Genomic DNA, 56,584 nt, shown 5'->3' on the forward strand with positions numbered 1-56,584 from the left:
TGCCCATCGCAACCTCCTCATCGAGTGTTGCGACGACCAATTGAATCCGCCCCCGGCCTTCCCTGCGCGATGGTCTTAACAGCTGCTTCGCGCTCTCCCTGGGGACCGGCTGTGTTGCCCCCATCGTCGGCGTGATGCGCTTCCGCACCATCATCCGGCTTGACCTCAGCATCGGGAGGCCAGGACCACGCGATTTGACTGTCCGCATCGGATCGTTCGTCGGCGCGACACCGCGCTGCGACCCGCTACGGCCACCGCATCCCTGCCTCGCGTCTCGTGACGACCGCGCGTACGCCCCTCATCGATGAGGCAGGATGAACGCAGTAGAGCATATTTCTGGAAAAACGAAAGCAAAATTTTTGTCGGTCGTCCGGACAGTCTGATCCGCCCGGTATCACGACCACCGTCATTCCGGGGCAAGGCCGAGAGGCCTTGAACCCGGAATCTCGATATTGTCTTGCGTCCGTTCTGAACGACTTTGAGATTCCGGGTTCAATCGTCAACACGCCGCCGCTCCGCGCCTGCGCATCGACGATTGCCCCGGAATGACGGAGAATGGCGACGGCCCAACCTTCTCATGATGCGCTCAAGCTCACGGAAACCTTGTGTTTCGCTTTCCTCCGCTTGCAATCCGGTGCGGCCCCTTCCAGCTGACGAGCAGAGGCCGTATGACGGCCCGACGCAACGGAATGAGACATGAGCACAGCGATCGAATTCGGCCTGGACACGTTCGGCGACGTCACCCGCAACGCGGAGGGCGCGATGGCCGCCCATGCCCAGGTGATCCGCGACGTCGTCGCGGAGGCGGTGCTGGCCGACCAGCTCGGGCTCGACTTCATCGGGCTCGGCGAGCACCATCGCGGCGATTTCGCGATCTCGGCGCCGGAGGTGGCGCTGGCGGCGATCGCGGCGCGCACGAGCCGCATCAAGCTCGGCTCGGCGGTGACGGTGCTGAGCTCGGATGACCCGATCCGCGTGTTCCAGCGCTTCTCGACGCTCGACGCGGTGTCGAACGGCCGAGCCGAGGTCATCCTCGGCCGCGGCTCGTTCACCGAGTCCTTCCCGCTGTTCGGCTTCGATCTCAAGGACTACGAGGCGCTGTTCGAGGAGAAGCTCGATCTGTTCGTCAGCCTGCTGCCGCAGCAGCCACTGACCTGGCAGGGCCGGTTGCGCCCGCCGCTCAGGGATCAACTGGTCTATCCGCCGGTCGAGCGTGGACGGCTGAGGGCCTGGATCGGCGTCGGCGGCAGTCCCGAGTCCGTGGTGCGCGCCGCGCATTACGAGCTGCCGCTGATGCTCGCGATCATCGGCGGCGACCCGAAACGGTTCGCGCCCTATGTCGAGCTGTACCATCGCGCGCTCAAGCAGTTCGGCCGCGAGACGAAGCCGATCGGCGTGCATTCGCCGGGCTATGTCGCCGACACCGACGAAGTGGCGCGCGAGGAGCTGTGGCCGGACTACAAGACCATGCGCGACCGCATCGGCCGCGAGCGAGGCTGGCCGCCGATGGGCCGCGACGAGTTCGTCCAGGAGGCCGATCACGGCTCGCTCTATGTCGGCTCGCCGGAGACCGTGGCGCAGAAGATCGCCGCGACGATCAAGGCGCTCGGCCTGGCGCGGTTTCAGCTGAAATACTCAGCCGGTCCGCTGCCGCATGCGAAACTGATGCGGAGCATCGAGCTGTATGGCAAGGTGGTGGTGCCGAGGGTGAGGGAGTTGCTGGCGGAGCAGTAGGTCGGCTGCGCGGTCCTTCACCATGTCCGCAACCGCGCCTGGCCCTTGCATCACGGGACCTGGATCAAAGGCGCGAGCAAAACGGCTCGTTCAGGACAATCCAAGCGAGCCGATTAATAGAGCCTTCGTGACACGCATCGTAAGCTCGATCTCGCGCGTGCCTGCTCCGATCAACGGGGCGCAATCCGATCGGTTGCCCGGAGGCAGACGACAAGCTCGCGAGCCTGGGAACGAACTGATGTTGCTGAAGATCGTCGCGGTGGTCTACGGACTCTGGTTCGTCCAGGCCGCGTTGGAGCCCGGCTTCTACGACACGCCGTCTCACATGGCGAGCTCGACGCTCGCGCTCGGCGGATTGCTCGCGCTGTTCGATCACGCCTTCAGGATGGGCTGGCTGTCCGCCAACATCTGGCGGATCGTTGCGCTTGTCTACGTCGCCGACGGCCTGGTCCACGTGGTCCCGAACGCCAAGGCCCTGATCGAGGCACAACGTTTCGAGGTGCTGGCGGGCGCTGCGGCGATCAGCTTCGTTTTCCAACTCCCGATGCTCTTCAGCTTGTGGCGATTGTCGTTTCCGTCCACGCGCTCGGATCAGACCGGTCTCGCACGCATGGCCATGCGATAAGCGTCAGGCCCTGTCAGCCTTCGACATCGCTCACCGCCTCATACCAGCCCGGGCAACAACGGCCCGCGCTCACCTGCCGCCAGCCGCGCAAGCTCCCCGGCCGTCCGCGCCAGCACACCGTCCCAAGCCATGGGCTTCTCCTGCCTGAACAGCCGCATGGTCGGATACCACGGGGTGTCGGCGCGATCGCGCAACCAGCGCCAGTCGAGCGCATAGGGCAAGAGCACCCAGACCGGACGGCCGAGCGCGCCGGCGAGATGCGCCACCGACGTGTCGACGGAGATGACGAGATCGAGCGCGGCAACGGCGGCCGCGGTCTCGGCGAAGTCGCTCAGCAACGGCGCGAGATCGATGACGTCGGTGCCAAGCTCGGCGAGCCCTAGCGCATCGTCCGGCCGCGGCTCCTTCTGCAAGGAATAGAGCTGCACGCCCGGCATCACCAGCCGCGGCAGCACCGCCTGCGCGGTGAGCGAGCGCTGGCGGTCGCCCTTGTGCCTGGGATTGCCGGCCCAGACGACGCCGACCTTCAACGACGGCGCGCGCCCGAGCACGTTGCGCCACGCGGCCATCTTGATCGGATCGGCCGCGAGATAAGGCACCTCGGCCGGGATCGTCTCCAGCGTGGTGCCGAAGATGCGCGGCAGATCCATCAGCGGTGCCTGCAGGTCGAATGGCGGCAGCGGCGCGCCGCGTGGCACCACGGTCACGCCCTCCAGACGGCGCAGCAGCGGCGCGATCGCCGGCTGCACCTGCAGCACGACCGGTCCCCCCATCATCCTGACGCGATCGATGTAGCGCACGAATTGCAGCGCATCGCCGATGCCATATTCGGCGAACAGCAGCAGCGTGCGTCCGTCGAGCGGCGCGCCCTGCCATTCCGGCGCGTCGAAGCGCGGCATGCCCGCGGAGAGGTCCGGACAGTCGCGGCCCCAGCGATGCTCCGCAAAGCCGTTCACGAGGTCGCCGCACATCAGCAGGAAATGCGCGTGATTGTAGCGGGCGAGCGCATTGTCGGGCGCCAGCGCGATCGCACGATGCGAGGCGGCCAGCGCCGCGTCGATGTCGCCCGCGTTGCGCAGCGCCACCGCGAGGTTGGCGTGACCCTTGGCGTAACCAGGATCGGAGGCGACGGCGCGGCGATGCGCCGCGACGGCCTCGATGGTCTCGCCGCGCATCTCATGGATGATGCCCAGATTGGTATGCGCCGGGGCGTGATCGGGCTGCAGCGCCAGCGCGTGCTCGCAGGCGGCAATCGCCGCATCGAGCTGGCCTGTCCCGCACAGGCAGGCTGCGAGATTGCTGAGCACGACCACATCGGTGGGATCGAGCATGGCGGCGCGCCGATAGGCCTCGACGGCTTCGGCCGGGCGGTCGGCCTCATGCAGCGCGTGCCCGAGCAGCCGTGCAGCGTTGGCATCGCCGGGCGCGAGATCGCAGGCCTGACGATACTGGACCGCGGCCTCGGCAAAGGCGCGCTGCTTGTAGAGCACGTCGCCGAGGGCGAGGTGGAGGCCCGCATCGGCCGGCTGCGCCGCCAGCGCATGCAGATAGGCCGGCACGGCTTCGTCATATCTGGCCTGGTCGGCGAGCACATGCGCCAGCGCCCGGCATGCACCGGGATAGGAGGGCTCGCGCTCGAGCAACGCGCGATAGGCCGCTTCCGCCTCGGCAAGCCGCCCCTGCCGGTTGAAGGCGAGCGCGAGATTCCAGCGCGCGTGCAACAGCGCCGGATCGAGCGCCAGCGCGTGGCGATAGGCGGCCTCGGCCTCGGCGAAGCGCGACAGCTCGAGCAGCGCGCTGCCGAGCCTGCTGTGAATCGCCGCATCGAGCGGCCGCAAAGCCGCTGCGCGCGCGAACGCATCGGCGGCGCCCTTGCGCTCGCCTTTCACGGCGAGCGCATCGCCGAGCGTGACATAGGCCGGCGCATGGTGGGGATCGCGGGCGAAGACGCGCCCGAGCAGCTCCGCACCCTCCGCCATGCCGCCGTCGGCGAAGGCGAGGATCGCGGACAGATGCAGCGCCGGCAGATGATCCGGCACCGCTTGGAGGATGTCGCTGCACAGCGCCTTGGCCGGACCGGCGCGCCCCGCATTGTAATGATCAGCCGCCTCGATCAGCAGCTGGTCGACAGCCACAGCCCCCATGATGTCCCCACCTCTCGCACTCGAATGCAAGCTTCAACGTGCGGCCGGGCGATTCCAGGCGAGACTCCAGGCCGAGCCGGCTCAGCCTGCCACCACCTCCATCCGCATGGCCGCCTCGCGGGCGCGCTCGACGTCGGGCGTGCGATAGGCCGCCTCCGGAATGGTGCCCAGCCGCGACTCGTGAAGGCGCGCGCCCAGGCCATAGAACTGCTGGAAGCTCATGATCAGCGGCCGCCATTTGTCCGGGTCGATGCGGTCACGCGTACCGTCCATCAGGATGGCCTCATCGACATGGACCCGCTGCACCCGTACCTCGAAGCACTGGATGTGCCCCTTCAGGATCGCGTCGTCGGCGGCGATGCCATGCACTGACTCGATGCGGGCTTCGAGCTGCACCGCGCATTCGGCGACGCGCGGAGCCGCAACGGTTTCCGACGCCGTTGCGGTCAGCCCGGCGGCGGCGAACTTGTCGGACACGTGGCGGTAGCCCTTGCGCTGCTTCATCGCCGGCACCGGGTCCGATCCCGTGGTCAGCGCCAGGCGATCGACGGCGGCGACGAGATCGACCGACGGCAGGTTCAGCACGCACTCGCCGGTGCGGCGCATGTTCTGCGGCGTCTTCGATCCGGCGGCGAGGCCCAGCATGCAGCGCCAGCCGAGCCAGAATGCCGACGACATCGGCGCGAGATTGAAGCCGCCGTCCTCGTTGACGGTGCTGATGAGGACGACCGGCGTCCCGAAATAGAGGATGCCCGGCTCGATGGTCGTATGCATGGAAGGCGCTCCAGGGTGATGCATCTCGGCGGCGATTGCGCGCGCCGCGCGGACGGGGCTCAAGCCGCCGTCTCACCCGGAGAAGTTCCTCGATGGCAGCGACGCGCTCCACCCGATTCCCGAACGGGCCGGATCAAGCGCGCCCTGGGTTTGATCTGGAGATGTCTGCGCGTGCAAGGCTGCGGCAGATGGCGATCCCGGCATGACTCGAACATGCGACCTACGGTTTAGGAAACCGCCGCTCTATCCAGCTGAGCTACGGGACCGGAGCCTGCACCGAAGTGCACCTGCTTCGCCGCCTCCATAGCAGACCCGGCCACCGACCGGAAGCCTCTCCGGTCGGAGCCTGGACCGGGCGGCCGACCGGGGCACAACGACGCTCGGATCCCCTGACGGGACGACGACGGGAACGCAGCCGCGCGATCCCGGTTAGAGCGGGGCCGCTCATGCCCGATCACACCCCAGTTTGGGAGGGGCGGTTTGACTATCCGGACGGCAGCCGATGGTCTAAGAGAACGGCGCCAATCTGGAACCCGGCCTCGGGATTGCCGTATTGGTCGTGCCTGAGCGCATCTCGTGGCCGGCCAGGCGTCCGGCGCCACGAGATCCGCTCGATCCAGCGCGCCTGCCCATTTCAGCCGAGGGACACAGACAAGTCGATGCTCATCCGGTCGGTCATTTCAGGCGTGTTCGCAAGCTTCCTCTCCATCGCCGCCGCAAGCGCGCAGGACACCCGCCACCTGCTGGAGTCGAAGGAGTCGCTCTACAACAACATCTATGTCTATGAGCAGGCGCCCTACCGCAGCATGACGTTCGGTCACAACCGGCGCATCTATACCGAGAGCGTCTACAACACCCAGGACGAGCTCGATCTGCCGGTCGACTATACCCGCTTCATGACCGCGAGCGTCATGTACGCAAAGAATGTCGGCTCGGTCCTGGAGATCGGCTTCGGCGGCGGCCGCACCGCCTGGTACCTGCACCGCTTCCTGCCCAAGGTGCAGGTGACGTCGGTCGAGCTCGACCCGACCGTGCTGGAGCTCGCCAAGAAATATTTCGGCATCAAGGAGGAGCCGAACTTCCACGTCGCCAACCGCGACGGCCGGCTGTTCGTGCAGGAATCCAAGGAGCGCTACGACATCATCCTGATCGACGCCTATCGCGGGCCGTTCGTGCCGTTCCACCTGCTGACCAAGGAATTCTACCAGCTCGTCAAGGAGCATCTCGCCGAGGGCGGCGTGGTGGCGCAGAACGTCGAGCCGTCGACCATGCTGTTCGACGCCGCGGTCAAGACCATCCACAGCGTGTTCCCGCAGGTCGACTTCTACGAGGCCGGCGGCAACATCGTGATGGTCGCCTATCCCGGCGACGAGCGGAAGCCCGAGGATCTCGCCGCGACAGCGCAGGAGCGCGACAAGGAATTCGGCTTCCGCTACAAGCTCGCCGACATGCTGGCGCAGCGCAAGCGCATCGACATCGATAACGGCCAGGTGATCGACGCCAAGGCCAAGGTGCTGACCGACGACTTCGCGCCGGTCGAGGCGCTGAAGAGCATCGAGCGCCACAACAAGAAGCTGCCATGAGCGCGCCGGTGTCCCGCGCCGGCATGCTGGCGATCTATCTCTGTTCGTTCCTGGTCGGCTGCGTGCTGATGGGCTTCGAGATGCTCGGCAGCCGCTACCTCAACCCGTATTTCGGCAGCGGCATCGGCGCCTGGGCCAGCCTGATCTCGACCGTGCTGTGCGCGCTCGCGATCGGCTATTTCGCCGGCAGCGCCATCGTCGACCGGCAGCCGACGACGCGCACCATCGGCACCATGATCCTGATCGCCGCCGCCTACATGGCGCTGGTTCCGGCGACCGCCGACACCGTCATGGCCGACATCCTCGACAGCATCGGCGACGGACCGATGGCGACGCTGATGGCCTCGACCGCGCTGCTGCTGGTGCCGCTGACCCTGCTCGGCACCTTCTCGCCGATCGCCGTCAGCCTGTTGACGCGCTCGGCCGGCGAGGCCGGCCGTGTCGCCGGATTGGTCTATGGCGTCTCGACCATCGGCAACGTCGTCGGCACGCTCGTCACGACGTTCGCGCTGATTCCGACGATCGGCTCGCGCGCGATCACCTATTATTTCGCCGTGGCGCTGGCTGGCTGCGCCGGCATCCTGTTCATTCCCTTCGGCAAGAAGACGTCCTGATTTTCATCATTGAAGAGCTTTGCGGATGACTGAGTTCTGGCCTCGCCTCGCCGCCACCGCGACAGCGGCCGTATTGCTGCTGATATCGCCGACCGCCTACGCCGCGGACGCGCAGATCGAATTGTGGGACGGTCAGCGCGCAATGGCTGTCATCGCCGATCTGCTGCGGTTCACGCCGCGATCGATGGGCGAGCCGGGACATCAGAAAACGATCGACTACATCAAGGCAGCGATGGCCAAGAGCGCGGCGGACGCCGTGCTCACGCAGAGCTTCACCGCCAAGGGCGATGACGGCAAGGCGATCCCGCTGACCAACATCATCGCCCGCTTCCAGGTGCAGAACCCGCGGCGCGTCATCGTCGCCACCCATTACGACAGCATCATCAAGGCCTATCGCGATCCCAAATCGCCGGACGCACCGATGCCGGGCGCCAACAACTCCGCCTCGGCGGTGGCGCTGCTGCTCGAGACCGCACGCGTGCTGTCGCTGTCGCCGAAGCCCGACGTCGGCATCGACATGATCTTCTTCGACGGCGAGGAGGGGCCGAAATCGCTCGGCGCCGGCGATCCGACCTGGCGCCCGCTGGGCTCGCCGCATTTCGCGGCCAACCTGAAGACCTATTATCCGACGCACAAGCCGGAGAAGGCAGTCGATTTCGACATGGTCTGCGACAAGGATCTCAAGCTGCAGCCGGAGCCGTCGTCGCTGGCCTCGGCGTTGCCCGAGGTCAAGAGGTTCTGGAGCATCGGCAGCCGTATCGCGCCATCGGCGTTCTCGCCGGAGCCCACGGCGTATCCGATCAGCGACGACCACACGGCGCTGCAGCAGGCCGGCATTCCGAGCTTCCTCGTCATCGACTTCGACTACGAGCCCTATTTCAACACCACGCAGGATACGATCGAGCAGTGCTCGGCGCAGAGCCTGGAGACCGTCGGCCGCACCCTGCTGCGCTACCTCTATACGCCTTGATACGCCCGAGCTGCGGCAGGCGCCGCGCTCAGGCCGCCCGCGGCCGCGCCGTCACCGCGTCCGACGCGACTGCCGATGCGCGCGCCAGCAGACCCGGCACCAGCGCCTCGGCCGCCTCCGCGCCCGAGATCACCACGGCCTCGACGCCCGCTCCGGCATTGCCGCCGCCGGCGATGACGAGATTGCGCACCGGCGCCTTGGCGCCCTTCAGCCGTCCCGACTGCGCCACGCCATAGATCGCGCCGGCGCTGGCGAGATCATAGCGTGCATAGGTCACCGGGCTGGCGTCGGTCCGATAGACGATATGCCTGGACAAGTCGGGAATGACGGTCGCGGCAGCGGCAACCATGGCATCGCCGAGCTGCTGCTTGCGGGCCTCGTAGTCCGGCGAGCGCCGCCACGCCTTCCAGTCGTCGCCGCCCTCGCCCGGAAACCAGCGCGTGGCCTGATCGTGCGGCACGAGGGTGATGATCGTCATCGTGGCATGGCCTTCGGGCGCCGCCGACGGGTCGAGCTTGGACATCACGGCAAGGCCGATTCCCATCGGCGTATCGAGATGCGTGGCGGGCGCGATGTCGGGCACGATGTCGAGGCCGAGATGCACCGAGAAGCACGACGTCGCCGGCGCGAGGGTGCGGGCACGCTCGCGAAAACCGGCGGGCAGATCGTCGGGACTCAGAAGCTCGGTGAAGGTACGGCCGAGATCGGCATTCGAGACCACCGCCTGCGCGCGGACCGTGCGGCCGTTGCCGAGCACGACGCCAACGGCGCGGCCCTCCTCGACCAGGATGCGGGTGACCCTGGATTTCAGATGCACCTCGCCATCCCTGGCGGTGACCGCCTCGGCGAGCACGTCCGCGAGGCGGCCGGAGCCGCCGACCGGATAGAAGCCACCCTTGAAATAGTAGCCGAAGATCGGGACCATCTGGGCGCAGCTCAGCGTCTCGCTGCCGTCGCCGAGATAGCCCGACAGCGCATTGAGATAGGCGATCAGTTCGGGATCGGAGACATGGGCGGCGACGAGCTCGTCGAACGGGCGGTTCATCCACCTGAACGCCTGCGGATGCTTGCGCGGGAAGGCCAGCATCTCCTCCAATGTGGCGGGCATGCCGGGAATGCCGCTGCGACCCTGCCCCGTCGCGTACATGCTTTCGAAAATGGCATGGATGGTGTCGAACAGCCGGGTGAGCCCGTCCGCGCTGGCGGGAAACATCTCGCAGAGCAGTCGGACATAAGCACGCCAGTCCTCTGGCACGTCGATGCGGCGGCCGGCGAGTCGGTAGGAGTGCGTGACCCGCCGCCACTGGATGCGGTCGGCGACGCCGAGCCGGCGCAGCACGCTGTCGACAGGCCCGCCCGGCCAGACGCCGGAGAAATCGTGCGGCCCTGCATCGAAGCGATACAGCACCGGCTTGTTGTCGTGGTGAGCCTTGCGAAGATAAGTGTGGCAGAAGCCGCCGGGCACCACGTGGTGATCGAACACCTTCACCTTCAACCCGGACTCCGCGAGCAGGGCGGCGGCCGTCAGCCCGCCGATTCCGGCGCCGATCACCGCGACGTCGCAGTCGACGCCGGCCGCGGGGGTGAAGCCCGGTGCCGGCCAATGGCACTCCTCGCGCGCGGCCCGCATGCGCAGCAAGGCCTGGCGAATTGCGAAGCGCGGGCCGAAGATCGAGATCAGCGCGCCGCCGACGACGATCATCGTCGCGATCCAGGAGGCGACGCCGGCCCAGCGGCACAGGCCGAGGACCAGGAACAGGACGCCCCAGAGCCCGGTCATCATCATGTTGATCAGGTGGAATTGGGGCGTCGAGGCGCTGTCGGCATAGGCCGAGCGGGAATAGTCCGCGGTCCAGGGACGGCCGACGGCGAGCGAAGCGAAGCTGATGAGGCCGAGCCCTGCGAAGGACAGCCACAGCGCGTTGCCGGCCGTCCAATTCGGCGCGACGTCGTTGGCGATCGCCAGCACGACGAAAAGGGCGAGGCTTCCGAGCTCCAGCAGCGCGAGCTCGCTCCGGGAGGCTCGCCAGACGTTGGCGGCGAGCGCCAGGGCCAGCGCGGACCACACCGCCCATGCCGGCTGATGCCAGGCCAGCAGGGTCCAGAACGCGACGAACGGCAACAGCGCCAGCTTGACCGTGAGGAACACTTTCATCGCAGCCTCTCCTCCGCACCGGGCGGCGCAGCTCATCTTTCCATTGTCAAGATATTCATAGGAGCGCTTGCCTGGTCTCGTCAACACCAATCTTTCCAACGTCAAGATTAGTTTCGTCAACTACGGCGGGATGAAAATGGTGGAAAAATGCTGCGTATCGTTCCGGCGCCACAGCAAGGCGCGATTCACGAACGGCGCTGCCGTCATTGCCGGCCCGACTGTGGCAACGAGATCACGGAACCACGGCAGATAAAGAAGAAAGTCTCAATTTACGCAGCATTGGAGTCACACCCCGCCGCAAAATGGCGACAATCTCCCGTCATCTGAGGCGGGGAGCCGCTGAGGATTACCGTTCGTGTACCCACCCCGCCTGCCAGTACTGGTCTTTGCAGCGATCACCTGCCTGCCTGCCGTGCAACCTCAACGCGCGCATGCGGAATGGTGGAGCCGCTCCCCGACGGATTTCGAGGAGTGTGCCGACGCTGCCGAGAAGTCCGCCTCCAAGGAGGAGAAGACGGCGGCGCTGGCGCAATGCAACGCGAAATTTGCCGGGAGACGGAAGCCGGGCGGCGGCTACGTCTATTACGACTTCATGCAGGATCGCAGCTTCGACATCGCCGGCCCCAATCCCACGGCCGAAGAGCAGAAGTTCATCGACCAGCAGTATACGCAATACCTCGAGCGCCAGCGCCACGCCAACATGAGTTCGGCGATGATGTCGCGGCCGCAAACGCAGGACCTCCAGCCCTCGCTCCGGGACATGACGGCGCGGGCCGCGATCGAGCCGCCGAAGCCGGCCATGCCGGCCCCGCCGCCGCAACGGCCGAACAAGCCCCCGGCCGCGACCGCGCAGGGCGGATTGCCACCGCCGGCGTCGAACGTGGAGGCACGCGCCCGCATCAAGGCAGCGCAATGCGCCAAGGACGGCTGGCGCCGCGATTCGTTCTCGTGCAACTTTCCAGTCCTGTCGGAGAAGCTCGACGAGCTGAAGCGGATGTTCACCGGCCCGAGCCAGGCCGCAGCCGCACCGCCCGGAGCCAAGGCGCCGAAACGGGCCGAAGCCCGGAACTGAGCCGCGCGCGACACGTTCCCCTGTGCGACGAATCTGACCGCGGCTTGTAACGCCGCGTGCAAGCCCATAGGTTTGTCGGCGCGGGGCGCAGGAGCAGGTCATGGGTCTACTCGATATCCTCAACGGCATGCAGAACGGCCCGAGCGGGCCGAGTCATCCGACCACGCAGAAGAACGGCGGCATGTCGCCGATGACGATGGCGATCCTCGCTTTGCTGGCGTGGAAAGCGGTGAAGCATTTCTCGCAGAATGGACAGCAGCCGAACGCGGCGCCTGCGCCAGTCCCGCCGCCCCAGCCGACCGGGAATCAAGGCGGACCGCTCGGCGGTGCGCTTGGTGGCGGCCTCGGCAACATCATCGCCGGCGGCCTGGGCGGCCTGCTTGCGGGCGGCGCGGCCGGCAGCGTGTTGTCGGGCGGGCTCGGCGATCTCCTGCGCCAGTTCCAGGACAAAGGCCATGGCGACACCGCGAACTCCTGGGTCTCCCCCGGCGAGAACAAGCCGATCTCGCCCGGCGATCTCGCCAATGCGCTCGGCGCCGATCAGATCGATCAGCTCACCGCGCAGAGCGGGCTGTCGCGCGACGAGCTGTTGAACGGGCTGAGCCAGTACCTGCCGAAAGTGATCGATCAGCTCACGCCGGACGGTCGGCTGCCGACCGAGCATGAGTTGGCGGGCCGGATCTGACGCTCCGCGATCGTTGACGGGAAGGACGAGACTCATGCTGCACATTCTGATCGTCGGGCTGGTCGCCGGCTTCCTGGCGCGGCTTCTATCGCCGGGTCCCAACAATCCCTCCGGCTTCATCCTGACCATCGTGCTCGGAATCGTCGGCGCGTTCATCGCCACCGCCATCGGGCAGGCCATCGGCCATTACAGCCCCGACCAGGGCGCGGGCTACGTGACCGCAACCCTCGGCGCGATCGTGGTGCTGTTCATCTGGAACAGGCTGGTCGCGAGCGGCACGATCCGCGATTTCAATCGGTAACGGCCTCGCGCCACGTCATCGCGAGCCACCACAGCGGCCGCTCGCCATGACGATTTCACCCCAACAGATGCATCCCCGCATCCATGCGCACGACCTCGCCGGTCATGTGGCCTGACGCCGGGCTCGCCAGGAACGCCACGAGCTGCGCGATGTCCTCAGCGGATGAAGCCGCGCGCAGCGGCACCCGCGCGACCACCGCATCGCGCACCTGCTTGGCACCGGCCTCGCCGCGGCCCTTGGTGAACCAGGGCGTATCGATGTAGCCGGGGCAGACGGTGTTGACGCGGATCGCAGGCGCCAGGGCGCGCGCCAGCGATAGCGTCATCGTGTTCAGCGCGCCCTTGCTGGCGGCGTAGGCGACCGACGAGCCGATGCCGCTGATGCCGGCTACCGACGAGACGTTGACGACCGCGGACGCACGCGCCGTCGCCTTGGCCGCCGCTTCCAGCAGCGGCCGCGCGGCGCGCACCATCTGGAAGGGGCCGATGGTGTTGACTGCGAAGATGCGCTGGAAATCCTCCGCCGAAAGGCCATCGAGCTGATCGTGCGGCACGTGCTTGGTGGTGCCGGCATTGTTGACGAGGGCATCCAGCCGGCCCCAAGCCGCAGCGGCGGCGACGATCTTGCGGCAATCCTCATCGCGCGACACGTCGCCTTGAATGACGACGACCTCGACTCCTTCCTTGCGGCAGAGATCAGCGGTCTGCTCGGCTTCACTCTTGCTGTTCGAATAGTTCACGACGATGCGCATGCCGGCCTTCGCCAGCAGCAACGCGGTCGCGGCTCCGAGGCCGGACGCCGACCCCGTCACGACCGCGCACAGACCTTCAGCCATTCCGCACCTCCCTGTTTGCCTTGCTTCTTCTTAGCCAACATCGCTGCATCTGCAAAATCGGCACAATCTCCGCAGCGCGGAAATCGCTCGCCTCCATGCGGCGAGCGGACGGGGCCCTGCAGCGGGCTACGCTTGTCAGGGCCGTCGCTTGCGCTCATCATGCCGGCAAAACATCGCCGGCGCGCGCAGGACATGGCGCGCCGAGACCGACGACAACGAGGGCGAGGAGCGCTGTGGCGGAAGCTGAGAACATCGTCGTTGCGACCGCGGAAAGGATCTTCGCCGATCTCGCCGACCCGCAGACGATCAACCACGACAAGGACGGCCGCTGGACGGCGCCGCTGTGGCGGGCGCTGAGCGAGGCCGGCCTGACGCTCGCCTGGGTGGGCGAGGAGTTCGGCGGCGCCGGCACTGACCTCGCCGATGGCTTTGAGATCATCAATGCCGCCGGCCGTTTTGCGATTGCGGTGCCGCTGGCCGAGACGCTGCTCGCGGGCTGGCTGCTGCAACAAGGCGGCATTGCCTCCCCCGACGGCGCCATGACGATCGCGCCGGCTCATCCGAGGGACCGGATCACGCTCGACACTGACGGCACCTTGTCCGGCCGTGCCCGCGGCGTGCCGTTCGCAAGGACGGCGCAGCACGTTGCCGTGCTCGCCGAGGGCGGAGACGGCGTGTCGATCGCGCTGGTCGAGACCGCGCGGCTGCGCATCGACGCGGGCCTCAACCTCGCCAACGATCCCAGCGACACGGTGACGTTCGACAAGATCATGCCGCTGGCATGCCGGCCGGCACCGGCCGGCTTCGACGGCACCACCTTGATGCTGATGGCCGGCGTCGCCCGCGGACTGCAGATCGCCGGCGCGCTGGATCGGCTGCTCGCGATCAGCGTCAACTATGCGGGTGAGCGCGTCGCCTTCGAGAAGCCGATCGGCAAATTCCAGGCGGTGCAGCACAACCTGGCACGGCTGGCCGGTGAGAGCGCCGCCGCGAGCGCGGCCGCGACATCCGCCGCGGATGCGATCGCGCGGGCCGCCGCATTCGACGAGGCGGTGTTTCTCGAAGCCGCCGCGGCCAAGATCCGCTGCGCCGAGGCCGCCGAGAAGGGCGCGGCGATCGCGCATCAGGTCCACGGAGCCATCGGCTTCACCACCGAGCACATCCTGCACCGCTTCTCGCTGCGCGCGCTGGCCTGGCGCGACGATTTCGGCTCCGAGAGTCATTGGGCCGTCGAGCTCGGCAAGCGCGTCGCTGCGCGCGGCGCCGATGAGCTGTGGCCGCTGGTCGCCTCGCGCTGACCACGAAGAGGATTGTTGCATGAGCGCACTTCGTTTCGATCCGATCCGGCTGCCGAGGGAATGCGAGGAGCTGCGCAAGGAGGTGCGCGCCTTCCTCGCTGATGAGATCGCGGCCGGCACCTTCAACCCGTACCAGCCCAAGCGCGAGGACGCCGACGCGCGCGAGTTTGCAGCCCGCGTCGGCGCGCGCGGCTGGATCGGCATGACCTGGCCGAAGCAATATGGCGGCCACGAGCGCTCGTTCCTGGAGCGCTACGTCGTGACCGAGGAAATGCGCGTCGCCAACGCGCCGGTCAGGCGCTTCTTCGTCGCCGACCGGCAGAGCGGGCCGATCCTGCTGCGTTACGCGCCCGAGCATATCAAGATGGACATCCTGCCGCGCATCTGCCGCGGCGAGCTGTGCTTCGCGATCGGCATGAGCGAGCCGAACTCGGGCTCCGACCTGTTCGCCGCCAAGACACGCGCGACGAAGACCGAGGGCGGCTGGCTGATCAACGGCTCGAAGATCTGGACCACGTCGGCGCACATGGCCGACTACATGATCGCGATCTTCCGCACCTCGCCGTCGACCAAGGAGAACAGGCGTCATGGCTTGACGCAGTTCCTGGTGAACATGAAAACGCCCGGCATCAAGGTGAACCCGATCGGGCAGATCACCGGGCAGAAGGAGTTCAACGAGGTCGTCTTCACCGACGCCTTCGTGCCGGACGATCATCAGCTCGGCGAGATCGACGGCGCCTGGAAGCAAGCGACCTCCGAGCTCGCCTATGAGCGCTCGGGACCGGAGCGCTTCCTCGAAACCTATTACGTGCTGACCGAGCTGGTGCGCGCGGTCGGTCCCACCCCCGACACGCGCAGCGCGGAGGGCATCGGCCGGCTGGTGGCTCAGCTGCACACGATGCGGCGGATGTCGGTGTCGGTCGCCGGCATGCTGCAGGCCGGCAAGGAGCCGGTGGTCGAGGCCTCGATCGTCAAGGACGTCGGCACGATCTGGGAGCAGCAGCTGCCGCACCGCGTCCGCGACCTCGCCGCGTTCGTCGAGGAGAACGCAGGAAATCGCGAAACCTTGGAGAACCAGCTGACCTTTGCGATGCAGACCGCGCCGAAGCTGACGATCCAGGGCGGCACCACCGAGGTGCTGCGCGGCATCATCGCGCGCGGGCTGGGATTAAGGTGAGGGTCGACGACACGCCGCGATCGTCGCAGCCGCGCCCACGGGCAAGTAGCTCCGTCATCGCGAGCGCAGCGAAGCGATCCAGGACCGCACCAACAGTCTGGATTGCTTCGCTGCGCTCGCAATGACGCTGGAGAAGCAGAATCGGAGACCCACCATGACCCACTTCCCTGACATCGGCGTCGAGATCCACGGCCATGTCGGCCTGATCGAGATTCGCCGGCCGCCGCTCAATTTCTTCGACATTGCGCTGATCAACCAGATCGCCGACGCGCTCGAAGGCTTCGACCGCGACATCGAGATCCGCGCCTCGGTGCTGGCGGCGCAGGGCAAGGCGTTCTGCGCCGGCGCCAATTTCACCGATCCGGCGCGCCAGGCGCAGGAAGCGGCCGGCGCCAAAGGCGATCCGGCCGACAGCCTCGGGGCGATCAACCATCTCTACATGCAGGCGGTGCGGATCTTCCGCTGCAAGAAGCCGGTGGTCGCCGCCGTGCACGGCGCCGCAATCGGCGGCGGGCTCGGCCTCGCCGTCTCGGCCGACTTCCGCGTCACCTGTCCGGAAGCGCGCTTCTCCGCCAATTTCACCAAGCTCGGCTTCCATCCCGGCTTCGGGCTGACGGTGACGCTGCCGGAACTGGTCGGCAAGAACAACGCCGAGCTGATGTTCTACACCAGCCGCCGCGTCACCGGCGAGGAAGCGCTGAGGATGGGCCTCGCCAATGAATGCGTGCCGCAGGACCAGGTGCGGACGGCTGCGATGAAGCTCGCCGCGGAAATCGCCGAATGCTCGCCGCTCGGCCTGCTGTCGACCCGCGCCACGATGCGCGCCAATCTCGCCGACCGTGTGATGGCAGCAACCGAGCACGAGCTCGCCGAACAGACCCGGCTGCGCGCGACCGAGGATTTCAAGGAAGGCGTCAAGGCAACGGAGGAGCGGCGCTTCGCGAACTTCAAGGGGCGGTGACGAACCGCGAGCTTCGATCGACGTCATGGCCGGGCTCGTCCCGGCCATGACGTCTTGATACGAGGAAAGACGAACGTGGATGCCCGGTCAAGCTCGGGCATGCCGATCGACTAATTGGCGACCGCCCCCTGCAACGCGAAGGCAACACCGCCAATTGTGAAGCAACCGCCTGAAACCGCATAGCCACGGGCGCGCGCAGCGTCGGCCACACGTGCAGCATCGGCGACGCGGAACGTCAGGCCGCTCATGAGTTCGCGCTCGCCGGGTTCGACACGGATACGGGCGTTCGGCAAGTACAACTGCTCAACACCATCGCTGCCGGCCGCCGGCACCACATCGAGAATGCGCCCCCAATGTGCGGCAAGTGAAGCCGGCGCGGGGCTCTGCAGCACCACCTCGGTCAGCGCCGACGTCACGTCGCTGCGGATCGCTCGCGCCCAATCCGGCCCGGCGGGCGGATACGGGCCGAGCACATCGTCGCTGCCCTCGGTGTGATTGAGCTCGATGAAGGCGGCGCGGCAGTCGCGGGGATGCAGTTGCACCCCATGATAGGGCGGATGATCGATGACGTTGGCGGTCCGCACACCCATCTCGTTGGCACGGGCGGCACGGCCATCGGGATCATCGCAGGCGAAGATCGCCATGTAGCCGCCGCGGCCGCCGGTCTTGTCCAGGAAGCGTCCCGCCGCGGTGTCCTCGCGGGTCGGCGCGATCACCTCGAGCAGGATCGGCCCGACCGGCAGCAGCGCATTCTCCAGCCCGTATTTGCCGACATGCGGATCGCGGTAGCAGACCTCCAGCCCCATGATCGCGGCGATATCCGAGACCACCGGCTCGAGCCGGGGCGCGACCAGGCAGATCTGACGGAGGTGAAGGTAAGCCATCGCAGCCCTCTTTGCGGAATCCCCTGTTCACACGAGCCCGCGGCGTCATTGCGAGCGACGCGAAGCAATCCAGAGCTCAGGCCATAACCCTGGGTTGCTTCGCTCGCAATGACGGAGAACGCGGAGCTATCGGCCCTGAAACACCGGCGCGCGCTTCTCGACGAAGGCTTTCGCCGCCTCCTTGTGATCCTCGGTGTCGCTGCAGCGCGAGTGATGCATCGCCTCGGCGTCGAAGCAGGCCTCCAGCGTCATCGTCTCGGCATTGTTGATGTTGCGCTTGATGTAGCCGAGCGTCACGCTCGGCCCCTGCGCCAGCGACATCGCCAGCGCGCGCGTGGCCGCTTCGACCTCGGCGTCGGGCACAACCTTGGTGACCATGCCCAGGGTGAGCGCCTCCTGCGCCGTCAGGACCGGCGAGGTCAGATACAGCTCCCGTGCCTTGGCGCTGCCGAGCAGTTGGGTGAGGAAATAGGTGCCGCCGAAATCGCCCGACAGCCCGACCTTGGCGAAGGCCGTCGTGATCTTGGCCGACTCGCCGGCCACCCGCAGATCGCAGGCCAGCGCGATCGACAGGCCGGCGCCGGCGGCCGCGCCGTCGATCTGCGCCACCACCGGCTTCTGCATCTGGTGCAGCAGCCGCGACACCTCCATGCGCTCGCGCAAGGTCGTCACCTTGGTCTCGAACGAGGGCGCGGTCTTGGCTTCGGCCATCGCCTTGACGTCGCCGCCGACGCAGAACGTGCCGCCGGCGCCCTTGAGCAGCACCGCGCGCACATCCGGATCATTGGCCGCACGATGCGCCGCCTCGACCAGGCCCTTGGTCAAGTCGCTGTTGAGCGCGTTGCGCCGCTCCGGCCGGTTCATCGTGATCGTGAGCAGGCCGGACTCGAGGTGCTGCAGAACTGTGGTGTTGGTGGTCATGGCCGGCGCTCCTTGTTGTTTCCCGGTGTTATGTCTCCGTCATTCCAGGGCGACGCGTCAGCGTCGAACCCGGAATCCCGAGCTGATGGACTCACATCGAGGTTCCGGGTTCAACGCTGCGCGTTGCCCCGGAACGACGGATGTCGCGGCAGAGTTTGCGCCTTGCTCAGGCGCGCCCCGGAATGCCATCGCCCCGGCCGTCACTTCTTCACCAGCGGGCAGCGCGACGCTTCCAGCGGCTGGAACGCCTCGTTGCCAGACACGGTCGCGAGCAGCTTGTAGTCGTCGGACCTGGTCTTCGATTCCGATGGCTTCTTGACCTCGAACAGATACATGTCGTGCACCATGCGGCCGTCCTCGCGGATGCGGCCGCCCTTGGCGAACATGTCGTTGATCGGGGTCGCCCGCATCAGCTTCATGACGGCGTCCGCATCCGTGGTGCCCGCGGCCTTCACGGCTTTCAGATAGTGCGTGACGGAGGAATACACGCCGGCCTGGGCCGAGGTCGGCACGCGCTTGGTGCGCTCCATGAAGCGCTTGGTGAAGGCGCGGGTGTCGTCGTTGAGATCCCAGTAGAACGCTTCCGCGACCAGCAGCCCCTGCGCCGTCTCGAGCCCGACGCTGTCGATGTCGGAGACGAAGGCGAGCAGCGGCGACAGCTTCTGGCCGCCCTTGGTGAGGCCGAATTCGGCGGCCTGCTTGATCGCGTTGATGGTGTCGCCGCCGGCATTGGCGAGCCCGATCACCTTGGCCTTGGAGGCCTGCGCCTGCAGCAGAAAGGAGGAGAAGTCCGAGGTGTTGAGCGGATGACGCACGCTGCCGAGCACCTTGCCGCCCGACTTCACCACCACGGCGGTGGTGTCCTTTTCCAGATCCTGGCCGAACGCGTAGTCCGCCGTCAGGAAGAACCAGCTGTCGAGGCCAGACTTCACCGCCGCCAGGCCCGTGACGTTGGCCTGCGCAAAAGTGTCGAACACGTAGTGCACGGTGTACGGGCCGCAGGCCTCGTTGGAGAGCCTGACAGAGCCGGGACCATTGAAGATGATGATCTTGTTGCGCGCCTTGGCGATCTCGCCGGCGGCCAGCGCGGTGGCGGAGGCTGCGACATCCCAGATCATCTCGACGCCCTGGTTGTCGAGCATGTCGCGCGCGATGTTGGCGGCGAGATCAGCCTTGTTGAGATGGTCGGCCGCGATCACCTCGATCTTGCGGCCCAGCACCTCGCCGCCGAAATCCTCCACCGCCATCTTCGCCGCGGTCTCGCTGCCGGGACCGGTGATGTCGGCGTAGAGGCTCGACATGTCGAGAATGCCGCCGATCTTCAGCGGCGGCTTGCTCTGCGCATGCGCCACGCCTGCGGACAACGTCAGCGCCGACGCCAGCATGAACAACGACGCCGCCGCGCCGCGGATGGTTCTGCTCATCGATATCCTCCCTGCCGGGCGCATCGCTACATGGCGACGGCCTCTTTGATAGTTCGCATCATGGCGCACGCTTTCGCATGCGGCAAGCGCTCAGCACGCTCATCAAAAGCGTCGCCGGTCGCCGCTTTCCGCTCAGTGGAATGGAAATTTCGTGCGATGATGCAGCATGACGAGAGAGCGCAGGATGCGGAGCAGACGGAGGCTGATTGCGCTCGGCGCGAGCGTCGCGACCATCGCGATGATGTCGGCGAGTCACGCCACACCGTGCATGTTCGCGGAGCTCGGCGAAGGCCACGTCAGCGAGATCATCGATGCACGCAGCTTCCGTCTCGACGACGGTCGCGAGGTCAGGCTCGCCGGCATCGAGGTGCCGCCGGAGGAGCAGCGCGCGACGTCGATGGATGCGTTGGGCGTGCTGCTGCGCGGCCGCGACGTCGTGCTGCGCGGAGAGGACGACACCCCTGACCGCTATGGCCGGCAGCGGGCCTTCGCGTTCGTGGCCGGCGCAGACCAGCCAGTGCAGAGCGAGCTGCTCCGGCAGGGCGCCGTGCTGCGCGGGGTCGACCTGCCCGACCGGGATTGCGCCCTCAGCCTGGGCGCGGCGGAAGCCGAGGCACGCAGCGCCGGGCGCGGCCTCTGGAAGATTGGGACCGTCATAAAAAACACGGAAAGTCCAGACGATATTTTGTCTCGCGTAGGGCTATTTACGGTTGTCGAAGGGAAGGTGTTGTCCGTACGACAGACGGGGACAACAACTTATCTGAACTTCGCTCGTAGCTGGACACGGGGCTTCGCGGTGATTATTCCAAAGCGTATGATGGCGGTATTGGAAGGTGCCGGTATCGACGTCAAATCACTTGCGAATCGGCAGGTTCGCGTGCGCGGTTGGGTTGAGGCGCATGCGGGTCCGAGACTGGAACTGACACAGACTGCCCAGATCGAGATTTTGAGCGGGAATTGACCGCTGAGGTACGTGAGTAGCGACGTGAACCTGTCTGTTCGAAAGCGCATGACGGTGATGAACTGCGGTTCGCGGATCGCACCGGCGCTGCTGTGCCTGGGACTGGCGTTGGCCGGTTGCAGCGACATGGGCAAGTTGCAGCAGGCGACGGCGCCGATGCCGACGCCGCGGCCGAAGCCGGCGATGGTGCAGACGACGCCGGCGAGTGATCGCGAGCACGAGCGCATTCTAGCAACCTATGGCGGCGCCTATGAGGATCCCCAGCTCGAGGGCCTGATCGGCAAGATCGTCGACCGGCTCGTGGCCGTGTCCGATCGCCCCGACCAGGGCTACAAGGTCACGATCCTGAATTCCGGTGCGGTCAACGCCTTCGCGCTGCCGACCGGCCAGCTCTACGTGACACGCGGCTTGATTGCGCTCGCCAACGACACCTCCGAATTGTCGTCGGTGCTGAGCCACGAGATGGCGCACGTGCTGGCGCGCCATGCCGCGATCCGCGAGGACCAGGCGCGGCAGGCCGCCGTGGTGACCCGCGTCGTCTCAGACATGGGCAACGATCCGGACCTGACGGCGCTGGCGCTCGCCAAGACCAAGCTGACGATGGCGAGCTTCTCGCGCACTCAGGAGTTCGAGGCCGACGGCATCGGCGTCGGCATCTCCGCCAAGGCGAAGTTCGATCCCTACGGCGCGGCGCGCTTCCTGAGCTCGATGGAGCGCAATGCCGAGTTGAAGGCCGGTAAAGTCGCAATCGACCCGCGCGCGCAGGACTTCCTGTCGTCGCATCCGGCGACGCCGGAGCGGGTGCAGAACGCCGCCGCCATCGCCAAGCAATACGTCTCCCCCGAGGCCAGGGAGCATGACCGCGAGACCTACTTGGCTGCAGTCGACAACATCGTCTACGGCGAGGACCCGAGCGAGGGCTTCGTGCGCGGCCGGCGCTTCCTGCATCCGAAGCTCGGCTTCACCTTCCAGGCGCCGGAGAACTTCACGCTCGACAACACCGCGCAGGCGGTGATCGGCGTGCGCGAAGGCGGCGCGCAGGCGATGCGCTTCGACGTGGTGCGCGTGCCGGCCCAGCAGACGCTCGGCGACTATCTGAATTCCGGCTGGATGGAGAACGTCGACAAGTCGGCGACCGAGGAGCTGACGATCAACGGCTTCCCGGCGGCCTCGACCACGGCGAGCGGCGATCCCTGGCAGTTCAAGGTCTACGCGTTGCGCGTCGGCAGCGACGTCTACCGCTTCATCTTCGCCTCGCGGCAGAAATCCACCGAGAGCGAGCGCAATGCGCGGGAGACGGTGAACTCGTTCCGCCGGCTCAGCCTGGAGGAGATCCAGTCGGCCCGGCCGCTGCGCATCAAGGTGATCACCGTGCAGCCGGGCGATACCGTCGAATCGCTTGCGCACCGCATGACCGGCGTCGACCGCCCGGTCGAGCGCTTCCGCGTTCTCAACGGCCTCGACGCCCGCGCCCAGGTCAAGGTCCGCGACCGCGTCAAGATCGTGGTGGAGTGACGGGGCTGCGGCGGCTCAGCTCGGCCAGCTTTCCGGAGGACGTCGTTCCAGCTGGGAAGTAGGAAAAACCGGCTCACGGCGCCGAATGTAGCCTATCATCTTTACGAGACGAGCAAGCGCGCCGACATCGCAGCCGGAGCCGTGGCCGACCACGAATTCGTCGAGGCGATGTAGAACATCCTGCTCTTCCGCACTGCCTATGGCCACCGGCTGGAGATCGTCCGGGTCCTGCTGTCCGTCGTGGACGAACAGCTCCCGGTGGTGCAGCCCCTCAGCATCGGGCATCCTCGATCGCTGCAGCCAGAGCGCGATCGGCTGACCGTCCACGGTCTCGAAACGGGCATCGTATGAACCGCCGTCGCGATACACGTCGACGAATACGAGCTCAGCAAGAGGGCTGGATGCCAGTCCAAGCACCGGATTTGACATGGCGTCCCCCTATGTCGAGGCAAAGCATGGGACGCCCGCTGCGCAGACACCCCCGCAGCTGACGATCCAAGAACAGTAGCGGGACGTCGTCAAGGCGACACGCCCAAACAAAAAAGCCCGACCTTGCGGCCGGGCTTTCGTAAGCAACTAATTCGAAAACGCAAACGGTCGATCAGGCGGCCTCGTCGGCCACGGCGGTGTCGTCGCCATCGATGTCGTCACCCTCGCCTTCCGCATCACCTTCGGCGACCGCATCGGCTTCGGTCTTGGCACCGCGGCGCGGGCTCTTGGCGAGCTGCGTCTCGATCTCCTTGACGGCCTCGGTCTCGGTCGAGTGCTGCACGACGGCGATCTCGCGCGACAGACGGTCGAGCGCCGCTTCGTAGAGCTGGCGTTCGCTGTAGGACTGCTCGGGCTGCGACTCCGAACGGTAGAGATCGCGCACGACCTCCGCGATCGCGACGATGTCGCCCGAATTGATCTTCGCTTCGTATTCCTGGGCGCGACGCGACCACATGGTGCGCTTGACGCGGGCACGGCCCTTCAGGGTCTCCAGCGCCTTCTTCACCAGCGCCGGGTCGGACAGCTTGCGCATCCCGACATTGGCGACCTTGGCGGTCGGCACCCGCAGCGTCATCTTGTCCTTGATGAAGTTGATGACGAACAGCTCGAGCTTGGCGCCCGCGATCTCCTGCTCCTCGATGGCCAGGATCTGGCCGACGCCGTGAGCCGGATAGACGACGAATTCGTTGGTCTTGAAGCCCTGGCGCTGGGTCGGCAGCTTCTTTTCCTCGACGCGCGGCGCGGCCGCGGCGGGAACAGCCGGCTTGGCGGCGACGGCGGGCTTGGCAACAGGGGCAGCGGCCGCGGGAACGGCGGTCTTGGTGGCAGCCTTGGGCGCAGCGGCGGCCTTGGCAGGCGCAGCCTTGGCAACAGAGTCCTTTGCAAGAGTGGTCTTCGCGGCGGATGCTTTCGCGGCAGTCTTGGCAGTCTTTTCAGGCATTGCGCTTCTTTTGTTCTTGGTGGACTTGGCAGCCGAGGCCTTCGCGGCAGCCCGAATCTCCTTTACAGGAGCCCGGGCACGGCCCTTGGAAACGCTGCGGCTGGCCGCGGCGGCTTTTTTTGTACTCTTGGAAGCACTCTTTTTACGCGTTTTCTGTGACACAGCCTGCGCGCGGAACTGCCACGCCCCTGTTTGATGTTGCGGGAACCTAAAAGGGCGGCCAAAAAAGGTTACGCATGGCCGGGTTCGGCTCTGAGAATGTGCTATATATAGCACATTTGCCGCAAAAATCAATGATTTAGAGGCCGCAGGGGCGGTATTGTGACGGATCCACGAAGTTAGGGTTAAGTGCAACGTGCCGGAATGGAACAACTCATGCAGCGGTTCCCGCTCACCGCATGAGGTGTTCTAGGCCATTGTTTCCGCGCAACGATTTCGATCGGCGCGATGGCGCCCCGCAGGACGGGGCGCGCTGGTGCCGCGCAGGTAGCGAGACGACCGTCAGTCTCCGGCGCCGGGCTTCGACGAAAAATATTTCTGGAACTTTCCATCCTCGCCGTCGTGCTCCTTGGCGTCGGCCGGCGGGTCTTTCTTCTGGGTGATGTTGGGCCAGGACTTGGCATATTCGGCGTTCACGCCCAGCCACTTCTCCAGCCCCGGCTCGGTATCCGGCTTGATCGCGTCGGCCGGGCATTCCGGCTCGCACACGCCGCAATCGATGCATTCGTCCGGATGAATGACCAGCATGTTGTCGCCCTCGTAGAAGCAGTCTACCGGGCAGACCTCGACGCAATCGGTGTATTTGCACTTGATACAGTTTTCGGTGACGACGTAAGTCATCCAAGGCTCCGGAACGGATCGACAATTCGGCTGGCTTGGACTAGCGCAGGACGTGGTGTGCCGCAAGTGAAGCGGGGCGAAGAACTGAACCGGACATTGCTCTGGCGCAATCGATCAGGATCGTCCGCCATCCAGATCATCGTACAGTCCGCGCACCGAGGCAGCATCGCCGCGACGCTCGGCAAAGCCGGTCACCTTGAGAACGCGCACGCTGCGATCGAGCGCGATGGTCAGCACATCACCGGTCTTCACCCCATGGCCCGGCGAGGTCTCGCGCACACCATTGACCCGGACGTGCCCCGACGACACCAGCGCCGCGGCGCTGGTGCGCGCCTTCACCAGCCGCGCATGCCACAGCCATTTGTCGAGGCGCTGGCGCTCTGACGGGGTGTCGGACGTCGGCGTTGTCCTTCCAACCAATCTTGCCAACCGATCTTGCCGCTCAGTCCTTGCGGTTGTTCCCCGCGAGTTGCTCCTTGAGCGCGGCGAGCTTGGCGAACGGCGAATTGGGATCGACCGGACGGTCGCGATCCCGGCCGCCGCCGCTGCTCGATGCGTAGGGCCGCAGCGCCGGGCCGCTGTCGCGCTTGTCGCGCCCCCCCTTGCCGAAGTCGCGGCCGCCGCGCCCCTCGCGGTCACCGCCGAACTTGCCACCCTTGTTGCGATCACGGTTCTGGTCGCGCCCCTTGGCATCATGATCGCGGCGCGGCCCGCGATCCTCGCGCGCCGGAGCCGATGCGCCCTCGGCTGGTGGAGCCGCACCAGCCTCCGGCGGGCCCTTGCGGAAGTCCTTGCCGAACTCCTTCATCCGGTCGCGCCGGCCATGGCCGCGGTGATGGCGCTCACGCGCCTCGCCGCCCTCGGCCGGAGCGGTCCCGGCCGGTGCCTGACCGCCGCCGGCAGCCTGCCCGCGCTCATGCTGCGGACGGTTGGGCCGGCCGCGATGATGATGGTCGTGGCGCGGCCGGCGCTCCTCCGAGCGCCCGCCCGGCCGCCAGACCTCGACCAGGACGGGCTCGGCAGCAGGCGCGGCCTCGGCGGGAGAAGCCTCGGTAGCGGTCGATCCAGCAGCAGTTTCCGCCGCGGCAGCTTCAGCCGAAGCGTCGCCGATGCTCGTTGCCTCGTTCGCGACGGCCTCGGCGGCTTCGGGCTGCGGCGCATCCGCAGCGACGGCGGTTTCCGCCTCGGCGACGCCGCTTTCGGCGGCCGTCTCGGCCCCGGACGCCTCGTCCGCCACATCCGGCGTGACGAAATCGACGGTTGGCAGCGATGCCAGGGCCGACACCGACGCGGTTTCCGCCTGCTCCTCACCAACCACCGCGGGCACGGCGACGGCCTGCTCGGTCACCGGAGCGACGGCGGCCTCCGCGACGGTGGGAACCTGCTCGTCGGCCGGCTCGCCGGCGACAACTGCGAGGTCCCCGCCCGGCACGGCCTGCGCATCTGCCGGCTCAGCCGGAGCGGCTTCCGCAGCGGCAGCCTCCGCGACGGCAGCAGCCTCGACGGGCTTCTCAATCGGCTTGGGCGGCAGCGGCGGGCGCTTCTCCATGCGATAGCCGAGCGCGCGCAGGATCGAGGCGAAGTCCTCGCCGGCCGAGCCGGTGAGCGAGGTCATCGCCTGCGTCACCACGAAGCCACGGCCGTCGAAGGCGCCGGCCGGCTTTTCGCCCGGTGCATTGTCGCGCCAGGCCAGGGCGGGACGAATCAGGTCGGCCAGCCGCTCCAGGATGTCGACGCGCACGGCGCGCTCGCCCGCCTGCTTGTAGCCGAGCACGCGATAGGCATCGCGCGGCAGCGCCTTGTCGACCGGGAACGAGGTCCGGCCCGAGCTCGCCAGATGCTGCGCGCCGGTCAGGGCGGACATGTCGACATTGCCCTGCTTCTCGGCCCACAGCAGCGCAGCGAGCGCGCGCGCGGCGGGCTTGAGCAGCGCCGGGACGTAGATGTGGTAGGCACCGAAGCGGACGCCGTACTTGCGCAAGGTGGCGCGCGACGGCTGGTCCAGATCCTTCATCTCGGCGGCGATCTTGGCGCGCTCGATGACGCCGAGCGCCTCCACCAGCTGGAACGCGATGCCGCGGCCGATGCCGGTGATGTCCTCGGCCTTGGACAACTCGAACAGCGGGCCGAGCAGCTTCTCGATATGCGTCTTCAGCCACAGATCGAGCCGCGCCTGGACCTTGTCGCGCGCAGCACCGGTCAGCCGCTCGTCGGCGATGATGCGCAGGCGCGGATGCAGCGCGTCGTCGGCCGCGACCAGCTTGGCGACCGCGTCGCCGGTCCAGCGCACCGTGCCGTCGGCGGTGAGCACGATGTGCTCGTCGGGCGCGCTGGACAGCTTCTCGGCGCGCGCCTCGATCTCGCCGGCCAGCGCCTTCTGGGCAGCAGCCTGCAAGGCCTTGGCCTCCGAGCCGGCTTCGGCGGCGTCGGGCGCGAAGGTGAATCCATCCAGGCGGCCGATCGCGTGCCCTTCAACGATCACTTCGCCGGTCTTGCCGATTTCCGTATTCAAAACACTGTTCTCCCGCAGGCGCCGCATCAATACACTGGTACGACGATCAACGAAACGCTCCGTGAGCCGTTCATGAAGGGCGTCTGACAATTTATTTTCGAGTTCGCGGGTAATCCCCTGCCAATAATCAGGGTCGCGCAGCCAGTCGGGCCGGTTGGCCACGAAGGTCCAGGTACGGATCTGTGCAATCCGCCCCGACAGCGTATCGATGTCGCCATCGACGCGGTCGGCCTGATCGACCTGGGCCGCGTACCAGGCGTCCGGAATACGCCCCTTCTGCATCAGGAAGCCGAACACGGTGGTCACCAGCTCCGCATGGGCGGCCGGCGACAGCCTGCGATAGTCGGGAATCTGGCAGGTTTCCCACAGACGCTCGACCGCGGCCGCGCCGTGAGCGATGTCGCGCACCTCGGCATCGCGCGCGGCGTGATCGAGCACGCGCAGGTCCTCCGCAATCGGCGCGCGCGTCAGCGCCTCATGCGCCGGCGCGACCGCCAGCGAGACCTGAAGCGCGCTCAAGGACGCGAAATCAAGCCGGGAGTTGCGCCATTGCAGCACCTTCACGGTATCGAAGGCATGGTTCTGGAGCGCATTGACCAGCTCGGGCTCGAATGGCGCACAACGTCCGGTGGTGCCGAACGTGCCATTGCGCGTCGCGCGTCCGGCACGGCCGGCGATCTGGGCAAATTCCGACGGCGTGAGCCGGCGGAACTGATAGCCGTCATATTTGCGGTCGGACGCGAAGGCGACGTGATCGACGTCGAGGTTGAGCCCCATGCCGACCGCATCGGTGGCGACGAGATAGTCGACGTCACCGTTCTGGAACATCGCCACCTGCGCGTTGCGGGTTCGCGGCGACAGCGATCCCAGCACGACAGCGGCGCCGCCATGCTGGCGGCGGATCAGCTCGGCGATGGCGTAGACCTCGTCGGCCGAGAACGCCACGATGGCGGTCCGGCGCGGCTGTCGCGTGATCTTGCGATCACCGGCGAATTCGAGTTGCGACAATCGTGGCCGCGTCACCATCGACGCGCCCGGCAGCAGACGCTCGATGATGGGACGCATCGTCGCAGCACCCAGCAGCAGCGTCTCGTCGCGACCGCGGCGATTGAGGATGCGGTCGGTGAAGACGTGGCCGCGCTCGAGATCGGACGCGATCTGGATCTCGTCGACGGCCAGGAACGACACGTCGAGATCCCTGGGCATCGCTTCGACGGTCGACACCCAGTAGCGCGGATTTTTCGGCTTGATCTTCTCCTCGCCGGTGATCAGCGCGACGGCCTCGCTGCCGACGCGATCGGCGATCTTGTTGTAGACCTCACGCGCGAGCAGCCGCAGCGGCAGTCCGATGATGCCGGAGGAATGCGCGAGCATGCGCTCGATCGCCAGATGCGTCTTGCCGGTGTTGGTGGGGCCGAGCACGGCGGTGACGCCGCTTCCGGGAGCGCGGTCGGACGTGCGCTCGAAAGGCGAGGCAGCCGAAGAGGACGAAAAAGCCATTCGTTAAATGTGGGTCTCGAAGCCGGCGTTGGAAGCGCGCCGTTCACGCGCGACGGATGCGGAATAATCGTGTGTCTGGAGAGGCTGCGATGCTGACCCCTGTCTCACATTGTGACGCATATAGTGACGCAGCTTAAGCTTCGGAACGCCTTGAGAACGAATCGCGAAGGAATCGCTGACTCCGTCGGCTTTCCGGCTTCGTTCACCGCAACATCTCGCGCTCTGCCATCAAGCCAGCACTAGATCAAGTTTTCGCGGGCTCCACAAGCAACGCTTTCGCGATGGAACTGGCGCGCGTTCAGCGCATCCCGAGTCGAATCAGAATCAGGGAAGAGTCAAACGGATTCACGCGCAGCAGACAGTATCGATAGGGGGTCCCGACAAATCGGAGCTCATGAGCCCGTCAGTCCGGAGATCATGCAGCGCGAACCCCGAATCTCCATCGGATTCAAGCGACAGCGGACGGCATGCCGTCAGGCCTTCACGCCACGGCCGCTGACGGGGCTGCGCCGCAACGACGAGATTCCGATGTGGAGGAGCAGCGAAACGACGCACTACTGGGTCTTGGCGACGTGCGGCGCCGCCTGGGTGATGAACGACGTCGCTTCCAGCATCGCGGTCCCCAGCGGGGTCGGGATCACCATCTTGAACGGCACCAGCACACGGGTGCCGGCGATCGGCACGAAGAAGATCTCCATGTTGCGGGCCTGAGCCAGATATTTGATGACCGGCCGGTCCGGGATGTAGCCCGCGACTGGCGTGAAGTAGATCGCGCAGACCAGGGCCGGGCCACGATAACCCTTGTCTGCCTTGACGTTCTCCATGCGCTTGTAGTCGAGCTTGAGCTCGTAGCGCATGCGGCCGTCGAACACGGGCGCAGCGCCGCGGCACGAGTCCGGCGACAGCAGCTCGCCGTTGCCCGGCACGCGCACCAGAGAGGCCGTCATCGGATCGAGCACGCCACGCTTGTGGGCATCCGTCACCGGAATGCGGTCGGGATCGACCGGAGGCGCCGGCTCGATGGCGAAGTCCTTCACAGTACCGTTCTGCAGATTGATGCGGATCTGCTCGGATTTCTTTCCCGTCGTGGTCGAGGCCTGGTAGCTCTGGCCGACCAGGGCGCCGTTGACGACGCGCCCCTGCACCGAGCCGGTGCCTGATCCTTGCGAGAAGCTCTTGAGCAGGCCGGCGGTGCCGCCCTGAGCCGCGGCACCATACTGATCATCCCCGATCTCGACCGCCCAGGTACCCTTGCCGACGGGGATGCCAGCCAGGGAAGCCTCGTATTGAGCGTCCAACCGAGCCTGCGCCTGGGCGTTTTGCGCCAGCAACAACAGGCAGAGCGCTGCCCCGGCCGCGGCCAGGCGACAGCAGAGAAATGAGGGAACCGAGATGATGGTCACGTGACGAATGATCCTACCGATCCGCCTGCCTGAGCGCCGGACCGATCCGACGCGCCATCCTTGCTACTTAAGCCAAAAACGCCTTCAAACAACGCGAACCGTCCGACAATGGCGGTTTGTCCAGCGCTTTGCAGCTGAACAGCACTCAGACCGTCATCCGCAGCTCTGCCGGAACCGAGCCGCGAACCTCCGACCGCGCCAGCATGCCGCCATTCCGGCATTTCGGACTGTTCGCGGGATATCCATCCATCACGTCCGAATGCGCCCTTTATATGGTCTAAACTATCGGCTATACTATTGATTATACGCCTGCTTTTCTGCTGGTTGGCGATTTCGGCCCGACCAGGAGGATGCACGGGTCGCGCCCTTCGGGTTCGCCGGCCCGGCTCCCTCTATTCGCTGCGGCCTTCAAAACCTTGACGAAAAGCCGCATCCCCCCTATACGACCGCATCTCCCAGAGACGAGCTGGACGAGTTTTGGACCCCCGCGGCCCGCCGACACAGGCGGACGAAGGGTGCGGGGATGAGAGAGGATTTATTGCCATGTCGCGGCGCTGTGAACTGACGGCCAAGGGTCCCCAGGTTGGCCACAAGGTCAGCCACTCCAACATCAAGACCAAGCGGCGCTTCCTGCCGAACCTGTGCAACGTGACCTTCATCTCGGATGCACTCGGCCGCAACGTGCGCCTGCGCGTCTCCACCAACGCGCTCAAGAGCGTCGACCACAATGGCGGCCTCGATGCCTATCTGCTCAAGGCCAACGCCGCGACCCTGTCGCCGCGCGCGCTGGAGCTGAAGCGCGCCATCGAGAAGAAGGCGGCGGACGCTGCCCCGGTCGCCAAGGCGAGCTGAGAGAGCAAGCCGAAATTCAGGATTGATGCAGAAGCCGGACGCGTCACGGGCGCGGCTTCAAGCTGAACGAGATGTCGAAACGGCCGGGTCGAGAGATCCGGCCGTTTTGCTTGCGGATGCCGTGACCAACTGACAACTCTGGACACGGGCAGCAGGCGTGGGGCGGCAGGACTGGTCGGGTGATCATCCGTTCGTACAACGGCGCCCCGCAGTCACTTCGCGATGTCCGCCGCGCCGCGCGCAACAGCGACCCAGACGAAGTGCCATAGGGAACCGACCTCCCCAACACCAGCCGGATGCTCTACACTCGTTGCGGTAGCATTATTGCGGACATTCCTTTGCCATGAAGAATATTGTCATCTGCTGCGACGGCACCGGCAACGAGATCAGCGAGAACATCTCGAACGTGCTCAAGCTTTATCGGTGCCTGCGCAAGACCGACAAGACGACACCGCATCAGGTCGTGTTCTACGATCCCGGCGTCGGCACGTTGACGCAGCCCGACAGCTGGCATCGCTTCAAGGCCAATTTCAACATGGTGCTGGGGCTCGCGACGGGCTACGGCCTCGACGACAACGTCATCAACGCCTACTCTTTCCTGGCCACGCAGTACCAGGACGGCGATCGCATCTTCCTGTTCGGCTTCTCGCGGGGCGCCTACACCGTGCGCGTGCTCGCCGGGCTGATCCACAAGATCGGGCTGATCTCGCCGGGCCAGATCAATCTCGTCGGCCCGGGCGTGATCGCCTACAAGAAGTATTCCTCCGACAATCCGAAGGCCGGGCGCGGCATCACCAAGGAGCTCGAGAGCACCGAGGAGGACGGGCCGATCCCGGAGAGCCGCGCCGACCAGGCCGCGCAGTTCGCGCGGATCACCTCGACGCGCTGGCCGACGATCCATTTCGTCGGCGTGTGGGACACGGTGGCGAGCGTGATCGTGCCGCGCACCGACCGGCTGTTTGCGCTGCCGAGCCTCGAGGAGCTCGCCTTCACGATCGAGAACCCGAGCGTGAAGATCTTCCGTCAGGCTGCGGCGATCGACGAGCGCCGCTGCATGTTCCGGCTGAAGCCGTGGGGGATGCCGCAGACCTTCACGCCGAACCGCTTCAACAAGGCGCAGGCGCGACCGCAGGACGCCAAACAGGTGTGGTTCGCCGGCGTGCATTCCGACGTCGGCGGCGGCTATCCCGAGGTGCGGTCGGCGGCTTCGAAATATCCGCTGCTGTGGATGATCGACGAGGCGGTCGAGGCCGGGCTGACGGTCAATCCGCGCACGGTGAATCAGCTCGCCTGGGGCGTGCAGCGCAAGAACAGTCCGTTCTCCTATGTGGCGCCGAGCGTCCAGGGCCCCCTGCACGATTCGATGACGCCGGCCTGGCGGCTGCTGGAATGGCTGCCGAAGAGCGCGACGTACAAGGAGTGGCCGGAGCGCAAGGCGCATTTCGGATTGTACGTTCCGAATTGCGAGCCGCGCTTCATTCCCGAGGGCGCGTTCATCCACGAGAGCGTGCTGATGCGGATCGCAGAATCGCAGGACTACCGGCCCGTCAATCTGCCCGCGTCCTATGAGCGCGTCCCGCTTCCGGTCAAACAGAAGGCGGAGTAGCAACGGCGCGTTGCGCGTCGGGCAGCGTCTTCAGAGGCCCGCGTGTGGCGGATCGCCTCAGATCATGCGCAGATGGATGACGCCGTCGGTCACCTCGCCACGGGCGAACTGCTCGCGCGCCATCTGCTCGAACGCCGTGCGGTTTCGCTGCAGATAGGCGAACGCCTGGTTGCGGGTGCAAAAGCAGGTCTCGAGATGACAGACCTGCCGCGTGGCGCCGATTGCGAGCGCGAATGCGATCGTCTGGCCTCCACGCTGCGTCTCGTCCTTGGCGATGCGAACGTCTGTAGCTGTCGACTTGGCCACGTCAGCCTCCTCGGTACGAAGGTCGGGTCTGTACGCGGGACGCGGTTGAGACGTAATGATCAGGCATGGATCGCCCGTCTGTTCGAGCACCGGCAACGGATCTGAAGTTCCGATAGTTCCACCGGGCAGCCGACGTCGGAAGGCGAGACGAAACCGCCCTAGCGAGCGACCTTCTTCCGCCGCTTCGGCGCAGGCGCCGCGTCAGAACCCGCTTGCGCAGCTTCCGCTTCCTTGGCGAGCCGCAACACGCGCAGCCGCTCCATGTTCTTGCGGACCGCGGTCGCGCGCTGATCCCATTCGGCGCGCGCCTTCGCCCCGTCCTCGGCGGCGACGCGCTGGCGCTCCGACCGCGCAATGCTTTCGGGGGAGCGTTCTGACATCTTCTTGGTGGCCATCGACTGATCCTTCCGGAAACGCGGGTTACCGTCGAGACGCAGAAAGCCCGCTCAATACAGGATCGAGCGGGCAAACCGGCCATTTCAGTACATCCGTGAAATGGCCCAAGACGTCAGAGACGTCAGATCAGTGCGATCAGACCAGCGCGAGATTTTCTGCGCTGGTTTTACCGCGCATCTTGTCCGTCTTGACCTCAAAACTGACTTTCTGGCCTTCAGCCAGACCGGCGAGACCAGCGCGTTCAACAGCGCTGATGTGAACGAACACGTCGTTCCCGCCATCCTGCGGCTGAATGAAACCAAAGCCCTTCTGGCCATTGAACCACTTGACCGTACCCTGCATGTCTATCTCCAAATCATTCACCGCGCGACCATCACGCGATCTCATTCAACTGAGCGATGACTTTTGGAAATAGCCCACAGGCACATTCAGAAAGGCACAGCGGCTAATCGAACTACCTCAAGGTAGAGATTTTCTCGGGGATTACAAGGCCGCGCGGCAAATATAGTTTGCCGAGGGCCGGAACCGTTGAGTCGGCTCGCGCTGGCAATATCAGCAGATTGCCCCTATCTTCACAGCACCATCGGTAACGGCATGGCCATCGATGGCTGAGAGACACTCGTGCTCCCGCCTTCCGACGAAGGGGATCACCGTGTCTCGCACGTATCGTGACTCATAACATTGTGAGCAACACGTTTCATTGACGCCGCTCTGCTGAGCGCGCCGTTCGCCCCGCCGCAGCGCCGCTCGGCTTTGCCAACCGAATTTCATCGATAGAGATGAAGACAAGGAGGACACTTTTGCAGGTTCTTGTTCGTGACAACGACGTCGAGAAGGCGTTGCGCATCCTGAAGCGGAAGATGCAGCGCGAAGGCGTATTCCGCGAGATGAAGCGCCGCAGATCCTATGAGAAGCCATCGGAGCGCAAGACGCGCGAGAAATCCGATGCGATCAGGCGCCATCGCAAAGTCGCGCGCAAGCAGGCCATCCGCGAAGGGTTGCTGCCGGCGCCGGTCAAGAAGGTACCCGCAGCGCGGCCGGGCGCGCTCCCCTCAACGACCTCGACGCACACCGATCGTGAACGGCCGCGGGACCAGCTTACCGCTACGCCCCCGCGCAGCTGAGCAAGCGACGGCATGCCCGCCGAAATCGACGGGAAGAGGCTGGCGGTTCACGCCAGCTTCTTCGGCTGTTTGCCGGCGCCGTCAGCCGCTTCACGCGCCAATCGCTCGGCCTTCAGTCGCTCGCGGTTCTGATCGAAGGCGCTCTGCGCCTTTTCATAATCGCTTCTCGTCGGCTCGGCCGGCTTGAAGGCTTTTTGAGCCTCGCGCACGGCGGCCGTTGGCTTGCGCTCCGACATGATGAGAGTCCTCGTTGGGATGGTGAACGCCGCTGCGACATCCTGTCGAGACTGGCGCAGCACGGCACGGTTCAATGAAGGCCGCGGGTAGAGGGAGCACGAGCCCGCTGTCTTGGCGCGTACCAGCTCGGGCGACCACCCTGCGGCCCCATCGGGGTCCAGTCTTATTATAATCCAAATACGCCGAAGATGTTGCAAGCATTTGAACCCGACCCGGCACGATGCTCCATGGTTCCGACCGGCGGCCGGCTTACGCAAATCACGCCGTACCGTGCTTGCGGCCGGGAACGGCAGCGAGCAGCTCGCGCGTATAGGCGTGTTCGGGATTGGCGAACAGCGCCGCGGTCGGCTTCAGCTCGACGATCTCGCCCTTTTGCATGACGGCGATCCGATCGCAGATCTGCGCGGCCACCCGCAGGTCATGCGTGATGAACAGCATCGACAGACCAAGGCGCGCCTTCAAATCTTCCAGGAGCCGCAACACCTGCGCCTGGACTGACACATCGAGCGCCGACACTGCTTCGTCCGCGACGATGATCTCCGGATCCAGCGCGAGCGCGCGCGCAATGCCGATGCGCTGACGCTGGCCGCCCGAGAACTCGTGCGGATAGCGGCCGATGGCGCCGGCGTCGAGCCCGACCATGCCGAGCAGATCCTGGGCGCGCTTCAGCGCCGCGTCGAGCGGCGTGCCGTGCGCGACCATGCCGTCGGCAATGATGCGGCCGACCTTGCGGCGCGGGTTGAGCGAGGCGAACGGGTCCTGGAAAATCATCTGGATGCGGTGACGCTGCGCGCGCAAGGCGCGCCCCTCCAGCGCCGTGAGATCGACATCGCCGATCCGCACCGTGCCGCGATCGGCCTCGATCAGCCGCATCACCAGACGCGCAACGGATGACTTCCCCGAGCCGGACTCGCCGACGAGTCCGAGCGTCTCGCCCTGGTGGATCGCGAAATTGACCGCATGCGCGGCGCGCGTCTCGCGCTTCGGGCGGAACCAGCCGGTCGGCGTCACATAGGTCTTGTCGAGGCCGATCACCTCCACCGCCCGAGGCGCAGCCTCGCGTGATTGACGCGGTGGCGGGTCGAACGACGGCACGGCCGCGAGCAGCGCCTTGGTGTAGTCGTGCTGCGGCTGGCCGAGCACGGCGGCGGCCGTGCCCTCCTCCACCACCTTGCCATGGCGCAGAACGACGACCTGGTCGGCGATGTCGGCGACGACGCCGAAATCATGGGTGATGAACATCACCGCCATGTTGTGGCTGGCCTGCAGGTTGCGGATCAGCTTGAGGATCTGCGCCTGCGTCGTCACGTCGAGCGCGGTGGTTGGCTCGTCCGCGACGAGCACCGCAGGCTCGAGCGCGAGCGCCATCGCGATCATCGCACGCTGGCGCTGGCCGCCGGAGAGCTGATGAGGATAGGCGCGGATGATCCGTTCGGGATCGGGCAGGCCGACCTCGCGCGCCAGCGCCAGCGCCTTGGCGCGGCGCTCGCGGGGGCTCAGCAGATCATGCGCCTCGAACACCTCCATCAGTTGCTCGCCGATCCGCATCAAGGGATTGAGCGCGGTCATCGGCTCCTGGAACACCATCGCGATGCGGCGGCCGCGCAGATCGCGCCAGCCGTCCTCATCGACGGCAAGCAGGTCGCGCCCCTCGAAGCGCATCTCGCCGCTCTCCACTTTCACCGTATCGGGCAGCAGCCCGAGCAGCGCATGCGCGCACATCGACTTGCCCGAGCCGGATTCGCCGACCACGCAGACGATCCTGCCCGCGGTAAGATCGAAGGAGACGCCGTCGACGGCGTGGGCGCGCTCGGCGCCCGGCGGCAAAGCGATACGGAGGTTGCGGATGGCAACGACGGGATCAGCCACGGCTCACCTGCCCTCGCGCGACAGGCGCGGGTTGAGCGCATCGTTCAGGCCCTCGCCGATCAAATTGAGGCCAAGCACCGACAACAGGATCGCGACGCCGGGAAACACGGTGATCCACCACGCCTGACGAATGACGGTGCGGCCGGCGCCGACCATATAGCCCCAGGAGATCAGGTTGGGATCGCCGAGGCCGAGGAACGACAGCGAGGACTCCAGGAGGATCGCGGTCGCGACCATCAGCGAGGCCAGCACGATGACAGGCGACAGCGCGTTGGGCAGGATCTCGCGCCAGATGATCCAGGCATTGCTCTGGCCGGTGACGACCGCAGCCTGGACATATTCGCGGGTCCGCAGGCTCAGCACCTCGCCGCGGACCAGGCGCGCCACCGGCGGCCAGCTGACGAGGCCGATCGCGGCGATGATCGAATAGATCGACGGCTGCAGGATCGCGACCAGCACGATCGCGAGCGCAAAGCTCGGGATGGTCTGGAAGAACTCGGTGAAGCGCATCAGCGCGTCATCGACCCGGCCGCCGAAATAGCCGGCGATGGCGCCGAGCGGCACGCCGACGATCAACGCCACCAATGTCGAGACGAGGCCGACCAGCAGCGAGACGCGCGCGCCGAAGATCAGGCCGGCGAGCACGTCGCGGCCGAGCGCATCGGTGCCGAGCGGGACCTTCGACAGCGTGAACGGCGGAACGAACGGCCGCTGCGCCATGCGCCACGGCGAGTTGGGAAAGTAGAACGGGCCGGCCACCGCGACGACGATCGCCAGTGCGAGAATGATCAGCCCGATGATGCCGCTCGGGCTGCGCAGCATGGTTCGCCAGAACTGCCTCATGACGCGTACTCGATGCGCGGATCGACCAGGCGATAGACGAGGTCGGTGACGAGGTTGAAGATCAGCACCATCGCCGAGGAGACCACGAACACACCGAGCAGGAGATTGTAGTCGCGCTGGATCAGCGCGTCATACGTCAGCCGGCCGATGCCGGGCCACGCGAACACGGTCTCGGTCAATACCGCGCCGCCGACCAGCGTGCCGGCGTGGACGCCGGCCAAGGTCACCACCGGCAGCAGCGCGTTGCGCAGCACGTGGCGGCGCAGGATGACGCCGTCACGCAGGCCCTTGGCGCGCGCGGTCTTGACGAAGTCGAGCCGCTTGACCTCGAGCATCGAAGCGCGGGTCATGCGGGTGTAGGTCGCCATGAAGAACAGGCCGAGCGTCGCGGCCGGCATCGCGAGATGTGCGACGACGTCGAGCGCGTGGCGGACTCCCGTATAGCCGGCACCGACCGTTTCATAGCCGAAGCTCGGCAACCAATCGACCCAGACCGAGAACAGCAGGATCGCGATCAGCGCGATCCAGAACAGCGGCGTCGCGTAGAAGATCAACGCGAGCACGGTAATTGCAGTATCGAGGATCGTGCCGGCGAAGCGCGCGGCGAGCGCGCCGAACAGGATGCCGAGACCGAGCGAGATCGCGAACGCCGTGAGCGTCAGCAGCAGGGTCGCCGGCAATCGTTCGGCGATCAGCCTGGCGACCGGCGCCTGCTGACGGAACGAGAAGCCGAGATCCAGGCTGGCGATACCCTTGACGTAGATGAGGAGCTGCTCCGGCAGCGGACGGTCGAGGCCGAATTTTTCGCGCAACTGCGCCACGAAGATCTGGTCCGAGGCACCGGCCTCGCCGGCCATGACCACGGCCGGATCGCCCGGCGCCAGCCGGATCAGGAAGAAATTCAGCACGATGATGGCGAGAAGGACGATGACGCCTTTCACGACGCGCTGGGCGATGAGGGAGAGCATGAAAGGTCCGTGAAGGTCAGCTCGGCGGGACAGCGAAACACCGGAGCGGGGGTCATGGCCGCGCCCCGGAGTGCACCACTATTTGTCGAGCCAAGCGTCTCGGAAGCCGTCGTTGACGCCGATGCCGGTGGTGATCAGGTTCTTCACCTTGCACTTGGTGATGGTCGGGAACTGGAGCTCGAGCAGCCAGGCCACCGGCACGTCCTCAGCCAGGATCTTCTGCACCTTGTCATAGGCCTCCTTGCGTTTGGCGTCGGTCGGCGCCGTGGCGCCCTCCGCGAACAGCTTGTCGACCTCCGGGTTCGAATAGCCCTCGACATTGTTGAAGAGCTGGCCCTTGGCGATCGCCGAGGTGATGTAGTTGCGGGACACGCCGAGCGCGGGATCGCCGTACTGATACAGATAGGTGAAGGCGATGTCGTAGTCCCACTCCATGATCTTCTGGTTGCCGCCGGGCACGTCGGTCGCGATCGTCTCGATGTTCATGCCGACGTCCTGAAGGTTCTGCTTCACCGCCTCGCCCCAGCGCTGCCAGGTCTCGCCATAGGCGAGCGGCAGCATGCGAATCTTCTCGCCCTTGTAGCCGGCCTCCTTGAGCAGCGCCTTGGCCTTGGCCGGGTCGTACGGATATCTCGGCACGTCGTCGGAATAGAACTTGATGGTCGATGCCGAAGGTCCGGTTGCGACCTTGCCGAGGCCGTTCCAGATCACGTCCTTGGCGAAGTCGCGATCGATGGCATACATGATGGCCTGGCGCACCTTCTTGTTGGCCAGGATCGGGTGGCGGTTGTTGAGCCACATCCACGACAGCGGCGAGAAGAACTCCCAGCCGGCCCCGGTGACGCAGGCGCCCGACAGCTTGGAGACGCGCGGCACGTCGAAATTCTCGATCGAGCCGCCCGGCAGCACGTCGACCTTGCCGGTCTCGAAGGCAACCGCGCGCGCGGCGGCGTCGGGAATGATCTGCCAGTAGACCTCGTCGAGATAGGGCCTGCCCTTCTCATGGTAGTTCGGATTTTTCACCATCCGGATGAAGGATCCCTTCTGCCATTCCTTGAACATGAAGGGGCCGGTGCCAACAGGCGCGTTGTTGTTCGGATTGGTCTTGTAGTCGGTGCCTTCATACAGGTGCTTCGGCACCATCGGCATCGAGCCGACCTCGAAGATGCCGATGAAGGGACCGAACGGCTCCTTCAGCCTGAACACCACCGTGAGATCATCCGGCGCCTCGACCTTCTCGACAATTGCGAGGTTGTTGCGAGCGCGCGCATGCGTCTGCTTCAGCATGTCGATCGAGAACAGCACGTCGGCCGACGTGAACGGCTTGCCGTCGTGCCAGGTCACGCCCTTCTTGAGCTTGAAGGTGTAGACCTTGGCATCCGGGCTGATGGTCCAGCTCTCGGCGAGGCCGGGCAGCGGCTCCAGCTTGGGACTGTAGCGCAGCAGGCCTTCGAAGATGTTGCCGGACACCATCTGCGTCGGGCCGTTCTGGACCATCGCCAGCATCAGGCCGGGCGGCTCGGGCTGGATCACCGCGTTGACCACGCCGCCGACCTTCGGCTCCTCCGCTTGCGCCGCGGACAGTCCGCAGCCAATGACCACACCCAGCAGCACCCGTTTCAACATGATGAACTTCCCAAATGTCATTGCCGGCCGCGATGCATCAAGCGCGCCAAGGTGCGCGATATCGCCATGCAGCTTCTGATGTGATGCCTGCTCTGGGCGCATGGACTGTTGGATCGTCCGCGCGCAGCGCTGTAGAACGGCTCCAATACGACTGCGGGCAACGCTTTGGAAACGTCGCCAGGACCTGTGTCGGTCGCGCAATGCGCCCACGAACGACGTGGCATCACAGGTCGAGCCCCTGATGCAGGAGCTCACACGACCGCGATCGCCGCCGCAAGATGAAACTCGCGACAGCGTTAGCCCAAAAATTGAACAGGGAAAATCAGCGCCGCAGACGGGCGATCGCGCCGGAAACGATCTGCATGATCACGCCGATGATCCAGCCGACCATGATCAGCGACGTCCAGACGATGTGCGGATCCTCGCGCAGGATGATGATGGCAACGGCGAAGAACGCCGTGAGGGTTGCGAGGAAGGTCCCGAAGGCGCTCAGAAATTCGGCCGTATCGATCTTCGCCTCCGGCGAGTTCTCCTCATGAGGATGAAAAGGCAGTTGCGGCGTGTCGATGCCGAGATAGAAGCCCAGTGCCCCAGACAGCATCATCACGATCAGGAAGCCCTGCGTGGTCAGCAACGGAACGCTGGAGCCGACATGGGCCCCGACGAAGACGCCGCAGGCGGCGCCCGCCAGAGCCAGACCCGAGCGTTCGAGGATATGGGCAAACTTCCTGACGCGAAACCGCATGACCTGCCCCCAATGTCAGACCGCCACACGCATGCGGCGGATTCGGCGCCTGGATCCGTCCTAACGGCAAGACCGTCACCCAAACGTCAAATCTGAAGCTGCACTCGCGCGAAAATTTTAGCTACATTTCTTTTGACGCCAGCATTGCCCGAAAGGGAGGGTCAATGCTGGCGCCAAGAGACTAGGCGGCCTTGGTGAGGCCGGCATTGAGGTGGCTCAATCTCGGCATCACCTCCTGCTTCAACAGGCGCAGCGAGTTGTGCCAGGCTTCCGGCTTGTGCTTGTAGTCGAAGCCGAACACGCACAGGGTGCCGAAGCCGCCGACCTCATGCCAGATCTTCTCGATCTTCTCGGTCACCGTCGCCGGCGAGCCGACGATCCAGTTGCGCCTGGCGCAATAGTCCACCGTCACGTCGGAATCGGGCACGTCGGGTGAGTGCTTCAGATAGTCCTTGAAGCCGAAATGACCGAGCAGGGGCAGGAAGTACTCGCCCATCATCCGTCCCATCATGTCGCCGGAGGACAAACGCCAGGCTTCCTCGTCCGTATCGGCGACGAACACCTCGCGCACCAGCCGCCAATCGCTGCGGCTGGGCTTGCGACCGGACTTGGCGGCGCCGGCCTCGACCGAGTCCCAGTGCGACGACACATAGGCGGGGTTGAGGTTGAGGCTCATCGGGATGAAGCCACGCTCACCGGCGAGCTTCAGCGTATCGGAGTTCTTCGACAGGCCGGCGACGCCGATCGGCGGATGCGGCGCCTGCACCGGCTTGATGTGCGGCTTGAGGAAGTCGAACATCACGTCGGGCTTGGTCACCGTCCAGTACTTGCCCTTGTACGTCCATGGCGCGTCCTCGGACCACATCTTCAGGATGATCTCCAGCGCCTCGCGCGTCATCTCGCGGTTCTGGCCGCTCATGCCGTCGACGTTGAACATCGCCCAGTCGCTCGGCAGGCCGGATGCGGCAATGCCGAAATTGAGCCGGCCGTCGGAGAGGTGATCGAGCATCGCGACGCGATTGGCGAGCTCGGCCGGGTGATGATAGGGCAGCAGGAAACCGCCGGGCCCGAGCCGGATGTTCTTGGTTTCACGGAAGGCCTGCGCCAGAATCAGGTCGGGCGCCGGATGCGGCTCCCAGGGCGCGGTGTGATGCTCGCCGATCCAGGCTTCCTGATAGCCGAGCTCGTCGAGCCACCGCAGGACCTGCAGATCCCATTCCTGCCCCTCCTTCAATCCGCACTCCGGCGGATGCGAGGGCATCGTGAAATATCCGATTTCCATGGCGCTTTCCTCTCGCGTTTGTATTGCGGCGCATCTTCGTGATGCGCTCATCGTCACGCGAGACGAAACACGACCAGACGAGTCGGCATCGCCGCACGTGGTCTGCGAAGTCTAGCACTTCGTCGGACAGCGACAATCGTCAGCCGTGTCGCGGGCGGAATGATGACCGCAGAATTTTGCAGCGCTGATGCGCAACATTGCGGTCATCAATTGCACGTCAGCGTGCGCCGAACGTCGTCTTGCCGAACAGCTCCTTCTGCGTCGACGGCTGCGAGCGCCAATATTGCGGAGGTGCGGCGACTTGTCCGCCGAGCTCCGCTGCCGCGTGCCAGCCCCAGCGCGGGTCATAGAGCATGCCGCGGGCCAGCGCGACCATGTCGGCCTTGCCCGAGGCCACGATCTCCTCGGCCTGCTGCGCCTGCGTGATGAGACCGACCGCGATGGTGGGAAGCCCCGTCGCCTGTTTCACGGCCGCGGCGAACGGTACCTGATAGCCGGGTCCGAGCGTGATCTTCTGCAACGGCGACACGCCGCCCGAGGAGACGTCGATCCAATCGGCGCCGCGGTGCTTCAGCGCTTGCGCAAATATGATGGTCTGATCGAGATCCCAGCCGCCGTCGACCCAGTCGGTGGCCGAGACACGCATGCCGACCGGCTTGTCCGCAGGGAAGACGGCGCGCACCGCATCGTAAACTTCGAGTGGAAAGCGCATGCGATTCTCCAGAGACCCGCCATAGCTGTCGGTGCGCTGGTTGGCGATCGGCGACAGAAACTGATGCAACAGATAGCCATGCGCGCCGTGGAGCTCGATCGCGTCGATGCCGAGCCGCGCCGCCCGCTGCGATGCGGAAACGAACGCATCGCGAATGCGGGCCAGGCCCGCGAGATCGAGCGCCTCCGGCGCGAGCTCGCCCTCCTTGTGCGGCAAGGCCGACGGCGCGACCGTCTGCCATCCGCCGTCCGCGAGCGGAATCTGCTGTCCGCCATCCCACGGCTTGTGGCTGGAGCCCTTGCGGCCGGCATGGGCGAGCTGCATCGCAACCGCAGCCTTCGAATGTTTGCGAACCGAGGCCAGGATCGGCTTCAGCGCAGCTTCCGTCACGTCGTCCCACAACCCGAGACAGCCGGGAGTGATGCGCCCGATCGGCTCGACATGCGTCGCCTCGATGCAGAACATCGCCGCGCCCGACAGCGCCAGCGTGTTGACGTGGGTGAAGTGCCAGTCATTGGCCGCGCCATTATCGGCCGAGTACTGGCACATCGGCGACACCATGATGCGGTTGGCGAGTTCGAGACTGCGCAGCTTGATCGGAGTGAACAGGGCGCTCATGCTGAGTTCCAGGCTGTGACCGTTGACGCGATGATCTGATGGCCGCGAGTGTCGATCATGGACGAGCCGCGGTCAACGCGAGCCGCCGCAGCGGTGTCGCAGCTCACTCCATCAGCGTGAACTGCAGCAGGAGCGTGCGCTGGATCATCGAGAAGTTGTCGTCGGACACCAGCGTCAGCACGGTCTCGCCCTCCGGCGTCACATGCGCATCGATGCCCTCGAGATTGTCGATCTCCTGGCCGAGATCGGCGGAGAAGATCGCCGGACCATCGACCAGCGCGCCCGGCGCAATCTGCGCCAGCGTCAGCCGGCGGATTCGAATGCCGACCCCGTTGAACAGCGAGAACTTGCGTTCGAGTACCAGAAGATCGCCCGACGGCAGCAGCACGGCATCGCTGACATCGAAGTCGTTGCTGCGAACGATGCTGAACTGTCCCGCGGCCGGTCCGCCGATCAGGAAGGCCAGCAGATTGCCGTTCGGGTCCAGACCGCGCTCGGAGAGCGCGATCAGGGTGCCGGCGAGCGGCAGGCCCTTCGGCACGACCACCAACGCCTCCAGTCCCTTGTTGTGGGGTAGCCGCTTGGCGGCCGGCGGCAGCGGCACGATCTCGCCGCGCGCGCCGGTTCCACCCTTGGCGAAGTCGTAGCGCAAGAGCTGGTTGACGCGTTCGAGGCCGACATAGACGATGTCTCCATCGCGCGCGAGCGACTCGGAATCATACCAACCGCGATCGGTGATGGGACGTCCGTCCAGACCAAGCAGCGGCGCCGCTTCGACATCGGCGAGCCCCGCGATCTCGCGGCCGGAATAGGCAATGCGGCCAGTGAACCAGCCGCCCTTGTCGCTGACCGCGAGGAAGCGTTCACCCTTGGCATCGAGCCGGATGCCGGACAGGCCGCCAAAGCCGGGAAAGGACGAGGTCAGCGCCACGCCGCTGCGATATTGCAGCATCCCGAAGCGCAGATGCGTCCGATCGCGGAGGTCGAACGAGGGCAGCGGTCGCGCGTTGACCTCGATCTTGACCGCCGATGTGACGGAGTGCTCGTCAATGGTGACGCGTCTGCGAACCGGCGCCGGCGCAAGCTGCGCAACAGCCGTCCTGGACCATGCGAATGCCGACACTCCGCCGATGGTCAGCGCAAGAAAGCGCCTGCGGTCAGCAATCGCCTGCAGCGACATCGTTAGCGGAGCCCCCTCCCCCACCTCCTCCGAGCCGGAGGAGGGACGCAGCCGGCCGACGGCCGCTTACGAATGCAGCCTGCGCTTTTGCCCCGGCGCAGGCTGCGGTGCGGCGTGGGTCTCCGTGAACAATTCGGCGAGCTTCTCGGTGATGGCGCCACCGAGCTCCTCGGCATCGACGATGGTCACCGCGCGACGGTAGTAACGCGTGACGTCGTGGCCGATGCCGATCGCGATCAGCTCGACCGGCGAGCGGGTCTCGATCTCCTCGATGATGTGGCGCAGATGCCGCTCGAGATAGTTACCGGGATTGACCGACAGCGTGGAGTCATCGACCGGCGCACCGTCCGAGATCATCATCAGGATCTTGCGCTGCTCGGCACGCCCGAGCAGGCGCTTGTGCGCCCAGTCGAGCGCCTCGCCGTCGATGTTCTCTTTCAACAACCCCTCGCGCATCATCAGACCGAGATTCTTGCGCGCCCGCCGCCACGGCGCATCGGCCGATTTGTAGATGATGTGGCGGAGGTCGTTGAGGCGGCCGGGATTGGCCGGCTTGCCGGCGGCAAGCCACGCCTCGCGCGACTGTCCGCCCTTCCACGCCCGCGTCGTGAAGCCGAGGATCTCGACCTTGACGCCGCAGCGCTCCAGCGTGCGCGCGAGAATGTCGGCGCAGGTCGCGGCCACCGTGATCGGCCGCCCACGCATCGAGCCGGAATTGTCGAGCAGCAGCGTCACCACGGTGTCGCGGAAGGTCGCTTCCTTCTCGCGCATGAACGACAACGGCTGATAGGGGTCGATGACGACGCGCGACAGCCGCGCCGGATCGAGGATGCCCTCCTCGAGATCGAACTCCCAGGCGCGGTTCTGCTGCGCCATCAGCCGGCGCTGCAGCCGGTTGGCGAGCCGCGCCACGATGCCCTGCAGATGCGCGAGCTGCTTGTCGAGATAGGAGCGCAACCGCTCCAGCTCGTCATGGTCGCACAGGTCTTCCGCGGCAATGACCTCGTCGAATTTCGGCGCGAAGGCGTGATATTCGGGGCCGCGCGGCTCGTTGGCGCCGCCGCGGTTCGGACGCGTCGCCTCGCCCGGCGTCTCGTCGTCGCCGAGTTCGCCGTCGTCGAGCGTGTCAGACGCCGAGGCCTGGGCCGCCTCCATCGCGCTCTCCGACATCTCGTCCGACGTCGTCTGCGCCTGGTCGGCGCTCATCTCCTGGGCAGCGTCGGAATCCGGCGAGCCCTCGGCGCCGGACTGCTCATTGTCGCCATCGCGATTGTCGTCGTTGTCCTCGTCCTCTTCCGAATCCGCGTTGCGCTCGTCGCCGAGATCCAGCGCCGAGAGCAGATCGTGAACCAGGTCGCCGAACTTGGCCTGGTCCTCGGTGAAACGGCCGAGCTCATCGAGACGCTGGCCGATCCTGTCCTCCAGGAACGGACGCCAGAGATCGACCACCTTGCGCGCCGCGTTCGGCGGCGCCATGCCGGTCAGCCGCTCGCGCACCAGCATCGCCAGCGCATCCGACAGCGGTGCGTCGGCGCGGTCGGTGATCTCGTCATACTTGCCGCGATGGAAATGGTCGTCGAGCATCGCCGTGAGATTCTTGGCGACGCCGGCCATGCGTTTTGCACCGATCGCCTCGACACGCGCCTGCTCGACCGCCTCGAACACGCCACGCGCCTGCGGATTGCCCGGGATCAGCTTGCGATGGATCTTCGGATCATGGCAGGCGAGCTTCAGCGCGATCGAGTCGGCATGGCCGCGCACGACGGCGGCGTCGCGCTTGGTCATCTTGCGCGCCGGCTCCGGCAGCCGGGCCTTGCCCGGCGCGAGGCCGGGACGCTCGGCCGCGAAGGAGACTTCGAGCTCAGGCGCCCTGGCGATCGCGCGCAGGCACCCCGTGACCGACCTCTTGAAAGGTTCGGTCGGTGCTTCCTTGACGCCAGGACGGGGCTTGTTGCTCGGTGTGGTCATCTGATTCCTGCGGCTATCGTCCCGGCGAACGCCAGGCCCGATAACCACCGGCGTTCGTTTGTTCGCACTCGCTCTTCCGTATCACCCGACGAGAGAGGCCGCGGCGTATGGGTCCCGGCCCGAGGCCAGAACGACGCCGGTGTGTCAGCTCAGCGCCACGTTGATGGAGGATTCCGGCAGCTCCGCATTGAAGCAGCGCTGATAGAATTCCGCGACCAGCGGACGCTCGAGCTCGTCGCACTTGTTGAGGAACGTCACACGGAAGGCGAAGCCGATGTCGCTGAAGATCTCGGCGTTCTCGGCCCAGGTGATCACCGTGCGCGGGCTCATCACCGTCGACAGATCGCCATTGGCGAAGGCGTTGCGCGTGAGGTCGGCGAGCCGCACCATCTTGTTGACGGTGTCGCGGCCCTGTGGGTTCTGATAGTGCTTGGCCTTGGCCAGCACGATCTCGACCTCCTCGTCATGGGCGAGGTAGTTGAGCGTGGTGACGATCGACCAGCGATCCATCTGGCCCTGGTTGATCTGCTGGGTTCCGTGATAGAGGCCCGAAGTGTCGCCGAGCCCGATGGTGTTGGCGGTCGCGAACAGACGGAACGCCGGGTGCGGCTTGATGACCTTGTTCTGGTCGAGCAGGGTCAGGCGGCCCGACACTTCGAGCACGCGCTGGATCACGAACATCACGTCGGGGCGGCCGGCATCATATTCGTCGAACACCAGTGCGACGTTGTGCTGCAGCGCCCAGGGCAGGATGCCGTCGCGAAATTCGGTGACCTGCTTGCCGTCCTTCACCACGATCGCGTCCTTGCCGACGAGGTCGATGCGGCTGATATGGCTGTCGAGGTTGACGCGCACGCAGGGCCAGTTGAGTCGCGCCGCGACCTGCTCGATATGGGTCGACTTGCCCGTCCCGTGGTAACCAGTCACCATCACGCGGCGGTTCTTGGCGAAGCCAGCCAGGATCGCAAGGGTGGTGGCGCGGTCGAAGCGGTAGTCGGCGTCGACTTCGGGAACATGCGGGTCGCTTGCGGAAAAGGCCGGCACCTCAAGGTCGCTGTCGATCCCGAACACCTGCCGCACCGACACCTTCATGTCGGGCACACCGGTCATCTCCTGCGCATTGGTCGTAGCGGCGGTCGTCATTCATCCTCCGAGGTCCCGGGCATTCCCGAAACCAGATTTCATGTTTGGCTGCGGTTGAAGGGCTTCGACGCCAGCCTAGCAGAGAGCACGCGCGGGCAGAAGCCTAAGCCTTGATCAAAGTTCCGTCGTTATATCATCGAGATAGGCATGAGTGGCCGTTTTCGAAAGGCTGCCCTGCGAATCGTGCCACCTTTTCGCCCACCGGCTCTTCCCAGGATCTCGACGTGGCACCCCGAGCCGGGGTTCCTACTTATCGAGGAGCTCCCCGCCCACCCTCTGCACCAACAGGAACCGCGTGGCCCATCTGCTCGATCCCCTCATTGCCTTCGTCTCAGCGCATGCGGGACTGGCTTATCTCACCCTGTTTCTGGCCGCCCTGCTGGAGGCGATCCCGATCGTGGGCTCGGTGGTTCCAGGCACGACCATCATCCTGGCGCTGAGCGCATTGATTCCGGGCGGCGAGCTGACCCTGCAATGGGTGCTGGCGGCGGCGATCCTGGGCGCGGTGCTGGGGGACGGCGGGGCGTTCTGGGTCGGCCATCGCAGGCAGCGCGAGATCTTGACGAGCTGGCCGTTCTCGAACTATCCGCGCCTGGTGGCGCAGAGCGAGGCCCTGTTCCACCGTTTCGGCACCCTGGCGATCTTCTTCGCCCGCTTTATCGCGCCGATCCGCGCCGTCGTACCGATCACGGCCGGCGCGCTCGACATCCCTCCGCCCCGCTTCTACGCCGTGAACATCCCTGCCATCGTGCTGTGGGCCTGCGCCCATGTCCTGCCCGGAGTATTCGCCGTGCAGCTGTTGCACCGTTATGGCGGCATTCCGCATCATAGCCATATCGCCAAGTCCACCTGGATCATCGCGACTGTCGCGGGCACGATCGTGGTCTGGCTCGTGCTGTGGCTCGTGCGGAAGCGACGCGAAACGCAGCTGGCGGCCGGCACGGCGGAATAGGCGGACGGCGGTCGCTAGAGCGTCTCCAGGGTAGCGCCGCGCCCCGGGATGGGTCCGGTGTAGCGGGCGCGCGGCCGGATCAGGCGGCCGAACTGCAGCTGCTCGCAGGCATGGGCGATCCAGCCGACGCAGCGCGCCATCGCGAACAGCGCCAGCTCGCTTCCCGCGGGCAGCCGCAGGCTGTGAACCAGCACGGCCAGCGCGTAATCGATGTTCACGAATTCACCGGTCGCTTCCGCGATCCGCTCGGGCACCTCGCGGGTGAATTTGCGCGGCGCACCGGCGCGCGTCAGCGCCTCCAGGAGCGAGATGGCGCGAGGGTCGCCGTGCTTGTAAACGCCGTGGCCGAAGCCGGCGAAGCGCTCGCCGAGCGCCACCCGCTCGCGGATCAGCGGCGCGACATCGCGATCGATGAGTGCCTTCACCAGTTGCGACGCCAGGACGCCGGCGCCGCCGTGCTGCGGTCCCTTGAGCGCCGCAAGACCCGCGATGACGGCATCGTAGAGGCTGAGGCCCGTCGACGCCGCACAGCGGACGGTGAAGGTCGACGCGTTCAGCTCATGATCGGCCAGCAGCACCAGGGTGCGACGGATCAGGTCCGGCGCATGTTCATGTCCGGGCACCCAGCTCCGCGCGACCTGAACATGGAGCGGATCGGCTGACGCTGGCTGGTTCAACATGGTTGCGACCACAAGCCGAACGATGCGCGCGCCGACCAGCGCCCGACCGTCGGGAGCGCGGTTGAAAGCCGCGGGATCAGCATGTGTCGCCAGCGCCAGTACCGCGATGGCGCGGTCGATCGGCGCCGCGCGCCGCGCAGCATCGGCGATGAAACCCATCTCCTCCGACACGGCCGGAAGGTTGCCTGGCGCAAACGGATCGAGCGCGGTCACGTCCCACAGCAGCGTCGCAGCATGCTCCAGCGTGCCGCGCACGGCCAGGTCGACGCAATTGACGCCGCGATAGATCGGACCGGCTTCGGTGATCGTCGACACGGCGGAATCGAACACGGGGAGGTCCGCATCGAAGCTACGGAAGGCGCGCGGCTCGGGGGCCGGTGCGCGCCTTTCCTTCAGGGCTCGGATGTCCTCGGCGCGATAGCGGTTGCTGCGCGAATTCGGAGACGGCTCGGAGCGGACCAGTCCGCGGCTGACATAGGCGTAGAGGGTGGCCGGCGAGATCGCGAGTTCCGCCGAAGCTTCACGAGCAGATAGGTAAAGACCGCTGTCTTTTTTCATATTGATCAGCTTAATCAAGATTGATCAAGTTGTCGACTGGGCGGATCTTGTCAGCGTGATCATTCTCGAAGGAGACCCTCGCCATGACCATCCAGCTCGGCAAGACCCCGATCGGCCTCGACGGCATCGCCGCCGCCGAGACCGTGCTCAGCCACGTCGACGGCCAGCAGGGGGAGCTCATCATCGCCGGAGCGCGTGTGGCCGATCTCGCCGCCGCCAGCGGCTTCGAGGGCGTGACCGCCCGGCTATGGAGCGCGGCGACGAAGCGCACCGTCGGCGAGGCCGAGGTCCGCGCCAGCCTTGGCCGTGCCCGCGAGCGTGCCTTTGCCCGGCTGCCCGAGCTGCTCGCCGCGACCTCCGGCCTGTCGATCATCGACGGCTTCCGCGCCGCCGTCGCGGCGCTGCGGTCCGAACCCGGGCTCGACGACGAAGCCACGATCGTCGGCGCCTGCCCGGTGATCGCCGGCGCCCTGGTCCAGCGCGCCCAGGGAACACAGCCGATCGCGCCCGACCCTGACGCCGGTCACGCCGCAGACACGTTGCGGATGGTCCGCGGCGACACGCCCGAGAGCGGCGAGGTGGCGGCGCTGGACACGTATCTCGTCACCGTCAGCGATCACGGCATGAACGCCTCGACCTTCGCCGCGCGCGTCGTCGCCTCGACCCAGGCCGACCTGTTCGCGTCAGTCACCGCCGGCTATTGCGCGCTCACCGGCCCGCTGCATGGCGGCGCGCCGGAGCCGGTGCTGGAGATGCTCAACGCGATCGGCACGCGCGACAACATCAGGCCGTGGGTCGACGCGGCGCTCGGCCGTGGCGAGCGGCTGATGGGGTTCGGGCATCGGATCTATCGCGTGCGCGATCCGCGGGCCGACGTGCTCAAGGGCGCGATCGAGCGGCTGGCGGGCAGCGGGGCTGATCTGCCTTTTGCGAGCGAGGTAGAGGCTTACATTCGCCAAGCGCTGCGGCGGAAGAATCCGGAGCGCGTGCTCGACACCAATGTCGAGTTCTTCACCGCCATCCTGCTCGATGCGCTGAAGATTCCGCGCCAGGCGTTCACGCCGATCTTCGCGGTGGCGCGTGCCGCCGGCTGGACGGCGCATGCCCGCGAGCAACAGCGCACCGGGCGGTTGATCCGGCCGAGCTCGGCCTATATCGGGCCGAAGCCCTGATACCTTCAACATACCTTCAACGCGACGTGCGGCAGCCTCGCGCGCTGCCGCGCGTCAGCCCTTCACCACCGTCTTCAGGTAGTTGTAGGCCTTGATGATCTCGATCAGGCGATCCTCGGTGGAGCGGTCGCCGCCATTGGCATCGGGATGGTGCTGCTTCACCAGCGCCTTGTACTTGACCTTGACATCCTCGAGCGTCGCGTCGGGACCGAGGCCCATCACCTGCAGCGCCTTGCGCTCGGCGTTGAAGACCTTGCGCGTCTCGGCCTTGGGAGCCGAGCGCGGATCCGGACGCCAACTGCCGCGGCCGTTGATCTCGGCGAATACGCTGAACGGATCGGCGGCATCGCCGAGATCGCCCTCGGCGCTGCCGGTGCCGCGCTTGGCCGACGTGTTGGCACCCATCTTCCAGGTCGGGCGGTGTCCGGTCAGCGCATCCTTCTGATAGCGCGCGACCGCTTCGGCGTTCATCCCCGAGAAGAAATTGTAGGACTGGTTGTACTCGCGCACGTGATCGAGACAGAAGTGCCAATACTCGCGCGCGTTCTCGCGTCCCTTGGGCGCGCGATGCGAGCCCTTGTTCTTGCAGTCCGGCCACTGACAGGGCTGGGCCTCCTCGCGCACCACCGGCTGCCGCGCAGCCTGCTTCTTGGGCTTGATGCGGATGGAGTCGAAGAATTTGTTTGAATCGATCGGCATGGCGGACTTTGACTACGCAACGCGAAAAGCTTCAAGTCTTGACATTGCGAATACCTCAGGCGGGGACCGCCGATTGACGAAAAATAATTTGATGCGTATTTCCAGAGACCATGCGGACCCGAGATGCTATCATCAAAAAGTTGCGCGAAGCTTTCTCGCCCGAAAGCCTCGATGTTCAAGACGAATCACATCTGCATGAAGGCCATATGGGCCATCAGCCGAGCGGTGAGACCCATTTCCGCGTGTATATTGTGTCGCAGGCCTTCGCCGGCAAGAGCCGTGTCGATCGCCACCGCCTGATCAACGCCGCATTGGCAGCGGAACTTGCCGGCTCGGTGCACGCGCTCGCGCTGCATGCGAAGGCGCCGGGCGAGGCTTGATCCCCAATTAGAACGCCGTGCCCGCACGGCGCGGCCGCGCCTCCTCGGTTTCGCCGCGCGGCACCGGTACGATACGCAGCGCGGTGATGCGATTGCGCTCCCGGCGCAGCACGCGAAAGCGGAAGCCGTGGAACGTGAAGCTCTGGCCGCGCTCGGGGATCGAACGCGCCTCGTGAATGACGAGACCGGCAACTGTCGTTGCTTCCTCATCGGGCAGCGTCCAGTCCATCGCGCGATTGAGATCGCGGATCGGCACTGAGCCATCGACGACGACGGACCCGTCCGGCTGCAGGCGCACACCCGCGACCTGCACATCTTGCTCGTCGGAGATGTCGCCGACGATCTCCTCCAGAATATCCTCCAGCGTGACGATGCCTTCGACCTCGCCATACTCGTCGACCACGAGCGCGAAATGCGTCTTGCGCCGGCGGAACGCCTTGAGCTGTTCCGACACGGAGCGCATCTCCGGTACGAACCACGGCGGGAGCGCCAGTGAAGCAACGTCGATGTGCGACACATCGCCCTCGGCGGCGCGGATCGCACGCAGCAGGTCCTTCGCATGCAGCACGCCGATGATGTTCTCCGGCGTGCCGCGCCACAGCGGGATGCGTGTGTACTCGGTGGCGAGCACCTCGCGCACCAGTTCCTCCTGCGGCAGGTCCGCATTCACCATCACCATTTCGGTGCGGTGGACCATCACGTCGGACACCTGCAATTCGCGCAGATCGAGTAGGCCGCCGAGCATGTCGCGGTCCTGCTTCTCGACCTTGCCTTCATGATGCAACAGATCGACCGCGCCGCGCAGGCGTTCGGTCGGCGACAGGATCGGCTGATTGGCCCCGACCTTGAAGCCGATCAGCCGCATCAGCCCGCGCACGATCGCCTCGATCACGGCAAGCACCGGACCGAGCACGAACACAGTCGCGCGCATCGGCCTGGCGACCGCGAGCGAGACGCGATCCGGCGCATTGATCGCGATCGTCTTCGGCAGCACCTCGGCAAAGATCACGACCAGCGCGGTCATCACGCCGGTCGCGTAGAGCACGCCGACCTCACCGAACCAGGCGGTAAAAATACCGGTCGCCAGCGCGGAGGCGCCGATATTGGCGATGTTGTTGCCGAGCAGCAGGGCCCCGATCAGCCGTTCGCGCATGTCGAACAGGCTCGACACCACATCGGCATCGCGATTGCCCTGCTTCGACAGCCGCAGCATCGAGGCGCGGGAGGCACCGGTCAGCGCGGTCTCGCTCAGCGCAAAGAAGGCCGAGGCGGCGAGGAGGAGGATGACGACGGAGAGTGTGAACCAGTCCATGACGCCGATGTCGCTCTGTAGGGAGGCCGCCGATGATCCGTTGGCACTGCTCAATACGGCGTAAAGCCCGGGATCAGCTTCTGCTGCGCAATTTGGCCTGGAGAAAGTCGCGGACGCGCGCCGGATCGACGTCCTTCGCGATGACGGCGCGGCCGATGGCTTCCATCAGGATGAAGGTGAGCTTGCCGCGCTTGACCTTCTTGTCCTGCGCCATCAAGGCCAAGAGCCGATCGGCGTCGCCGATCCCCTCCTGGGCGAAGCCGGCGATGTCCTGCAGATGGGTCGGCAGACCGACCGCGGCAAGGTGACGCTCGATCCTGACGACGTCGTCGGGCGGCAGCATGCCGAGCTCGGCCGAGAACTGCGCCGCCAGCACCATGCCGACCGCGACGCCCTCGCCGTGGAACAGCCGGTCGGAGAAGCCGGTCACGGCCTCCAGCGCATGGCCGAAGGTGTGGCCGAGATTGAGCAGCGCCCGGTCGCCGGTCTCGCGCTCGTCGCGGGCGACGATCGCCGCCTTGGCGCGACAGGAGGTCGCGACCGCGTGCTCACGCGCCGCACCGCCCTTGACGATGTCGGCATGGTTGGCCTCGAGCCAGGCGAAGAAGCTGGCATCGCCGAGCAGGCCGTATTTGGCGACCTCGGCATAGCCGGCGCGGAACTGGCGCGGCGACAGGGTGTCGAGCACGGCCGTGTCGGCGATCACCAGCACCGGCTGGTGGAAGGCGCCGAGCAGGTTCTTGCCCTGGGGCGAATTGATGCCGGTCTTGCCGCCGACGGAGGAATCGACCTGCGCCAGCAGCGAGGTCGGCACCTGCACGAAATCGACGCCGCGGCGCAGGATGGCGGCCGCGAAGCCGGCGAGATCCCCGACCACCCCGCCGCCGAGCGCGATGACGAGATCGTTGCGCTCGATCCTGGCAGCGATCAGCGCCTCGCTGACCTTCTCCAGGCCGGCATAGGTCTTGGAGCCCTCGCCCTCATCGACCACAATCGTGGACGCCGGGATGCCCGCCTCCGCCAGGATCGCTTCGGCCGGCTTCAGCCAATGCGCGGCCACGGTACGGTCGGTGACGATGGCGGTGCGCACGCCGGGCCGCAGCGCCGCGATCCGCTGGCCGAGTGAAGCCAGCACGCCGCGGCCGATGACGATGTCATAGGCGCGCTCGCCGAGCGCGACGTCGACGATGATCGGATCGGAATGCTTCAGTGGTGCTGTCATCGGAGCGCGCCCATCGCCTGCGGAGGATCGGGTTGAACTGGATCGGGTTGTGGTCCGGCCGGCCCCGCCTCGGTCTCCGGTGGCGAGAAGAACGCCTGCAGCGCCTCCATGCAGTCCTCGACAACGCGATCATGCGGCACATCGCGCGAGCAGATCGTGAGATCGGCAAGCTGGTAGACCGGCTCGCGCTCGACGAGCAGGCGAGCGACCGTGCCTTCCGGATCGGCGGTCTGCAGCAGCGGCCGGTCGGCCCGCCGCCGGACGCGGCGCATGATCACGTCGGCATCGGCCTTGAGCCACACCGAGACCGCCTTCTCCTGGATGCGCCGCCGCGTCTCCTCGCGCATGAAGGCGCCGCCACCGGTTGCCAGCACGGCCGGACCATTTTCGAGCAGGCGGGCGATCACCCTGGCCTCGCCGTTGCGGAAATAGTCCTCGCCGCGCGACTCGAAGATTTCCGGTATGGTCATGCCGGCCGCGGTCTCGATCTCGGTGTCCGCATCGACGAAGGGCAGCCGCAACCGCGCCGCGAGCCGCCGGCCCACGGTCGACTTGCCGACACCCATCATGCCGACCAGCACGATCAGCCGCTTGCCGAGGCCTGCGAGAATCGCGGCCTCCGGAGCGGCTGGGCTGGGTGCGGGTTGCGTCGTGTCGGTCATCTCCAGGCTTCTAACCCAGCCCCTGCTGCTTTCAAAGGCATCCTGTTCCGTCCCCCCGAGCCAAGGCGAGCTGCCCGGTCTGCCCGACGGGCTTGCAAGGCCGATGCGAACATGTTGGATGAAACTGTTCCCTTTCTGGTGGCCTGCGCGACCGACATGCCCAGCCTGTTCCGCTTCCTGACCGTCATCGCCGTCATCGTCGGCGTGGTCTATGGCGCGATCTACGCGCTGGCGAATTTCGTCAATCCGAAGCCGCGCGAGATGACGGTGACGATCCCGCCCGACAGGTTCCAGAAGAGATGAGCGGCGCCGCTGCGACGAACCGAAAAGCCACAGGGCATTGATTAAGAATTTTGCGGTTGTCTGAGGCGGCCGGGCGCCGCGATATCGGCCAGATTTGCAGTCACCGCTCGCCGTGCCGGCACGAATACCTCGTAGTGATTCGATCGCCTCGGACGCAGCGGATTTCACGACATGAAGGTCAAGGCCTCCGACGCCGGGCTGATGAGCCTGTTCCTCGACATGATGGCCGCCGAGCAGGGCGCCGGTCAGAACACGCTGGACGCCTATCGCCGCGACCTCACCGATCTCTCCGAATTTCTCGGCGGCAAGGCCAACGGCTTCGCCACGGCCGACACCCAGGCCTTGCGCGACTATCTCGCCGATCTCGACACCAGGGGTTTCAAATCCTCCAGCGTGGCGCGGCGGCTGTCGGCGATGCGGCACCTGTTTCGCTTCCTGCTGAGCGAGCGCATCCGCAGCGACGATCCCGCTGCCATCCTGTCGGGCCCGAAACGCGGCCGGCCGCTGCCCAAGGTGCTGTCGATCGGCGATGTCGACCGGATGCTGACCCGCGCCAAGGAGCTGAGCGAGGGCGCGGACGCTTCGCCGGCGCAGCGGCTGCGCGCGCTTCGCCTGTATTGCCTGCTCGAGGTGCTCTACGCGACCGGCCTGCGCGTCTCCGAGCTGGTAGCGCTGCCGCGCACCGCGGCGCGCAACGACGCCCGCATGATCGTGGTGCGCGGCAAGGGCAACAAGGAGCGGCTGGTGCCGCTGAACCAGGCCTCGCGCCAGGCGATGGCCGACTATCTTGCCGCGCTGGATGCGCTGAAGCCCGAGAAGAAGGCCAGTGCGACATTCGGCAAATGGCTG

General features: G+C 66.1%; 53 protein-coding genes and 1 tRNA gene (1 of these 54 cut by a window edge). 21 read left to right on the forward strand and 33 right to left on the reverse strand.

Annotation, left to right across the window (positions count from 1 at the left end; translation table 11 throughout):
* The first annotated feature begins 696 nt into the window (after positions 1-696).
* Positions 697-1,734, forward strand: coding sequence for an LLM class flavin-dependent oxidoreductase (locus ACQR03_RS31805; RefSeq protein ID WP_434842317.1), 1,038 nt, complete (start codon positions 697-699; stop codon positions 1,732-1,734).
* Between the two features lie 238 nt (positions 1,735-1,972).
* Entirely contained in the window at positions 1,973-2,359 is a 387-nt protein-coding gene (locus ACQR03_RS31810) for a hypothetical protein (protein WP_434842316.1), read from the forward strand.
* A 38-nt stretch (positions 2,360-2,397) separates the two neighbouring features.
* Here ACQR03_RS31810 and ACQR03_RS31815 read toward each other — a convergent pair whose 3' ends face one another.
* The 3 genes from ACQR03_RS31815 to ACQR03_RS31825 all read right to left on the reverse strand — a co-directional run bounded on the left by ACQR03_RS31815 (position 2,398) and on the right by ACQR03_RS31825 (position 5,543).
* The gene (locus ACQR03_RS31815; RefSeq protein ID WP_434842315.1) at positions 2,398-4,503 is read right to left on the reverse strand and encodes a tetratricopeptide repeat protein; all 2,106 of its coding nucleotides are present in this window, start codon (positions 4,501-4,503) and stop codon (positions 2,398-2,400) included.
* Between the two features lie 81 nt (positions 4,504-4,584).
* Complete coding sequence (locus ACQR03_RS31820; RefSeq protein WP_434842314.1) at positions 4,585-5,277, reverse strand: flavin reductase family protein; 693 nt, start codon at positions 5,275-5,277, stop codon at positions 4,585-4,587.
* Positions 5,278-5,466: 189 nt separating this feature from the next.
* Positions 5,467-5,543 (reverse strand) — tRNA-Arg (locus ACQR03_RS31825).
* A 393-nt stretch (positions 5,544-5,936) separates the two neighbouring features.
* Here ACQR03_RS31825 and ACQR03_RS31830 point away from each other — a divergent pair.
* From ACQR03_RS31830 to ACQR03_RS31840, 3 genes are read left to right on the forward strand one after another with little or no spacing between them, the layout of a single operon-like run.
* Positions 5,937-6,860: a spermidine synthase gene (locus tag ACQR03_RS31830; RefSeq protein WP_434842313.1), complete on the forward strand. Its 924-nt coding sequence runs from the start codon at positions 5,937-5,939 to the stop codon at positions 6,858-6,860.
* Complete coding sequence (locus tag ACQR03_RS31835) at positions 6,857-7,474, forward strand: fused MFS/spermidine synthase (RefSeq protein ID WP_315715262.1); 618 nt, start codon at positions 6,857-6,859, stop codon at positions 7,472-7,474. The genes ACQR03_RS31830 and ACQR03_RS31835 overlap by 4 nt, the downstream gene beginning before the upstream one ends.
* A gap of 25 nt (positions 7,475-7,499) precedes the next feature.
* Positions 7,500-8,444, forward strand: coding sequence for a M28 family peptidase (locus ACQR03_RS31840; protein WP_315752285.1), 945 nt, complete (start codon positions 7,500-7,502; stop codon positions 8,442-8,444).
* Between the two features lie 28 nt (positions 8,445-8,472).
* Here the strand turns inward: ACQR03_RS31840 and ACQR03_RS31845 are convergent, their stop codons facing one another.
* Positions 8,473-10,599, reverse strand: coding sequence for an FAD-dependent oxidoreductase (locus tag ACQR03_RS31845; protein ID WP_434842312.1), 2,127 nt, complete (start codon positions 10,597-10,599; stop codon positions 8,473-8,475).
* Positions 10,600-10,969: 370 nt separating this feature from the next.
* On the opposite strand from ACQR03_RS31845, the gene ACQR03_RS31850 reads away from it, so the two are divergent.
* From ACQR03_RS31850 to ACQR03_RS31860, 3 genes are all read left to right on the forward strand, one after another.
* Positions 10,970-11,671, forward strand: coding sequence for a hypothetical protein (locus ACQR03_RS31850; protein ID WP_410051881.1), 702 nt, complete (start codon positions 10,970-10,972; stop codon positions 11,669-11,671).
* 100 nt (positions 11,672-11,771) lie between these two features.
* Positions 11,772-12,356 (forward strand): YidB family protein, encoded by a 585-nt coding sequence (locus ACQR03_RS31855; protein WP_315752288.1) that lies wholly within the window; start codon positions 11,772-11,774, stop codon positions 12,354-12,356.
* 34 nt (positions 12,357-12,390) lie between these two features.
* On the forward strand, positions 12,391-12,657 hold the full coding sequence (locus ACQR03_RS31860) for a GlsB/YeaQ/YmgE family stress response membrane protein (RefSeq protein ID WP_315715257.1): 267 nt from the start codon (positions 12,391-12,393) through the stop codon (positions 12,655-12,657).
* A gap of 55 nt (positions 12,658-12,712) precedes the next feature.
* On the opposite strand, the gene ACQR03_RS31865 is transcribed toward ACQR03_RS31860, so the two are convergent.
* A complete protein-coding gene (locus ACQR03_RS31865) occupies positions 12,713-13,492 on the reverse strand; it encodes an SDR family NAD(P)-dependent oxidoreductase (RefSeq protein WP_315715256.1) in 780 nt (259 codons plus the stop codon).
* Between the two features lie 233 nt (positions 13,493-13,725).
* On the opposite strand from ACQR03_RS31865, the gene ACQR03_RS31870 reads away from it, so the two are divergent.
* From ACQR03_RS31870 to ACQR03_RS31880, 3 genes are all read left to right on the forward strand, one after another.
* Positions 13,726-14,790 carry an acyl-CoA dehydrogenase family protein gene (locus ACQR03_RS31870; protein ID WP_434842311.1) on the forward strand — a complete coding sequence of 355 codons (1,065 nt, stop codon included), beginning with the start codon at positions 13,726-13,728 and terminating at the stop codon, positions 14,788-14,790.
* 19 nt (positions 14,791-14,809) lie between these two features.
* Positions 14,810-15,967, forward strand: a complete 1,158-nt coding sequence (locus ACQR03_RS31875; RefSeq protein WP_316203051.1) for an acyl-CoA dehydrogenase family protein — start codon at positions 14,810-14,812, stop codon at positions 15,965-15,967.
* 154 nt (positions 15,968-16,121) lie between these two features.
* The gene (locus tag ACQR03_RS31880; RefSeq protein WP_315715253.1) at positions 16,122-16,928 is read left to right on the forward strand and encodes an enoyl-CoA hydratase/isomerase family protein; all 807 of its coding nucleotides are present in this window, start codon (positions 16,122-16,124) and stop codon (positions 16,926-16,928) included.
* 110 nt (positions 16,929-17,038) lie between these two features.
* Here the strand turns inward: ACQR03_RS31880 and ACQR03_RS31885 are convergent, their stop codons facing one another.
* The 3 genes from ACQR03_RS31885 to ACQR03_RS31895 all read right to left on the reverse strand — a co-directional run bounded on the left by ACQR03_RS31885 (position 17,039) and on the right by ACQR03_RS31895 (position 20,118).
* The gene (locus ACQR03_RS31885; RefSeq protein WP_434842310.1) at positions 17,039-17,812 is read right to left on the reverse strand and encodes a hypothetical protein; all 774 of its coding nucleotides are present in this window, start codon (positions 17,810-17,812) and stop codon (positions 17,039-17,041) included.
* Between the two features lie 126 nt (positions 17,813-17,938).
* Positions 17,939-18,733, reverse strand: a complete 795-nt coding sequence (locus ACQR03_RS31890) for an enoyl-CoA hydratase (RefSeq protein WP_434842309.1) — start codon at positions 18,731-18,733, stop codon at positions 17,939-17,941.
* A gap of 200 nt (positions 18,734-18,933) precedes the next feature.
* Positions 18,934-20,118: an ABC transporter substrate-binding protein gene (locus ACQR03_RS31895; protein WP_315752326.1), complete on the reverse strand. Its 1,185-nt coding sequence runs from the start codon at positions 20,116-20,118 to the stop codon at positions 18,934-18,936.
* 223 nt (positions 20,119-20,341) lie between these two features.
* Here ACQR03_RS31895 and ACQR03_RS31900 point away from each other — a divergent pair, with 223 nt between their 5' ends.
* Together ACQR03_RS31900 and ACQR03_RS31905 are read left to right on the forward strand one after the other, a co-directional pair.
* On the forward strand, positions 20,342-21,118 hold the full coding sequence (locus ACQR03_RS31900) for a thermonuclease family protein (RefSeq protein WP_315752293.1): 777 nt from the start codon (positions 20,342-20,344) through the stop codon (positions 21,116-21,118).
* A 48-nt stretch (positions 21,119-21,166) separates the two neighbouring features.
* Entirely contained in the window at positions 21,167-22,633 is a 1,467-nt protein-coding gene (locus tag ACQR03_RS31905) for a M48 family metalloprotease (protein WP_315715427.1), read from the forward strand.
* A gap of 15 nt (positions 22,634-22,648) precedes the next feature.
* Here the strand turns inward: ACQR03_RS31905 and ACQR03_RS31910 are convergent, their stop codons facing one another.
* The 6 genes from ACQR03_RS31910 to ACQR03_RS31935 all read right to left on the reverse strand — a co-directional run bounded on the left by ACQR03_RS31910 (position 22,649) and on the right by ACQR03_RS31935 (position 30,248).
* Positions 22,649-23,062, reverse strand: coding sequence for a hypothetical protein (locus ACQR03_RS31910; protein ID WP_315752294.1), 414 nt, complete (start codon positions 23,060-23,062; stop codon positions 22,649-22,651).
* 172 nt (positions 23,063-23,234) lie between these two features.
* Complete coding sequence (locus ACQR03_RS31915) at positions 23,235-24,065, reverse strand: CarD family transcriptional regulator (protein WP_315825512.1); 831 nt, start codon at positions 24,063-24,065, stop codon at positions 23,235-23,237.
* A 501-nt stretch (positions 24,066-24,566) separates the two neighbouring features.
* On the reverse strand, positions 24,567-24,905 hold the full coding sequence (gene fdxA, locus ACQR03_RS31920) for a ferredoxin FdxA (protein WP_315715248.1): 339 nt from the start codon (positions 24,903-24,905) through the stop codon (positions 24,567-24,569).
* Positions 24,906-25,019: 114 nt separating this feature from the next.
* Positions 25,020-25,325 carry an RNA-binding S4 domain-containing protein gene (locus tag ACQR03_RS31925; protein WP_315752296.1) on the reverse strand — a complete coding sequence of 102 codons (306 nt, stop codon included), beginning with the start codon at positions 25,323-25,325 and terminating at the stop codon, positions 25,020-25,022.
* Between the two features lie 22 nt (positions 25,326-25,347).
* On the reverse strand, positions 25,348-28,917 hold the full coding sequence (locus ACQR03_RS31930; RefSeq protein ID WP_316203497.1) for a helicase-related protein: 3,570 nt from the start codon (positions 28,915-28,917) through the stop codon (positions 25,348-25,350).
* Positions 28,918-29,471: 554 nt separating this feature from the next.
* Positions 29,472-30,248, reverse strand: a complete 777-nt coding sequence (locus ACQR03_RS31935) for a DUF3108 domain-containing protein (RefSeq protein WP_316166456.1) — start codon at positions 30,246-30,248, stop codon at positions 29,472-29,474.
* 615 nt (positions 30,249-30,863) lie between these two features.
* On the opposite strand from ACQR03_RS31935, the gene rpmB reads away from it, so the two are divergent.
* Together rpmB and ACQR03_RS31945 are read left to right on the forward strand one after the other, a co-directional pair.
* On the forward strand, positions 30,864-31,172 hold the full coding sequence (gene rpmB, locus ACQR03_RS31940; protein ID WP_172114511.1) for a 50S ribosomal protein L28: 309 nt from the start codon (positions 30,864-30,866) through the stop codon (positions 31,170-31,172).
* Positions 31,173-31,515: 343 nt separating this feature from the next.
* Positions 31,516-32,778, forward strand: coding sequence for a T6SS phospholipase effector Tle1-like catalytic domain-containing protein (locus ACQR03_RS31945; protein ID WP_315715245.1), 1,263 nt, complete (start codon positions 31,516-31,518; stop codon positions 32,776-32,778).
* A gap of 57 nt (positions 32,779-32,835) precedes the next feature.
* Here ACQR03_RS31945 and ACQR03_RS31950 read toward each other — a convergent pair whose 3' ends face one another.
* From ACQR03_RS31950 to ACQR03_RS31960, 3 genes are all read right to left on the reverse strand, one after another.
* Positions 32,836-33,084: a hypothetical protein gene (locus tag ACQR03_RS31950; RefSeq protein ID WP_315715244.1), complete on the reverse strand. Its 249-nt coding sequence runs from the start codon at positions 33,082-33,084 to the stop codon at positions 32,836-32,838.
* A 158-nt stretch (positions 33,085-33,242) separates the two neighbouring features.
* Complete coding sequence (locus ACQR03_RS31955) at positions 33,243-33,479, reverse strand: transcriptional regulator (RefSeq protein WP_315715243.1); 237 nt, start codon at positions 33,477-33,479, stop codon at positions 33,243-33,245.
* Positions 33,480-33,615: 136 nt separating this feature from the next.
* Positions 33,616-33,822: a cold-shock protein gene (locus ACQR03_RS31960; RefSeq protein ID WP_315715242.1), complete on the reverse strand. Its 207-nt coding sequence runs from the start codon at positions 33,820-33,822 to the stop codon at positions 33,616-33,618.
* A gap of 458 nt (positions 33,823-34,280) precedes the next feature.
* Here ACQR03_RS31960 and rpsU point away from each other — a divergent pair, with 458 nt between their 5' ends.
* Positions 34,281-34,604 (forward strand): 30S ribosomal protein S21, encoded by a 324-nt coding sequence (gene rpsU, locus ACQR03_RS31965; protein WP_315715241.1) that lies wholly within the window; start codon positions 34,281-34,283, stop codon positions 34,602-34,604.
* A gap of 47 nt (positions 34,605-34,651) precedes the next feature.
* Here rpsU and ACQR03_RS31970 read toward each other — a convergent pair whose 3' ends face one another.
* The 11 genes from ACQR03_RS31970 to cobS all read right to left on the reverse strand — a co-directional run bounded on the left by ACQR03_RS31970 (position 34,652) and on the right by cobS (position 47,795).
* A complete protein-coding gene (locus tag ACQR03_RS31970; protein ID WP_315715240.1) occupies positions 34,652-34,840 on the reverse strand; it encodes a hypothetical protein in 189 nt (62 codons plus the stop codon).
* Between the two features lie 259 nt (positions 34,841-35,099).
* The gene (locus tag ACQR03_RS31975) at positions 35,100-36,710 is read right to left on the reverse strand and encodes an ABC transporter ATP-binding protein (RefSeq protein ID WP_434842308.1); all 1,611 of its coding nucleotides are present in this window, start codon (positions 36,708-36,710) and stop codon (positions 35,100-35,102) included.
* Positions 36,711-36,713: 3 nt separating this feature from the next.
* Positions 36,714-37,553, reverse strand: a complete 840-nt coding sequence (locus ACQR03_RS31980; RefSeq protein ID WP_316226096.1) for an ABC transporter permease — start codon at positions 37,551-37,553, stop codon at positions 36,714-36,716.
* A complete protein-coding gene (locus ACQR03_RS31985) occupies positions 37,550-38,521 on the reverse strand; it encodes an ABC transporter permease (protein WP_434842307.1) in 972 nt (323 codons plus the stop codon). Before ACQR03_RS31985 ends, ACQR03_RS31980 begins: the two co-directional genes overlap by 4 nt.
* Positions 38,522-38,599: 78 nt before the next feature.
* Positions 38,600-40,147: an ABC transporter substrate-binding protein gene (locus tag ACQR03_RS31990; protein ID WP_434842306.1), complete on the reverse strand. Its 1,548-nt coding sequence runs from the start codon at positions 40,145-40,147 to the stop codon at positions 38,600-38,602.
* 322 nt (positions 40,148-40,469) lie between these two features.
* Positions 40,470-40,892, reverse strand: a complete 423-nt coding sequence (locus tag ACQR03_RS31995) for a hypothetical protein (RefSeq protein ID WP_315715425.1) — start codon at positions 40,890-40,892, stop codon at positions 40,470-40,472.
* A 181-nt stretch (positions 40,893-41,073) separates the two neighbouring features.
* Positions 41,074-42,174, reverse strand: coding sequence for an LLM class flavin-dependent oxidoreductase (locus tag ACQR03_RS32000; RefSeq protein WP_315825518.1), 1,101 nt, complete (start codon positions 42,172-42,174; stop codon positions 41,074-41,076).
* 217 nt (positions 42,175-42,391) lie between these two features.
* On the reverse strand, positions 42,392-43,504 hold the full coding sequence (locus ACQR03_RS32005) for an NADH:flavin oxidoreductase/NADH oxidase (protein ID WP_315752303.1): 1,113 nt from the start codon (positions 43,502-43,504) through the stop codon (positions 42,392-42,394).
* A 103-nt stretch (positions 43,505-43,607) separates the two neighbouring features.
* The gene (locus tag ACQR03_RS32010; protein WP_315715233.1) at positions 43,608-44,684 is read right to left on the reverse strand and encodes an esterase-like activity of phytase family protein; all 1,077 of its coding nucleotides are present in this window, start codon (positions 44,682-44,684) and stop codon (positions 43,608-43,610) included.
* 66 nt (positions 44,685-44,750) lie between these two features.
* Positions 44,751-46,652 carry a cobaltochelatase subunit CobT gene (gene cobT / locus ACQR03_RS32015; protein ID WP_315715232.1) on the reverse strand — a complete coding sequence of 634 codons (1,902 nt, stop codon included), beginning with the start codon at positions 46,650-46,652 and terminating at the stop codon, positions 44,751-44,753.
* A gap of 144 nt (positions 46,653-46,796) precedes the next feature.
* Positions 46,797-47,795, reverse strand: a complete 999-nt coding sequence (gene cobS / locus ACQR03_RS32020; RefSeq protein WP_315715231.1) for a cobaltochelatase subunit CobS — start codon at positions 47,793-47,795, stop codon at positions 46,797-46,799.
* 295 nt (positions 47,796-48,090) lie between these two features.
* On the opposite strand from cobS, the gene ACQR03_RS32025 reads away from it, so the two are divergent.
* Positions 48,091-48,747, forward strand: a complete 657-nt coding sequence (locus ACQR03_RS32025) for a DedA family protein (RefSeq protein ID WP_315752305.1) — start codon at positions 48,091-48,093, stop codon at positions 48,745-48,747.
* 14 nt (positions 48,748-48,761) lie between these two features.
* Here ACQR03_RS32025 and ACQR03_RS32030 read toward each other — a convergent pair whose 3' ends face one another.
* Complete coding sequence (locus tag ACQR03_RS32030; RefSeq protein ID WP_315752306.1) at positions 48,762-49,985, reverse strand: citrate synthase family protein; 1,224 nt, start codon at positions 49,983-49,985, stop codon at positions 48,762-48,764.
* 83 nt (positions 49,986-50,068) lie between these two features.
* On the opposite strand from ACQR03_RS32030, the gene ACQR03_RS32035 reads away from it, so the two are divergent.
* The gene (locus ACQR03_RS32035; protein WP_315752307.1) at positions 50,069-51,157 is read left to right on the forward strand and encodes a citrate synthase/methylcitrate synthase; all 1,089 of its coding nucleotides are present in this window, start codon (positions 50,069-50,071) and stop codon (positions 51,155-51,157) included.
* Between the two features lie 54 nt (positions 51,158-51,211).
* Here ACQR03_RS32035 and ACQR03_RS32040 read toward each other — a convergent pair whose 3' ends face one another.
* Positions 51,212-51,856, reverse strand: a complete 645-nt coding sequence (locus ACQR03_RS32040) for a J domain-containing protein (protein ID WP_315715227.1) — start codon at positions 51,854-51,856, stop codon at positions 51,212-51,214.
* 110 nt (positions 51,857-51,966) lie between these two features.
* Here ACQR03_RS32040 and ACQR03_RS32045 point away from each other — a divergent pair, with 110 nt between their 5' ends.
* On the forward strand, positions 51,967-52,236 hold the full coding sequence (locus ACQR03_RS32045; protein WP_315752308.1) for a BolA family protein: 270 nt from the start codon (positions 51,967-51,969) through the stop codon (positions 52,234-52,236).
* A gap of 7 nt (positions 52,237-52,243) precedes the next feature.
* Here the strand turns inward: ACQR03_RS32045 and ACQR03_RS32050 are convergent, their stop codons facing one another.
* From ACQR03_RS32050 to ACQR03_RS32060, 3 genes are all read right to left on the reverse strand, one after another.
* Positions 52,244-53,548, reverse strand: a complete 1,305-nt coding sequence (locus ACQR03_RS32050; protein WP_315715225.1) for an HlyC/CorC family transporter — start codon at positions 53,546-53,548, stop codon at positions 52,244-52,246.
* Between the two features lie 73 nt (positions 53,549-53,621).
* Entirely contained in the window at positions 53,622-54,770 is a 1,149-nt protein-coding gene (gene aroB / locus ACQR03_RS32055; protein WP_315825524.1) for a 3-dehydroquinate synthase, read from the reverse strand.
* On the reverse strand, positions 54,767-55,432 hold the full coding sequence (locus ACQR03_RS32060; protein WP_315715223.1) for a shikimate kinase: 666 nt from the start codon (positions 55,430-55,432) through the stop codon (positions 54,767-54,769). The genes aroB and ACQR03_RS32060 overlap by 4 nt, the downstream gene beginning before the upstream one ends.
* A 156-nt stretch (positions 55,433-55,588) precedes the next feature.
* On the opposite strand from ACQR03_RS32060, the gene ACQR03_RS32065 reads away from it, so the two are divergent.
* Entirely contained in the window at positions 55,589-55,735 is a 147-nt protein-coding gene (locus ACQR03_RS32065; protein WP_315715424.1) for a histidine kinase, read from the forward strand.
* Positions 55,736-55,906: 171 nt separating this feature from the next.
* Positions 55,907-56,584 carry the 5' portion of a site-specific tyrosine recombinase XerD gene (gene xerD / locus ACQR03_RS32070; protein ID WP_315715222.1) on the forward strand. The gene runs 279 nt beyond the window's last position, so 678 of the gene's 957 nt are visible here — the first part of the coding sequence; it begins with the start codon at positions 55,907-55,909; its stop codon lies beyond the right edge, outside the window.

The sequence above is a fragment of the Bradyrhizobium sp. HKCCYLS3070 genome (assembly GCF_051167575.1).
GTDB lineage: Bacteria > Pseudomonadota > Alphaproteobacteria > Rhizobiales > Xanthobacteraceae > Bradyrhizobium.

Bases quoted from the DNA above. Each gene is read 5' to 3' on its own strand.
- ACQR03_RS31805 (WP_434842317.1), top strand. From the start codon at position 697: ATGAGCACAGCGATCGAATTCGGCCTGGACACGTTCGGCGACGTCACC.
- ACQR03_RS31810 (WP_434842316.1), top strand. From the start codon at position 1,973: ATGTTGCTGAAGATCGTCGCGGTGGTCTACGGACTCTGGTTCGTCCAG.
- ACQR03_RS31815 (WP_434842315.1), bottom strand. From the start codon at position 4,503: ATGGGGGCTGTGGCTGTCGACCAGCTGCTGATCGAGGCGGCTGATCAT.
- ACQR03_RS31820 (WP_434842314.1), bottom strand. From the start codon at position 5,277: ATGCATACGACCATCGAGCCGGGCATCCTCTATTTCGGGACGCCGGTC.
- ACQR03_RS31830 (WP_434842313.1), top strand. From the start codon at position 5,937: ATGCTCATCCGGTCGGTCATTTCAGGCGTGTTCGCAAGCTTCCTCTCC.
- ACQR03_RS31835 (WP_315715262.1), top strand. From the start codon at position 6,857: ATGAGCGCGCCGGTGTCCCGCGCCGGCATGCTGGCGATCTATCTCTGT.
- ACQR03_RS31840 (WP_315752285.1), top strand. From the start codon at position 7,500: ATGACTGAGTTCTGGCCTCGCCTCGCCGCCACCGCGACAGCGGCCGTA.
- ACQR03_RS31845 (WP_434842312.1), bottom strand. From the start codon at position 10,599: ATGAAAGTGTTCCTCACGGTCAAGCTGGCGCTGTTGCCGTTCGTCGCG.
- ACQR03_RS31855 (WP_315752288.1), top strand. From the start codon at position 11,772: ATGGGTCTACTCGATATCCTCAACGGCATGCAGAACGGCCCGAGCGGG.
- ACQR03_RS31860 (WP_315715257.1), top strand. From the start codon at position 12,391: ATGCTGCACATTCTGATCGTCGGGCTGGTCGCCGGCTTCCTGGCGCGG.
- ACQR03_RS31865 (WP_315715256.1), bottom strand. From the start codon at position 13,492: ATGGCTGAAGGTCTGTGCGCGGTCGTGACGGGGTCGGCGTCCGGCCTC.
- ACQR03_RS31875 (WP_316203051.1), top strand. From the start codon at position 14,810: ATGAGCGCACTTCGTTTCGATCCGATCCGGCTGCCGAGGGAATGCGAG.
- ACQR03_RS31880 (WP_315715253.1), top strand. From the start codon at position 16,122: ATGACCCACTTCCCTGACATCGGCGTCGAGATCCACGGCCATGTCGGC.
- ACQR03_RS31885 (WP_434842310.1), bottom strand. From the start codon at position 17,812: ATGGCTTACCTTCACCTCCGTCAGATCTGCCTGGTCGCGCCCCGGCTC.
- ACQR03_RS31890 (WP_434842309.1), bottom strand. From the start codon at position 18,733: ATGACCACCAACACCACAGTTCTGCAGCACCTCGAGTCCGGCCTGCTC.
- ACQR03_RS31895 (WP_315752326.1), bottom strand. From the start codon at position 20,118: ATGCTGGCGTCGGCGCTGACGTTGTCCGCAGGCGTGGCGCATGCGCAG.
- ACQR03_RS31900 (WP_315752293.1), top strand. From the start codon at position 20,342: ATGCGGAGCAGACGGAGGCTGATTGCGCTCGGCGCGAGCGTCGCGACC.
- ACQR03_RS31905 (WP_315715427.1), top strand. From the start codon at position 21,167: ATGACGGTGATGAACTGCGGTTCGCGGATCGCACCGGCGCTGCTGTGC.
- ACQR03_RS31910 (WP_315752294.1), bottom strand. From the start codon at position 23,062: ATGTCAAATCCGGTGCTTGGACTGGCATCCAGCCCTCTTGCTGAGCTC.
- ACQR03_RS31915 (WP_315825512.1), bottom strand. From the start codon at position 24,065: ATGCCTGAAAAGACTGCCAAGACTGCCGCGAAAGCATCCGCCGCGAAG.
- fdxA (WP_315715248.1), bottom strand. From the start codon at position 24,905: ATGACTTACGTCGTCACCGAAAACTGTATCAAGTGCAAATACACCGAT.
- ACQR03_RS31930 (WP_316203497.1), bottom strand. From the start codon at position 28,917: ATGGCTTTTTCGTCCTCTTCGGCTGCCTCGCCTTTCGAGCGCACGTCC.
- rpmB (WP_172114511.1), top strand. From the start codon at position 30,864: ATGTCGCGGCGCTGTGAACTGACGGCCAAGGGTCCCCAGGTTGGCCAC.
- ACQR03_RS31945 (WP_315715245.1), top strand. From the start codon at position 31,516: ATGAAGAATATTGTCATCTGCTGCGACGGCACCGGCAACGAGATCAGC.
- ACQR03_RS31955 (WP_315715243.1), bottom strand. From the start codon at position 33,479: ATGGCCACCAAGAAGATGTCAGAACGCTCCCCCGAAAGCATTGCGCGG.
- ACQR03_RS31960 (WP_315715242.1), bottom strand. From the start codon at position 33,822: ATGCAGGGTACGGTCAAGTGGTTCAATGGCCAGAAGGGCTTTGGTTTC.
- ACQR03_RS31970 (WP_315715240.1), bottom strand. From the start codon at position 34,840: ATGTCGGAGCGCAAGCCAACGGCCGCCGTGCGCGAGGCTCAAAAAGCC.
- ACQR03_RS31980 (WP_316226096.1), bottom strand. From the start codon at position 37,553: ATGAGGCAGTTCTGGCGAACCATGCTGCGCAGCCCGAGCGGCATCATC.
- ACQR03_RS31985 (WP_434842307.1), bottom strand. From the start codon at position 38,521: ATGCTCTCCCTCATCGCCCAGCGCGTCGTGAAAGGCGTCATCGTCCTT.
- ACQR03_RS31990 (WP_434842306.1), bottom strand. From the start codon at position 40,147: ATGTTGAAACGGGTGCTGCTGGGTGTGGTCATTGGCTGCGGACTGTCC.
- ACQR03_RS31995 (WP_315715425.1), bottom strand. From the start codon at position 40,892: ATGCGGTTTCGCGTCAGGAAGTTTGCCCATATCCTCGAACGCTCGGGT.
- ACQR03_RS32000 (WP_315825518.1), bottom strand. From the start codon at position 42,174: ATGGAAATCGGATATTTCACGATGCCCTCGCATCCGCCGGAGTGCGGA.
- ACQR03_RS32005 (WP_315752303.1), bottom strand. From the start codon at position 43,504: ATGAGCGCCCTGTTCACTCCGATCAAGCTGCGCAGTCTCGAACTCGCC.
- ACQR03_RS32010 (WP_315715233.1), bottom strand. From the start codon at position 44,684: ATGTCGCTGCAGGCGATTGCTGACCGCAGGCGCTTTCTTGCGCTGACC.
- cobT (WP_315715232.1), bottom strand. From the start codon at position 46,652: ATGACCACACCGAGCAACAAGCCCCGTCCTGGCGTCAAGGAAGCACCG.
- cobS (WP_315715231.1), bottom strand. From the start codon at position 47,795: ATGACGACCGCCGCTACGACCAATGCGCAGGAGATGACCGGTGTGCCC.
- ACQR03_RS32030 (WP_315752306.1), bottom strand. From the start codon at position 49,985: ATGAAAAAAGACAGCGGTCTTTACCTATCTGCTCGTGAAGCTTCGGCG.
- ACQR03_RS32035 (WP_315752307.1), top strand. From the start codon at position 50,069: ATGACCATCCAGCTCGGCAAGACCCCGATCGGCCTCGACGGCATCGCC.
- ACQR03_RS32040 (WP_315715227.1), bottom strand. From the start codon at position 51,856: ATGCCGATCGATTCAAACAAATTCTTCGACTCCATCCGCATCAAGCCC.
- ACQR03_RS32045 (WP_315752308.1), top strand. From the start codon at position 51,967: ATGCGGACCCGAGATGCTATCATCAAAAAGTTGCGCGAAGCTTTCTCG.
- ACQR03_RS32050 (WP_315715225.1), bottom strand. From the start codon at position 53,548: ATGGACTGGTTCACACTCTCCGTCGTCATCCTCCTCCTCGCCGCCTCG.
- aroB (WP_315825524.1), bottom strand. From the start codon at position 54,770: ATGACAGCACCACTGAAGCATTCCGATCCGATCATCGTCGACGTCGCG.
- ACQR03_RS32060 (WP_315715223.1), bottom strand. From the start codon at position 55,432: ATGACCGACACGACGCAACCCGCACCCAGCCCAGCCGCTCCGGAGGCC.
- ACQR03_RS32065 (WP_315715424.1), top strand. From the start codon at position 55,589: ATGCCCAGCCTGTTCCGCTTCCTGACCGTCATCGCCGTCATCGTCGGC.